Origin of the sequence: Pseudomonas sp. WS 5071 (assembly GCF_012985765.1) — a bacterium.
GTDB lineage: Bacteria > Pseudomonadota > Gammaproteobacteria > Pseudomonadales > Pseudomonadaceae > Aquipseudomonas > Aquipseudomonas lundensis_A.
This window is the reverse complement of sequence record NZ_JAAQWY010000008.1, coordinates 57672-115342: the sequence shown is the minus strand read 5'-3', so window position 1 is coordinate 115342 and position 57671 is coordinate 57672. Positions and strand designations below refer to the sequence as shown.

The following is a 57671-nucleotide window of genomic DNA, read 5'->3' as shown; positions in this document are numbered from 1 at the left end:
CCTGCGGGTTAACCCAACCACGCAGCCACTGTTCACTGAATTTCATCCTGCTCTCCTAAAAATGCGTTACGACTAGCGAAATTGCGCGAGGAATCGCAAGTCGTTCTCGAAGAACAGACGCAAGTCATTCACACCGTAACGCAGCATGGCCAAACGCTCCACACCCATGCCGAAAGCAAAACCTGAGAACTCTTCAGGGTCAATCCCGGACATACGCAGCACATTAGGATGAACCATTCCACACCCCATGACCTCGAGCCAGCCCGTCTGTTTGCAGACACGACAACCCTTGCCGCTACACATCACGCACTCCATATCCACTTCTGCCGAGGGTTCAGTGAAGGGGAAGTAAGAAGGACGAAAACGTACGGCCAATTCTTTTTCAAAGAACACCCGAAGGAACTCTTCAATGGTGCCTTTGAGATCAGCAAAGTTGATATCGCGATCGATCAGCAGGCCTTCAACCTGATGAAACATTGGCGAATGAGTGATATCCGAGTCACTTCGATATACACGCCCAGGGCAGACAATGCGGATCGGCGGTTGCTTCGACTCCATTGTGCGGACCTGAACCGGAGAGGTATGGGTACGCAGCAACATGTTCGCATTGAAATAGAAGGTGTCATGCATAGAACGCGCCGGGTGATGACCCGGAATGTTGAGTGCTTCGAAGTTGTGGTAATCGTCTTCAACCTCGGGACCTTCGGCAATGCCGTAGCCAATGCGGGTAAAGAACTGCTCAATACGTTCCAGAGTCCGGGTTACCGGATGCAGACCGCCGGAGGTCTGGCCTCGACCAGGCAGGGTCACATCAATGGATTCGGCAGACAGTTTGGCGGCCAGCTCGGCCTCTTCAAACTGAGCCTTACGCGCATTGAGAACCTCTGTGACACGCTCCTTGGCATCATTGATTAGCGCGCCTACTTGAGGACGCTCCTCTGCCGGCAAATTCCCCAAGGTCTTCATCACCTGAGTCAATTCGCCTTTTTTACCAAGGTAAAGAACCCGGATTTGCTCCAGGGCATTGATATCTTCAGCGCTCTCAACAGCCTCTAGTGCTTTAGAGACCAGCGCATCCAGGTTTTCCATGTACAGACTCCAGATACAAAACAGGGGAAGAGCTTGAAGGCTCTTCCCCTGTTTATGACGTTTAACACCCAAGCTTACATAAGCAAGCCCAAGTGACTGTCGGGGGTACTTAAGCCAGAGTGGCTTTAGCTTTCTCGACAATCGCAGCAAACGCCGCTTTTTCGTTCACTGCCAGATCAGCCAGAACCTTACGGTCGATCTCAATGGACGCCTTTTTCAGGCCGGCGATGAAACGGCTGTAAGACAGGCCGTTGATACGTGCACCAGCGTTGATACGAGCGATCCACAGAGCGCGGAACTGACGTTTTTTCTGACGACGGTCACGGTAGGCGTATTGGCCTGCCTTGATTACCGCTTGCTTGGCAACACGGAATACGCGCGAGCGTGCACCGTAGTAGCCTTTAGCCAGTTTCAGAATTTTTTTGTGACGTTTACGGGCGACAACGCCACGCTTTACACGAGCCATGAGTTACTTCCTCTAGTCTTAACCAAAAATTAACGAAGGCGCAGCATGCGCTCGACTTTTGCCACGTCAGACGGATGCAGCAAGCTGCTACCGCGCAATTGACGCTTACGCTTGGTCGACATTTTGGTCAGGATGTGGCTCTTGAAAGCGTGTTTGTGCTTGATACCGTTAGCAGTTTTCAGAAACCGCTTAGCAGCACCACTTTTAGTCTTCATCTTTGGCATGTTCGGATACTCCGCATTCAGTTGATAAACATAACCGCAAGGCCTGCCGTGCCCTGGTGGTTACTTCTTCTTTTTCGGGGCGATGACCATGATCAGCTGGCGTCCTTCCATCTTAGGATGCTGTTCGACGGTACCGTATTCCACAAGGTCAGCTTCAACCCGCTTCAACAGTTCCATACCCAGCTCCTGGTGGGCCATCTCACGGCCACGGAATCTTAACGACACCTTGGCCCTGTCCCCATCACTCAGGAAACGTACCAGGTTGCGCAGTTTTACCTGGTAATCCCCTTCCTCCGTCCCTGGACGAAACTTGATTTCTTTAACCTGGATTTGTTTCTGGTTTTTCTTCGCTGCGGCAATCTGTTTCTTCTTTTCGAAGATCGATTTGCCGTAATCCATCAGCTTGCAAACAGGTGGTACTGCATCAGCGGAAATTTCCACCAAATCCAGTTTGGCTTCTTCAGCCTTAAGAAGCGCTTCTTCGATCGGGACAATGCCAAGTTGCTCGCCCTCAGCTCCGATTAACCGAACCTCGCGTGCCGAGATATTCTCGTTGATCGGGGCCTTCGGTGCAGCTCGTTTATCTTGTCTCATTTCACGCTTAATAATAATTACTCCGAATCATGGCGACCACGCCGGGAAACCGCTTGTGCGAGGAATTCAGCGAATTGCGCGACGGGCATCGAGCCCAGGTCAGCACCTTCACGTGTACGCACAGCGACAGTCTGCATCTCGACTTCCCGATCTCCGATAACCAAGAGATAAGGAACCTTGAGCAAAGTATGCTCGCGGATTTTAAAGCCGATCTTTTCATTTCTCAAGTCTGACTTGGCACGAAATCCGCTCTGATTGAGAGTTTTTTCAACTTCAGCAGCAAATTCGGCCTGTTTATCAGTGATATTCATGATCACTGCCTGGGTTGGCGCCAACCACGCAGGGAACGCACCTTCGTAGTGTTCAATCAGAATACCGACGAAACGCTCGAACGATCCAAGGATCGCACGGTGCAACATAACCGGGTGCTTGCGGCTGTTGTCTTCAGAGACGTATTCAGCGCCAAGACGAATCGGCAGGTTGAAATCGAGCTGCAAGGTACCACACTGCCAGACACGACCCAGACAATCTTTCAAAGAAAACTCAATCTTCGGACCGTAAAAAGCACCTTCACCCGGTTGCAGGTCATACGCAAGGCCAGCACTGTCAAGCGCCGAGGCCAATGCGCTTTCGGCACGATCCCACAACTCATCGGAACCCACACGCTTTTCCGGGCGAGTAGACAATTTCAGCTCGATATCCTTGAAACCGAAGTCAGCGTAGACATCCAGCGTGAGCTTGATAAATGCCGCAGATTCGGCCTGCATCTGCTCTTCGGTGCAAAAAATATGCGCGTCATCTTGAGTGAAGGCACGCACCCGCATGATGCCGTGCAGCGCACCCGACGGTTCGTTACGGTGGCAAGCACCGAACTCTGCCAGACGCATTGGCAACTCGCGGTAGCTTTTCAAGCCCTGATTAAAGACCTGCACGTGGCACGGGCAGTTCATCGGCTTGATTGCGTAATCGCGGCTCTCCGACTCAGTCGTGAACATGTTTTCAGCGTAGTTGGCCCAGTGACCGGATTTCTCCCACAAACTGCGGTCCACAACCTGAGGCGTCTTGATCTCAAGATAACCGTTCTCACGCTGCACCTTGCGCATGTACTGCTCAAGCACCTGGTAAAGCGCCCAGCCGTTTGGATGCCAAAATACCATCCCCGGCGCTTCTTCCTGAGTATGGAAAAGCCCCAGGCGCTTACCGATTTTGCGGTGATCGCGCTTCTCGGCCTCTTCAATACGCTGAATGTAAGCAGCCAACTGCTTCTTGTCAGCCCACGCAGTGCCGTAGATACGCTGCAACTGCTCATTCTTGGCATCGCCACGCCAGTAAGCGCCCGACAACTTGGTCAACTTGAAGGACTTCAAGAAGCGCGTGTTTGGCACATGAGGGCCACGGCACATGTCGACGTATTCTTCGTGGAAATACAGGCCCATGGCCTGTTCGTCCGGCATATCTTCGACAAGGCGCAGCTTGTAATCTTCGCCGCGCTCGGAAAACAGCCGGATCACTTCGGCACGAGGCGTAACCTTCTTGATCACGTCGTAATCTTTCTCGATCAACTGCTGCATGCGCTGTTCAATGGCAGCCATGTCCTCAGGGGTAAAAGGACGATCGTAGAAAATGTCGTAATAGAAGCCTTCCTGAATGACAGGACCAATGACCATTTTGGCCGTTGGATACAATTGCTTCACTGCATGACCAACGAGGTGGGCGCAAGAGTGACGAATGATCTCCAGCCCCTCTTCATCCTTGGGCGTGATGATTTGCAGCGTGGCGTCATTTTCAATCAGGTCGCAGGCATCAACCAGCTTGCCGTTGACTTTGCCGGCGACAGTGGCTTTTGCCAGACCTGCACCAATCGAAGCGGCAACTTCGGCGACTGACACTGCGTGATCGAAAGTACGTTGACTGCCATCGGGAAGAGTAATAGTTGGCATGGCGCCTCCTCTCCTAGTGGTGACCCCTACCAAAGGTCACGTGGGTTGGGATGAGCCAGTACGCGATTCGGTGGTGAGCCTGCCTCACAGTGGCAGGAGCCTTGCGGCCAACCGTTAACCGAACCAGAGTGACTGGAGTTCAAATCAAAAAGTTCAGGGCTCTGTTTCGCGGGATATAAAAAATCGCCACGACAGGCCAAGGGCGGCATGCTAGCACACATGAGCGCTTGATGGAGCGCTCAGCTTGAGGCAGCGAAAATACTGCTCGCATTGCACAATGGTGAACTTGAGCTGCACTTTCCCCCTCAGATACACCGTGAATCACATTTAGCCTTATCACCCTGTAAGGAGCATCACATGCCCACTAAACGCTTATTAGTTCTCGCAACCCCATTATTGGCACTGCTTCTGCCGCTGAGCGCCCACGCGGACAATTGGCCTGCAGCCCTTAAAAATGACTATATGAAGGATTGTGTCGCTGCCGCCAGCCAAAATATTGATAAAAAAACGGCTACGCAATTTTGCGCATGTGGCGCGGATAAATTGTCTGCCAATTTTTCGACAGCTCAGATCAAGCAGTTGATGAGTAAAGAGGTACAACCCAGTGCTGAGCTGCGCGCACAAGCGCTGAAGGCCATCGAGTCATGCCGCGCGACAGCGCCTACCCCCGCCAAACCCAAGAAATAATCCCCCTAGGGTCACCGCCACTTACGCCTTGAGCCACTGACAAAAGCCCGATAATGGGCCATTCCTTAAAAAAAACATAAGGAGTGATGCTTTTTTTAAGTGCCGGCGAAAGCGGCAAAGCCCCATAAATCGGGGGTTTCAAGCCTTCCGAGCAGCTCTGGGAAGCTTACAAAACATCAAACTGTGACGCAGGGGGGCTCCCAAACCTCACATTTCGACTATGATAGCCAAGTGTGCCCAGTTGGCCTGAGCAGCACAGTACTACTGAAAATATAAGTTTCTTGGAGATACACCATGTCTAATCGCCAAACCGGCACCGTAAAATGGTTCAACGATGAAAAAGGCTTCGGCTTCATCACTCCTCAAGGTGGCGGTGACGACCTGTTCGTACACTTCAAAGCTATCGAAAGCGACGGTTTCAAAAGCCTGAAAGAAGGCCAGACCGTTTCCTTCGTGGCTGAGAAAGGCCAAAAGGGTATGCAAGCTGCACAGGTTCGTCCGGAGTAAATCTCCTTCGAACAAAAAAACCCCGTCCACGTGACGGGGTTTTTTGTGCCTGATACAAACGTGAACTGCTTAGCCGCAGTTCACGCGCGTAATCACGGCATTGTCATCCGCATTGAGGTTCAGGCGATCTGAGCGGTACTCAAGCGTCATGACATCTTTAGGCCCGAGGATACGGGCGGTCTGCGCACCTGCTTTGACGCGGGCCTGCTCCAAAAGCTGCGCCGACGCTTTTTTCCCGACTGCAAAGGCTGCCGCCTGAGCGTCGCACCGCGTGAGCGCAGGGGTGGCCGCCGCAGGTTCCTTGTCAGAACTTGAGGTACTGCACCCGGACAACGCCAGCACTGCCAGCAATGAACCCAATGACACTAGCTTCCAGGACATGAAGCCTCCTTAAAAATAAATAGTCGAGACCTTTGCGACAGTTTTTACGCAAAGAGGTTGCACAGCGCCATGCAAGAAGTACGCGTGAGCGCAGGCGCGTGATTTTGGACGAGAAGCCGTGTATCGCCTTGGCTTAATCGTCACGGAATATGTGCTGTATCAGTACACATCGATGTAATCGAACGGTGGATTGGGCCAATTCGCCTTCAAAGCATTGAAGATCTGCATAACCCAAACCTCGTCACTCGCTGCAACATTGCCCACATACCCAGAACCCGCTGACCAGGTTTCCAGCCTGAAAAGCAGCCCGTCAATATCTGTACCGCCAACCACGCCTGAAGACAGGTAAGCCCGCCCGACTTTCGAGACGCGCAGCTGCGTGTGCACATCATCACAGGCTGAGGCCAATAGCTGTCGTACAGCCTCCAGCGTCAGCCCCTCAGGCTTATTCAAATCGATATACATAGTAAGGCCCCTCCCTCAAAGGGTCAGTGTGACATGGGCGCAGCCATTCCTGCGCCCATGCCCACTCTCACAGTGATGGCATCTCAATGGCATTTTGCTAAGATCTAGCGTTTTAACGCAACGAGTCCAACCATGAGCAACGTCAGTATTGACGCCGACATCAAGGCGAAATGGCAACAGGGGCAATGTTCTTACAGCCCGGGCAGCCCCGAGGAACTGGCCATTATCGGGATAGACCTGCTGGTTAAAGAACTCGGAATCGAAGCGGCAAAAGCGTTTAGCCATCAGGTTTTCGAGAAATATGGCCTGCCTGTAGAGACGACCTGAGGGTACAGAGACTCAAGCCCATATCGGTCTGGCATCAACCTTGATGCTGCCTTCGCACTGGCTGAGCCACTGAAAAACACGGCTTCAGCACATACATACAACGCTGCGACCTGCACGGGCACCCCCTGAACGCTCAAGCCTTGTATCAACTGATGCTTACACCACACCGTTTTAAAACGTAACACCAGCGATCAGCGCAATATTGCAGTACGGACGACATTCCCCGGTACGCACAATCGCTTTTGCGCCCAGACACAAGCCCTTAAAGGCATCGTGAGCAAGCATCCGCCTGCCTCCCATCAACCCAAGGCTGGTTTGAGCCTCAATGGCACTGAGCGCAGCACACGGATGTTCAAGCAACTCTTTAGCCAGTACATGGCTTTCAACCTGCATCTCACTCAGGACGATACACAATGTGGTCTCCAGGTCCGGCACTCCGCGGGTCAGTGCCAAATCAATCAGCTCCACGCCCTTAGGCACCGGCAAACCGGCATCGGCAATCACCACAATGTCGCCATGTCCCAATGACGCGATCAGCCGTGACAGTTGAATATTCAGCAGGGGTGTCTTTTTCATGACGGTGCGAAACCTAAAACGTCAGCCAACTTTGGAATGGACGGTTGAGCGCCTGAGCACGTGACAGACAAAGCTGCCGCAATTTGTGCAAACCGGATGGCTTGATCTTCACTCTTCCCCCCCGCGAGGGCGGCAGAAAATGCACCAACAAAAGTGTCACCCGCCGCAGTGGCATCGACCGCCTCAACGCTGGGCGCCGAAAAATGCACGGTATCGCGCCCGCTGACGAACAGCGCGCCTTTGGCCCCCAGCGTCACAATCACGTTGCGCGCGCCCGCCTCAATCAGCTTCAAAGCAGCACACTCTGCAGACGCCAGCGAATCAACAACCACGCCACTGAGGGCCTGAGCCTCACTTTCATTGGGGATCAGGTAATCAATAGCCTCAAGCCACTGTGACGGCAACGGCCCGTTAACCGGCGCCGGATTGAGGATTACGGTCTTATTGAGCGCTCGCCCCCGTTTGAGCGTATGGGCAACGGTGTCATAAGGGACCTCGAGCTGGCAGACGATCACCTCTGCCCCCTGCAGCATCGCGTCACATGATTCGATATCGCCAGGTACCAGGGAAGCGTTGGCGCCCGGCACGACCACAATGGTGTTTTGACTGTTGGCATCCACAACAATCAGGGCAATGCCACTCACACACCCCGCGACACTCGACACCCCCGAGCAATCAATCTGCTCATCCATAAGACCTGCTCGCAGCTGTTCGCCATAGGCGTCACTGCCCACACGCCCCAGCATCGCGACGCGCGCGCCCAACCGTGCAGCCGCTACCGCCTGGTTGGCGCCTTTGCCGCCATGTACCGTTTGCAGTGAATCACCGAAGAGCGTTTCGCCCGGCTGCGGCAACCGCTGCGTTCGTGTGACCAAATCCATATTCAGACTGCCAACCACTACTACATTTGCGTGCATGCTCGACACTCAACCGATGGATTGCTGAAGGCGTTGCCGGGCGATCGCTCGGTACGGCCCGGTGGATTCACGTAGCACTAGACTCGGCGCAACGATTAACTGCTCAACAGATCGCGCGGGCGTTGCAATACGTTGCAACAAAACCCGTGCAGCGGTTTCCCCCAACTGCAGGATTGATTGACCTACCGTCGTCAACGCCGGGTACACATACCGGCTCAGTTGAACATCATCAAAGCCGATGACAGACAGTTGCTGCGGCACCTGAATCTGGCGTTCAGCGGCCGCACGTAAGACACCAATGCCCATCATGTCGTTGCACGCGAACACGGCCGTAGGCGGATCGTCGGTCAACAAGCGATTGGCTGCGACATAACCGCCTGTACAACTGAAATCACTTTCCACCCTCCAGTGCGCCGCAGGCTCGATCCCGGCCTCGTTCAAGGCTCGCAGATACCCGGCCTGTCGCAGCTGCGCCACACTGTTAAGCGCTGGGCCGCCAATACAGGCAATCGCCCGATGACCCAGCTCAAGCAAATGACGGGTCGCCAGGTACGCTCCCTGCTCATGATCGATTCGCACCAGATCGGCGTCGATACCTTCCAGGCTACGGTCAACAATCACCATGGGCGTGCGGACCCCTGATAAACCGCTGGCCAGTCCCAAATCACCGCCCGCAGAAGCAACTACCAGACCGTCCACACGCTTTTCCAGCAACACCCGCAAGTAGTTGCGCTGCTTATCCGGATCGTCGTCGCAATTGCAGAGGATCACGCAGTAGTTATTACGCTCACAGTAATCCTCGATTCCCCGTGCCAACTCGGCGAAGTAAGGGTTGAGGCTATTAGCCACCAGCAAACCAATGGTGGCGGTGCTTTTGGCTTTCAGGGAGCGCGCTACAGCGCTCGGTACGTAATCCAGACGCGCAATGGCTTCTTCCACTTTCAACCGCACCGGCTCGCTCACCGGCCGGGTCTTGTTCAGCACATGGGACACCGTTGTGTAGGAGATCCCCGCCATTGCCGCCACATCTTTGATGGTTGCCATTGCTTAATTCCGTCGCCGTGCCCGTTGACTGCGGTAAGTATCCAAAATCACTGCCATCACAATGACAGCACCGGTGATGATACGCTTGGTCGGATCGGTCGCGCCGATCTGCGCTAACCCTGCAGCCAGGACCGAGATAATCAGCACCCCAAAAAACGTGCTGATGATAGAACCGCGGCCGCCCATCAGGCTGGTCCCGCCAATGACCACCGCAGCAATCACTTGCAGCTCCAGCCCGGCCCCCGCGTTAGGGTCTGCGGCCTCCAGACGCGAGATCTGAAATAAGGCTGCCACCCCGGCCAGCAGCCCCATCAGGCTGAATACCAGAACTTTGTAGGGCTTGGGGTTGATGCCGGCCAGGCGGACCGCCTCTTCATTGGTGCCGATTCCGACCAGGTAGCGTCCGAACACCGTGCGGGTCAATATCACCTGCGCGACCACGATGACCAGCAATGCAATGATGAAAGACGGCGCAATGCCAAACGCAATTGGATCGGACAACCAGGCGAACGCGTCGCCAATATAGGCGGTGCGCGATCCGGTCATTTGATAAGCAGCGCCGCGGGCCATTTCCAGCACGCCCAGCGACACGATAAACGAAGGAATGCGCCAAGCGACGGTGATCGACCCCGTGAGCGTACCGACCGCAGCAGCGCAGCCCATGCCCAACAATGCGGCTGGCAAGACACTCCAGCCCCACCCCAGGATCGCTACACTCACCACGGAGGCCGCCAGCGCCAGCACCGAGCCGACGGACAGATCAATGCCGCCGATAATCAAGACAAAGGTCATGCCCACGGAGAGCACCATCAGGTCAGGAATCTGATTGGCCAAGGTGCTCAACGTACCGTAAGAAAAGAAGTGATCGCTCAGACTGGAGAAGAGCACGATCATGGCCAGCAAAGCGCCAGCCAACCCCACGTACGTGCCCATACCGTAAAAACTGTGCGCAGCGTTGCGCGGCGAGGAAGCGGTGTTCATGCAATGTCCTTGGGCGCCACTGAGGTCAGTGGTGCATCGTGTGTTTGATAACCGGCAAACGCAGCCGCCAGCAGTTGTTCCTGACTCCAGCTGTCGCGCTCAAAGGTAGCGGTCAAGCGCCCCCCCGACATCACCCCGATGCGGTCACAGATCAGCATCAATTCCCGCAGGTCGCTGGACACCACCACCACTGCCTTGCCCTGTCGGGTCAACTCCGCGAGCAAGCGATAGATATCGAACTTGGCCCCGATATCAATGCCGCGCGTGGGCTCATCAAACAGCAACACAGCGCAGTCGCGCTCAAGCCAGCGGCCGATCACGACTTTCTGCTGATTGCCCCCCGACAATTGCGCGACGATCTGCTCGGGCCCGGCACAGCGAATGCCCATCGCATCGATCTGGCGCCGGGCCAGCGCACGCTCTTGCGCCCCCTTGATGAAACCCGCACGCGACAGCTGTTGCATATTGCCCAAGCCGATATTGGCGCTGATGGGCAGGCTCATCAGCAAACCTTCGCCCTTACGGTCTTCGGTAATCAATGCAATACCGTGCCTGACAGCGTCCATCGGGCTGCAAATAGGCGCGGGTTGCAGGGGGGTGCCCACCGCGACCGTGCCACTGTCAGCGTGGTCGGCGCCATAAATCAGGCGCAACAACTCTGTGCGCCCTGCCCCGATCAGGCCAGATATGCCGAAAATCTCACCCTGGCGGACCTCAAACGACACATCCATAACCTTGGTCCCACGGCCCAGCCCTGAAACCCTCAGCGCAGGCTCCCCCAGAGGGCGCTCACCCATCTCCAGGTGATCGCCCAGCTCGCGCCCGACCATCAAATTGACCAGTTGCTGGCTGTCATAGTTGGCAATGGGCTCGACACACACCAGATGCCCGTCACGCAGCACCGCAATGCGCTGGGCTACCCGTGCCAGCTCTTCGAGCCGGTGAGAGATGTAAACAATCGCTACGCCCCGGGCCTGTAACCGGGTGATCTGGATAAACAACAGCTCGACTTCGCGGGCCGTGAGCATGGCCGTGGGTTCGTCGAGGATCAGCACCTGACAGTCGCCAATCAGGTTGCGGGCGATTTCCACCATCTGCTGGTGCCCAACCCCCAACTCACCCACCATTGTGTCGGGATCAATGGCGTCAAGGCCGACCTGTGCCATTGCCTCAATCGCAGCCGTACGCAAGCGCTTGCGGTTGATCCACCCGGCGCTGGCAGGCAGATTGTCGAGAAAGAGGTTTTCCGCCACGGTGAGCGTCGGCAGAAGATTGAGTTCTTGCATCACCATGCGCACACCCAGGCGCTCGGCTTGCGCGCGGCTGCCGGGCGCATAAGGCTGGCCGTTAAAATGCATCTGGCCGGTGGAGGGCACTTCAAGCCCGCCAATGATTTTTGACAAGGTGCTTTTCCCAGCACCGTTCTCCCCCGTCAACGCCAATACTTCGCCGCGATACAGGGTCAGGTCGATCGCACTCAGAACAGGTTGCGCATAGGTTTTACCTATGCCGCGCACTGAAAGCGCCACGCCAGCATCTGGATTTGCCATCAAACATCTCCGGGCACCCGGTCAAACACGCAGGTGCCGAGGGCATGGATAGATTAGGGGGTCGTGATCAGCTCAACCGGCGTGGCAATGACACCGTCTTTTAGTGCGTCGACTGGCGCTTTGCTGATTAGCTTGAGCGCGGTCTGAATCCCAAAGACAGCCTGCTGGGCGGCCGCCTGGTCTGCGGTGGCCAGCACACGACCGTTCTTGAGCATCGGCTTGATGGCATCGATGTTGTCGTAACCGACCACCAGCACTTTCCCGGCCTTACCGGCTGCGCGGATGGCCGATACCGCGCCAATCGCCATGCTGTCGTTGCCCGCCAACAGAGCCTTCACGTTTGGATACTCGCTAAGAATCGCAGCGGCCTGCTTGTTGCCCCCTTCGATTTCCCAATTGCCGGACTGCGTGGACACCACCTTGATTTGCGCCGCGTTCATGGCGTCCGTGAAGCCAGCCGTGCGTTGCTGCGCGTTGGTGGTGGTCGAAACACCTTCAATGATGGCCACTTCGTCGCCAGCGTTGAGTTTGCTCGCCAGGTACTCACCCACCTTGCGCGCGCCAGCCCGGTTATCAGGCCCTACAAACGGCACATCCATGTGCTTATTTTTCAGCACTAGCGGGTCGAGCTGGTTATCGATGTTTACCACGACAATCCCGGCATCCCGGGCTTTTTGAAGGGCGTTGATCAACGCCTTGGAATCAGCCGGAGCGATCACCAGACCATCGACCCGGGCAAGGATCATCTGATTGATGATGTCTACCTGCCCCTGCGTATCGGTTTCGTTTTTGATGCCGTTGGAGATCAACACAAAATCAGCCGGGTGCTGTTTTTGATAATCCTCGGCACCCTTGGTCATGGTGACAAAAAACTCATTGGCCAATGACTTCATGACCAGTCCGATTTTGGGGGGGGTGGGAGAGTCGGCGTGCGCAAGCGGAAGGGAAAACGAGGCCGCTGTAAACAAGGCGACGGCGAGCAAGCGTCCAGCAAAGGGCAGCTTCATGGGAGTACTCCGATCTTATGATTATTGTGAGCAACATCCTGTTTGCGCGGGCTGCCAACGCACTGACAGAGTCGCTTGACTGCAGGCCGTGAAGGCGTTCAAGTCAGCGAAAAATATTACCGCGCAAACGTTTGCTTGAACCTCACTATGAAAACGCGTCTGGCATTTGTCAATCACAAAAATCGGCGCCATTAAACCGACGAATGGACGACTTCCCGTACGAAAAGTTACCTCTAAATTCGGCAACCCGTCTCCAAAAACCTGAACAATCACTCTATTTTTAAATTTTATTCATATAAATCAATTAGTTATAAAAACTCAAGGCGAGCCCGTCTGGCTGGCACAGAATATGCCTTTATATGACCAGCATGTGGCCAGTGGATGGCACGTGCCGTGCTAGGTGTATGTGCATCAGCACTCTCATCATTTAGAGAGAACATAATGAAAAAAGCTGTGTTGAAATCCATTGTTCCGGGCGCTTTGGCCCTTTTGCTGGTCATGCCAACCGTTCACGCACAAGAAGCCGCTGCCAAGCCGAATGTGATTATTCTGGCCACCGGCGGCACCATCGCAGGCGCAGGCGCCAGCGCTGCCAACAGCGCAACCTACACCGCTGCCAAAGTGGGCATCGATCAACTGATCGCGGGTGTGCCCGAGTTGAGCCAGTTGGCCAACGTGCGTGGCGAACAAGTGATGCAGATCGCCTCTGAAAGCATCACCAACGACAACCTGTTGCAATTGGGCCGCCGTGTTGCCGAACTGGCCGACAGCAAAGACGTCGATGGCATTGTGATCACTCACGGTACCGACACACTGGAAGAAACCGCCTACTTCCTGGACCTGGTTGAAAAGACCGACAAGCCAATCGTGGTGGTGGGCTCGATGCGTCCAGGCACCGCGATGTCCGCTGACGGCATGCTGAACCTGTACAACGCCGTTGCTGTAGCAGGCAGCAAAGAAGCCCGTGGCAAAGGCGTTCTGGTCACCATGAACGACGAGATCCAGTCGGGCCGCGATGTCAGCAAAATGATGAACATCAAGACCGAAGCGTTCAAAAGCCCATGGGGCGCATTGGGCATGGTCGTTGAAGGCAAATCCTACTGGTTCCGCTTGCCTGCCAAGCGTCACACCATGGACTCTGAGTTCGACATCAAGAACATCAAGAGCCTGCCAAACGTGGGTATCGCCTACTCGTACGGCAACGTTGATGACACCGCCTACAAGGCACTGGCTCAATCCGGCGCCAAGGCCATCATTCACGTCGGCACCGGCAACGGCTCGGTTTCGTCCCGCGTAGTGCCGACCCTGCAAGCATTGCGTAAAGACGGCGTACAGATCATCCGTTCTTCCCACGTGAACGCTGGTGGTTTCGTACTGCGTAACGCAGAGCAACCTGATGACAAAAACGACTGGGTCGTTGCACACGACCTGAACCCACAAAAAGCCCGCATCCTGGCCATGGTCGCCCTGACCAAAACCCAGGACAGCAAAGAGCTGCAGCGGATTTTCTGGGAATACTAAGTCACTCGGATTCCTTACCGTGTGAGCATTAAAAAAGCCAACTGACACCGTCATGTCAGTTGGCTTTTTTGTGAGAGCGCGACTCAGTGCGTTGCCACGGCATCCATCTTTTGGCGCAGGCTCAGCGGGCGCATGTCCGTCCACACCTCTTCGATGTAGGCCAGGCATTCCGGCTTCAGGCCGCTCTTGCCCACGGCACGCCAGCCGTTCGGAATGGCTTTGTAGTCAGGCCAGATCGAATACTGGTCCTCGTGGTTCACCACCACCTGAAAAAGAATATCGTCGCGGTCAAATACTGAACTCATGTGCGGGTCTCCATCGCATTAGGCAGGCTGCGCCAACACGCGCAGCAGGGGTCATAGAACAAACGAGCGACCATCACCGGGAATTAGAGCAGGGCGATGGCAGCCGCCAAGGCATTGCCAAAAATGGCAGCCACTTGATCGATCTCGGCGCCGGTGATGATCAGCGGGGGCAGGAACCGCACCACACTGCCGTGGCGCCCCCCCAGCTCCAGAATCAACCCGCGCTTGAGGCACTCACGCTGCACCAACGGCGCCAGACGGCCGAATGCTGGCGGGTGGCCCAATGCGTCAGGCATGCCAGTCGGGTCAACCAGTTCCACACCCAGCATCAGCCCGCGCCCCCGAACGTCACCCACTTGCGGGAAGTCGCGCTGCAAGAGGTGCAAGTGCTCACTCAGCCGCTCACCCATGGCTGTCGCATGCGCTGCCACATGATGTTCCTTGAGGTAGCGCATCACGGCACTGCCCGCGGCCATGGCCATCTGATTACCGCGGAAAGTTCCGGCATGGGCGCCAGGCAGCCAAGTGTCGAGCCACTGGCGATAGACCACCACCGCTAACGGCAAGCTGCCACCAATGGCCTTGGACAGCACCACCACATCAGGCACGATGCCAGCATGCTCAAAGGCAAACATCTTGCCGGTGCGGGCGAAACCGCTCTGAATTTCATCAACGATCAAGGCCACCCCGGCCTGCTCCGTGATGCGCCGCAGCCCCCGCAGCCAGTCCAGGTCGGCCGGAATCACGCCCCCCTCGCCCTGCACCACTTCTACAATCACGGCAGCAGGCAACTGCACACCGGCTTCCGGATCACTGAACAGGGTGTGCAGGTAACTCAAATTGGCCTTGACCCCTTGCTCCCCCCCGAGGCCAAACGGGCAACGGTAATCGTAGGGATACGGCATGAATTGCACGCCATTACCCAACAAGGCGGCCATGGGCTGCTTCGGGCCAAGGCTGCCCATCAGGCTCAAGGCACCCTGACTCATGCCGTGATAGCCGCCCTGAAAGGAAATCACCGTGTTGCGCCCGGTGGCCGTGCGCACCAGCTTCAACGCAGCTTCCACCGCGTCGGTGCCTGTAGGGCCACAAAACTGGATTTTCGCTTCTTGGGCCAAGGCGTCCGGCAAGAGGCCAAACAAGTCTTGCACAAACTGATCCTTGACCGGCGTGGTCAAATCCAGCGTATGCAAAGGCAGCCCCTCGTCCAGCACCCGGCGGATCGCCTCGATCACCACAGGATGGTTATGCCCGAGCGCCAACGTGCCCGCGCCTGCCAGGCAGTCGATGAAACGTCGGCCTTCCACGTCCTCGACATACAACCCCTTGGCGCGCTTCAACGCGAGCGGGATACGTCGCGGATAACTGCGCGCATTGGATTCTTGACGGCTCTGGCGGGCCAGCAAGGGAGATTCTTCAAATCGATACAGCGTTTCGGTCGTACTGACCCGAACCGGCTGATCGTCGACAAGACTGGTAGCGACTGACATTTGCGGGACCCTCAATGCGCTGAAGAGATTGACCAGCACTGCTGACCTGCGAGGACTTTCGCGGTACGAATAATCGCTGCAGGCTTTCCTGCTTTGGAAACGCATTGGCAGGGCCCGGATTTAGAGGTGAATCGCAGAATCCCCGCGCTATGGATCGCTAAAACGACAAAGGGGATGGCACCTTGCAGGCCATCCCCTTTGTTTCAAACAGCAGCACACTGCGCGTTATTGCACAGGCTTAGTGACCTGCTGCTTGTTGCGCACGATAGACCGGTAGGCCAGCCCTAACAGCAGGAACCAGCCCGGCACTGCGTACAAGGCCTGCCGCGTGTCGTCCTCCAGCGCCAACAACACCAAAATGAACGCGAAGAACGCCAGACACACCCAGACCATCACTTTGCCGCCCGGCATCTTGTAACGCGATGCCTGATGCAAGTCTGCGCGTTGTTTGCGATAGGCCAGGTACGACAACAGAATCATCGACCAGACAAACATGAACAGGGTCGCAGACACCGTGGTGATCAGGGTGAAGGCTTGCATCAGGTTAGGGACCAGATAAATCACCAACGCCCCGGCCAGCAAGCAAATGCAAGAAAAAATCAGCCCGTTGGATGGCACGGCACGTTGCGACAGGTGCTTGAATTTCTGCGGTGCGTCACCTTCCAGCGCCAGGCCGTAGAGCATACGGCTGGTGGAAAACACACCGCTGTTGGCCGACGAAGCAGCCGAGGTCAACACCACGAAGTTGATGATACCTGCCGCAGCCGGAAGCCCCGCCAGCATGAACAACTCAACAAAAGGGCTTTTGTCCGCCACCACGTCGCGCCACGGGGTAACAGCCAAAATCGCAATGAGCGCGAACACGTAGAACATGATGATCCGCAGCGGGATCGAATTGATCGCGCGGGGCAAATTACGCTCGGGATCTTTGGTCTCGGCCGCAGTGGTGCCCGCCAGCTCGATACCGACAAACGCAAATACGGCGATCTGGAACCCGGCAAAGAAGCCCATCAGGCCATGGGGGAACATCCCGCCGTCATTCCACAGGTTACTCAGCGTGGCGGCGTGCCCCGCAGGCGACTGATAGGCCGTTACCACCATGTACAAGCCGGTGCACACCAACGCGCAAATGGCGACGATTTTGATCATGGCAAACCAGAATTCCAGCTCACCGAACATCTTCACGGTGATCAGGTTCAGCGACAGCAGCAACGCCACGCACCCGACAGCAGGCATCCATAAGGGGACGCCCGGAAACCAGAATTGGGTGTACCCGGAAATCGCGACTACATCCGCAATGCCCGTGACGATCCAGCAAAACCAATAAGTCCAGCCCATGAAATAACCGGCCATCGGCCCCAGCAGGTCCGCCGAGAAATCAATGAACGATTTGTACTTGAGGTTGGATAACAGCAACTCACCCATCGCGCGCATGACAAAAAACAGCATGAAGCCAATGATCATGTACACAAAAATGATCGAGGGGCCCGCCAGGCTGATGGTTTTGCCCGACCCCATGAACAGGCCGGTGCCGATGGCGCCGCCAATGGCGATCAGTTGAATGTGGCGGTTGGACAGACTGCGCTGGAGTTCGTGAGGTTCACCGACAGGCGGGTGATCAAACGCTGAATCCTTCAATGTTTTTTTACCTTGCAAGTGGATTTTTCTTATAGGTGGAGTTGACTTAACCCCCTCATAAACCGAGAGGTACTTTAAAGGCGACGCGCAGGCAAAACACTGAGCTGCATCAGTGCTTGCCGGACTGTCCTGCAGACAGGAAGGATCATGAAAAAGCGGCCTTACCGGCCGCTTTCAGTTTGCAAGGGCATGCGCAACTCAACCCGCAGCCCGTCGGGCTGACTGTCAAAGCTCAACCCACCGGCGCAGCGCTCGACAATGGCCTGCACGATGGCCAGCCCCAACCCGCAGCCGTTGCTGTTGTCGTGACGCCAAAAACGTTGGGTCATGTGCTGCAAGGTCTCAGGCGAAATGCCGGGGCCGTGATCGCGGACGACAAAATACACATCTGTGGCCACTACGCGAAGTGTCAATTCGACGCGGGTATCGGCCGATGTATGCCGCAGGGCGTTCTCAAGCAAGTTGCGCAAAGCTGCAATGGCCAGCACGGACGGCACTTTAAGCGGGGTCTCGGGCAGATTCGCGGGCACATTCAGGACAATGCGATCCGCCGCCCCGCTGGCCGCATCATGAATGGCCAGACGCGCCACCTGCTCGGGCGAGCATTGGACACCGTCATCGAATGACAAACTGCCTTCGACCCTGGCCAGCAACAGCAGTTGCTCAAGGGTACGGTGCAAGCGGTCGGCCCCGGCTTCAGCGTGGGCCAGCGATTGCTCGCGGGCAGCGCCCTCGGTCATGCGTGCCACTTGCAGGTGGGTTTTAATTGCCGTCAGCGGGCTGCGCAACTCGTGCGCGGCATCGCCGGTCAAACGCCGCTCGCGCTCAATGGCCTTGGCGATACGGGCCAGTAACTGGTTTTGTGAATCGAGTAACGGTTGCAATTCGCTGGGCAACGGGCTGATTTGCAAAGGCTGCAACGAATCGGCATCGCGGCGCATCAGGGCATCACGCATCCGTTTGAGCGGTGCCAACCCTTGCCCGATGCCCAGCCACAGCAGTAATAAACAGCCCACCAACGCCATGCCCACAGGCACTGAAGCCGCCAGCAGCACTGACAGATTCAACGCCTCCCGCTCCACCTGACGATCGGCTGTGGTGATGCGCAGGTCGCCACGGTCCAGGGTAAAGGTGCGCCAGGCGGCACCGTCGATGATTTGATCGCGAAAACCGGTGGATTCAGACTGCATCGGCTGATCCGGGTTGTTATGGCTGCGGGCCAGAATCTCCCCCCGCAAGGAGCTGACCTGACATGCCATGCCACCGGGGATGGTCAGTTGTTCAGCGCTGAAATGCGTGCCCTCGCCTTTTACCGGCAATTGCGGCAATTGCTCCAGCAGCCCGGCGACCATCCGTGCAGAGGCCACAAGCCGCTGATCGAGGGAAAACATCATTTGTTGACGCAGATCGCTGAGCATCCATGCCGCCGCGAGCATCCAGATCAAGATGAACGCCGAACCAATGGTCAGGCTTAACCGCAGGCGCAGGCTCATCATGCCTCGGGCTCGTTGCCATCGGCCGGACCCAGGCGATAGCCAAGGCCACGCACGGTTTCGACGATGCCATTACCCAATTTGCGGCGCAGGTGGTGGATATGAACGTTCAAGGCGTTGCTCTCCAGCTCGTCACTGAACCCGTAAATACTGTCTTTGAGTTGCTCGGTCGACAGCACCCGCCCCCGGTTATGCAGCAAGGCTTGTAACAACGCCTGCTCGCGGCGCGACAGGTCCACGGGCTTGCCCCCCAACAACGTGGCGCGGCTGCTGGGGTCGTAGGTCAGGCGGCCGTGCTCGATGAGGTTGACGCTACGCCCCGCCACACGGCGCAGCAGCGTGTGCAGGCGCGCGGCCAGTTCGCGCAGGTCGAATGGCTTGAGCAGGTAATCATCGGCGCCAGCCTGCAGGCCATCCACCCGGTCAGTCACCGCATCCCGCGCAGTCAATACCAGGACCGGCAGCTCAAAGCCCTGCTGGCGCAATTGTTGCAGCAGCTTGAGCCCGTCCTCATCCGGTAACCCGAGGTCCAGCACCATGGCATCGAACGCGGCGGCCTTGAGCATCGCGCGCGCCTTGCCAGCGGTGTTCACGTGCTCAACCGTCATGCCCTGAGCCGTCAGCCCGGCCACAATGCCGCTGGCAATCAGTTCATCGTCTTCGCAAACCAATACGTGCATGCAGATACCCGCGTAAAGAGGCCAATTTAAGGGCGCTGGGATTAAGGCCCGATTATGCCGTTTTTAACACTCGGTTAATCAAGTGCCGCCAAGGTAGCGTCAATTCGAACATCCAGGGTTTGGCGCATGCCTCAGTTGATTGTGTTTTTTTTCCTGCTACTCACGGGTTTGAGTCAGGCGTACGCCAGTGACAACCCATTTGAACAAAAGGCTGATTTCCTGCCGGCTAACCAAGCATTTGTGTTCACGTCCGAGCCTTTGCCTTCAGGTGAAACCCGGCTGCAATGGCAAATCACCGATAAATACTACTTGTACAAAAAACGCTTCAAGTTCGAAGGACTGGATGCCGCGCATCTGCCGGTACTGCCTGAAGGGCAAGCACACAGCGACGAATTTTTCGGCGCCACGCAGGTGTACCGCGACTACCTGGAGCTGCTGATCCCGGCAGGTGCCAGCGGTCAGGTCAACGTCAGTTGGCAAGGTTGTGCGGACGCCGGGCTGTGCTACCCGCCACAAAGTCAGACGCTGGACCTGGGTGGCACGCAGGCGGTTGTCGAGCAGGGGCAGGCCCAGGATCAGTCACTGGCCGCCAGCTTGCAGCAACGCTCGCTGGGCTGGAGCCTGTTGCTGTTTTTCGGACTCGGCCTGCTGCTGGCTTTCACCCCGTGTTCATTGCCCATGCTGCCGATTCTCGCCGGGCTGGTGGTCGGTAGCGGCGCGGGCCCAGGCCGTGGCTTTGCGGTTGCCGGCAGTTATGTCATCAGCATGGCGCTGGTGTATGCCGGCCTCGGCGTGCTGGCCGCGCTGCTCGGTGCCAATTTGCAAGCGCTGTTGCAACAACCCTGGCTGCTGGGCAGTTTTGCTGCGCTGTTTGTCGTGCTTGCTTTGCCGATGTTCGGTTTTTTCGAACTGCAATTGCCTGCGGCGCTGCGTGATCGTCTGGAAACCGCCGGACGCGGGCGCAAAGGTGGCAGCTTGATCGGGGCCGGTGTCCTCGGTGCCCTTTCCGGCTTGCTGGTCGGGCCGTGCATGACCGCTCCGCTGGCCGGCGCCTTGCTCTACATCGCGCAAAGCGGCAATGCCGTGCAAGGGGGCCTGGTGCTGTTCACCATGGGCGTCGGTATTGGCATGCCGTTGTTGCTGCTGGTCACGGTCGGCAGTCGCTTCCTGCCCAAGCCAGGGGCCTGGATGAACCTGATGAAGGGTCTGTTTGGCTTCCTGTTCCTGGGCACCGCGCTGCTGCTGGTGCGCCCGGTGCTGGATGAATCGCTGTGGCTGGCCTTGTGGGGCGTGCTGTTGCTGATCGTGGCAGGCAGCCTGTGGCAACAGGCGCAACAGTATTTGCGCGTGAAAGCGCTGTTTGCGCCCCTGGGCCTGCTGGCGGGGCTGTGGGGCAGTCTGATGCTGATCGGCGCCGCGGGCGGCAGCACCGACCCTTGGCAGCCGATGCAGGTGTACACCGCAAAAACAGTGGCCGGCAGCCCTTCACAAGCGGCCCACGACGCGTTCATCACAGTCAACAACTTGCCTGACCTTGAGCGCGAACTGGTAGCCGCCAAGGCGCAGGGCCAATGGGTGATGCTCGACTACTACGCGGACTGGTGCGTGTCCTGCAAAGTGATGGAGAAAAAAGTGTTCGGCCAACCGCAGGTCATGCAAGCCCTGCAAGGTGTGCGTTTGTTGCGTCTGGACGTGACCGACGATACTGTCGCCAGCCGCGACCTGCTCAGCCGTTATCACGTACCCGGCCCCCCTACGTTTATCTGGATCGGGCCGAACGGGGTTGAGCGTCGCGCCCAGCGCATCACGGGCGAAGTGAGCGCCGAGACCTTTTTGAATAACTGGCAAGCCACCCGGGAACTCCACTAAATGCTGACCCTGACCATCGGTTCGTTTGCACTGGCAATCAACCACCTGTTGCTGATCCTGGCCCTCGCTCTGGCGACGCTGGTGGGTTGGCGGGTGGCCAAACGCGGCGGCGAAAACCCTGAGTCAGTGCTGTTCAGCCTGTTCCTGATGGGCTTGCTCGCGGCGCGTATCGGTTTTGTCATCGCCTACTGGCGCTACTTCCAACAGGACCCGCTGCAAATGCTCGACCTGCGCGATGGCGGCTTCCTGGCGTGGACAGGCTTAGTGGCGGTGCTGGTGGGCGCCGTAATCTGGGGCTGGCGCCGCACGGGCTTGCGACGCCCCCTGGGCTGGGGAATAGCCAGTGGCCTGGCATTCTGGCTACTGGCCAGCTTGGCCTCGAACCTGTACGAAAAAGGCACGCAATTGCCTGACATCGTACTGCGCAACGCCAATGGCGAATCTGTCCAACTGGACAGTTACAAAGGCGGCCCGCTGGTGATCAATTTGTGGGCCACCTGGTGCCCGCCTTGCCGCCGCGAAATGCCGGTATTGCAGAACGCGCAGCATGCACACGAAGGCGTGACGTTCCTCTTCGTCAATCAGGGCGAGAGCATGCAGAGTGTCAGCACCTTCCTCGAAACTCAGGGCCTGAACTTGAGCAATATTCTGTTCGACAGTGGTGGCCAGTTGGGGCAGAAAGTCGGCTCCATGGCGTTACCCACTACACTGTTCTACAACGCGGACGGCCGCCTGTTGGCCAGTCATTTGGGCGAGTTGTCCGAAGCCAGCCTGGCGCGCGCCCTCGAGACTTTTGATCCACCTATTTCATCGTCAGCCCGCCCGGGCGACCCTGCAAGGAATACCCAATGCGTAACCGCACACTGTTAAACCTGAGCACGACCGCCCTGCTTGGCGCGGCCCTGCTGCAATCGCCGTTGTTGCACGCCGAAGAACTGCCACCGGCAATCAAGAAAATCGAAGCCAAGGGCGCGAAAATCGTCGGCAGTTTTGATGCGCCAAGTGGCCTGCGCGGGTATGCCGCGCAGTATCAGAACCGCGGCATGGCGCTGTACCTGACCAAAGATGGCAACGTGCTGGTAGGTAATTTGTATGACGCAAACGGCAATGACCTGAGCCTCGCGCCGCTGCAAAAGATGGTGTACGAACCGATGGCCAAGGAAGTCTGGGCCAACATGGAGAAAACCCACTGGATTGCCGACGGCAAAAAAGACGCACCGCGCATCGTGTATCTGTTCAGCGACCCCAACTGCCCGTACTGCAACATGTTCTGGGAGCAAGCCCGTCCGTGGGTGGACGCGGGCAAGGTGCAATTGCGCCACATCATGGTCGGCATCATCCGTGAGGACAGTCCAGGCAAGTCCGCCGCTCTGCTCGCCGCCAAAAACCCGCAGCAAGCCCTTCACGACCACGAAAAAGCCGGCAAGGCCAGCACCCTCAAGGCACTGGGCAGCATCCCGGCTGACGTGCAGGCCCAGCTCGACGCCAACATGCAACTGATGTCGGAACTGGACGTGGCAGCGACCCCGGCGATTTTCTACCTCGACGAACAGGGCAACCTGCAACAGCAGCAAGGTGCGCCGTCGCCGGAAAAACTGGCGAAAATCCTCGGCCCGAAATAACCCCCCGTCAGGCCCGTGCCGGTGACACGCACGGGCCTGAACGTTGATTACAGTCCTTCCAGTTCCGCCATCAAGTCACTCAGACGATCGACCTTCTCTTCATTGATCTCGCTGTCTTCCAGCCCCTGGATGTACTGCGCCAGCGCCTGTACGCAACTGCACTCAAACATCGCCCGCAACGGCACGTTACGTTGCAACACCTTCTGCACCCGTGACGCAATTTGCGTGGCCAGCAGCGAATGCCCGCCCAATTCGAAGAAGTTGTCGGTGATCCCCACCCGGTCCACCTGCAACACCTCAGCCCAAATATCGGCCAGGGTCTGCTCCAGTTCTGTACGCGGCGCCACGTAATCTTCGCGCGGCTGTTGGCCGATCTCGAGTGCGGGCAGCGCTTTGCGGTCCAGCTTGCCGTTGGCATTGAGTGGCATCCGCTCCAGCCACGTCCAGTGCAGCGGCACCATGTACTCCGGCAGTTCGGCACGCAGACGTCGCTTGATGTGCTCCAGACGCTCGCCATGACTCAGCGCCGAAGGTGCGGCCACCAAATAGCCCACCAGGTACCTGCCATTGGCACCCTCCTGCACGCCAACCGCTGCGTCACGTACATGCGGCTGTTCATGCAGACGCGCTTCAATTTCCCCCAGCTCGATACGGTAACCGCGAATTTTTACCTGATGGTCGATGCGCCCCACGTATTCCAGCACCCCGTCCATGCGACGACGGGCCAGGTCGCCGGTGCGGTACAACCGCTCACCCGGCGCGCCATACGGGTTCGGCACAAAAGCCGTGGCGGTGCGCAGCGGATCACTCACGTAACCGCGCCCCACCCCGGTGCCCGCCACACACAACTCGCCCACGGCGCCCAGCGGCACCAGTTGCAAGGCGCTGTCCAGCACATACAAACGGTTGTTGTCGGTCGGCGTGCCGATCGGCAAATAGCTGCCTTGGGTCGACGCCTGATCGACACGGAAGAACGCCACGTCGTCAGAACACTCAGCCGGACCATAGGCGTTGACCAGCCCGATCCCCGGGTACCGCGCCAGCCATTGCTGGGCCAGTTCGGGCGGCATCGCCTCACCCGTCGGCAACATCCAGCGCACGCTATCGAGCGGCACGGGCTCCTGCGCCAGCATCCCCTGAATCAGCGACGGCACGCTTTCCAGCACGCTGATGCGCTGCGCAGTGACCTGCGCCAACAATGCCTGCGGGTCATGGGCAAGGGTGTTCGGCACGATAGCCACCTGGGCACCAAACAACGGTGCGGCCAGGAACTGCCAGACCGAGATGTCAAAGCTTTGCGAGGCGGTCTGGGCAATCACGTCCCGCCCGGTCAGTTGCAGGTACGGCACTTTACTCAATTGGTTGTTGAGCATGCCGCGCTGTTCCACCATCACGCCTTTGGGCAAACCGGTCGAGCCCGAGGTGTAGATGACGTACGCGAGGTGGTCCGGCTGGCTATAAACCTGCGGATTATGCTCAGCGAGCGCCGCGGCTTGTACCTCCTCCCACACCAGCAGGCGCGGACGGACCGGGCACCCGGCGTCGTCGATCAACCCTTGCGCCTGTTCCCGGCACGCTTGGGTGCACACCAGTAATGGCGCGCGGCTGAGGTCAAGGATGCGGCTCAGACGAGCACCCGGCAGCCCCGGGTCCAGCGGCAAATAACCGGCCCCGGCCTTGAAGCTGCCGATAATCATGCCCAGCAACGGCAAGCCGCGCTCAGCCAGCAACGCCACAGGTTGGTCTGGGCGCACACCGGCAGCGATCAGGGCATGCCCCAGGCGATTGCTGGCCGTATTCAGCTCGCGGTAGCGCCATTGCTCATCCAGACAAGTGGCCACAATACGCTCGGGGTGCGCCGCCACCTGTGCTTCAAACAAGGCGACATAGCTCTGCTCCAGCGGGTAGTCGCACTGGCTCTGGTTGCAGCCGTCGATCAGGAAGGCGCGCTCACTGTCGTCCAGCAAGGGCAACTGCGCCATGTCCCCTTCCAGCCCGTCCATCAACGCCAACAGCAGGCGCTTGAAGTGCGCCAACAACCGTTCGACGCTGCTGCGCTCGAAGTAGCGCTGGTCATAGGACAGGTGCAGGCCCAAGTCATCACCGGGGTAACACACGGCTGTCAGCGGGAAGTTGGTATGGGTGCGGCCCGAGTCCGAGGTTGCCTTCAGGCGCTGCGCCCGGTCCATGACCGACATGTCCACGGGCGCGTTCTCGAACACGAACAAACTGTCGAACAGCGGCTGGCCCTTTGGCAGCTCACTGCGCTCCTGAATCGTCACCAGTGGCAAGTATTCGTACTCGCGCAGCTCCATGTTGTGCGCCAGCAGATCGCTCAACCATTGACGCACGCTCAGCGCCTGCCCGTCCTCCGGCATCTGCACCCGCAGGGCCACGCTGTTAATGAACAACCCGACCGTCTGCTGCATCTGCGGCAACGCCACCGGGCGTCCGGCCACAGTGACGCCGAACAACACGTCACGCTCGCCGCTGAACCGGCGCAGCACCAATGCCCAGGCCGCCTGAGCAAAGGTGTTGATGGTCAATTGATGCTGTTGCGCCAGCTCCCTCAGCCGCACGCCGTCCTGCACCTCAAGCCGGGTATAGCAATCACCCACCAGCATGCCGCCGCTGTCGCCTGCATGCTCGCGCAGGAAAGGACGGTCGCTCGGGATGTACGTGGTGTGTTCAAAGCCTTGCAAGTTACGCTGCCACCATTGGTTGGCCTGTTGCAGGTTTTGCTGTTGCAACCAACCAATGTAGTCGCGGTAGCGCGGCGCCAGCGCCAGTTGTGGCGCTCGGTCCTCGCCTAGCGCGCTGTAGATTTCGAAGAAATCGCTCATTAGCAATGAGCGGCACCATGCATCGATCAGGATGTGGTGGTTGCTCATCATGAACCAGTAGCGCGCCTCCCCGACCCGAATCAGGCGCAGGTGGAACGGCGCCTGGTTGAGCAAGTCGAAACCGGCTTCACGTTCTTGCTTGAGCAACGCTTGCAGCCGCGCTTCGTGGCCTTCCTGCGGCGCATCGCTCCAGTCCTGATAGTCCACGGCGGTGGCGCCGGGACGATGAATGATTTGCAGCATGTGCTCACCGGCGTTCCAGCAGAAGGAGGCACGCAACGCTTCATGCCGTGCGACCACGGCTTGCCAGGCCCGGGCAAAACGTTGCGGGTCCAGCACACTGTTGATGCGGTAGCGGTCCTGCATGTAATACAACCCGGTGCCCGGCTCCAGCAAGGTGTGCAACAGCATGCCTTCCTGCATGGGGGTCATCGGGTACACGTCTTCGATGCACTCGGCGGGCACCGGCAGCGCGGCCAACTGCGCCTGAGTGAGCGCGGCCAGCGGGAAGTCCGACGGCGTCAGGCCCCCGGCACCGTCGCTCACACAATGCGCAATCAGCGCCTCAAGCTCGCGCAGGTAGGCCTGCGCCAGCGACTGCACGGTGGTCGTGTCATAGCGGTCAGCGCTGAAGGTCCAGCGCAGCAGCAGCTCGCCGCCGTAGACCTGACTGTCGATGCTCAACTCGTTGGGCAACGGCGCCTGCGGGTCATGGGCCGCCCCGACCGGTTCATCCAGCGGCCGGAATAACGCATCGCTGGCAAAACTCTGGTCGAACTGACCCAGGTAATTGAACGTCACCGCCGCTTCCGGCAATGCGGCCAGTGCCTGCCGGGTCGCGCTGTCGGTCAGGTAGCGCAGCACGCCATAGCCCAGGCCCTTGTGCGGCACGCTGCGCAGGTGTTCCTTGATGGCCTTGATCGAAGCGCCCTGATCGTCGCTCAGCGGCGGGGTCAGGCGCACCGGGTAGGCACTGGTGAACCAGCCCACGGTGCGGCTCAGGTCGATACCGTCGAACAGGGTTTCACGCCCGTGGCCTTCCAGTTGCACCAACGTCGAGGGTTGCCCCGTCCAGCGGCACATGACCCGTGCCAGCGCAGTCAGCAACAGGTCATTGACCTGCGTGCGGTACGCGCCGGGCGCGTGTTGCAGCAATTGACGGGTACGCTCGGCATCCAGCCGTACGCTGACTGTCTGCGCGTGCAGGTATTGCCTGCTGCCCTGCGGCCGGGCGCACGGCAACACGACCGGTGGCCCGTTAAGTTGCCGTTGCCACTGCCCCAACTCTTCGCGCAGCGCATCGCTGCTGGCATAGGCCTGCAAACGTTCGGCCCAGGCACGGAAGGCGCTGGTCTTGGCGGGCAAATTCAGGGGTTGATGCGCCGCCAGTTGGCGGTAAACCGTTTGCAGGTCGTCCAGCAGCACCCGCCAGGACACACCGTCGACGGCCACGTGGTGAATCACCAGCAGCACGCGCTGCTCACCGTGCGGCCCGTTGAGCAGCAATGCGCGCAGCAATGGCCCGTCCTCCAGCGTGAGGCTGCGCTGGGCGTCGTCAAACAGTGCTTCGCTGGCGCGCCAGTCAGTCACATCGGCCTGCCACAACACACCGTGATCGGCATCGCCCCGGTATTCGGCGCGCCATTGCCCGGCACGGTGCTCAAAACCCAGGCGCAAGACATCGTGATGCACCAGCAATGCCACCAGTGCCCGTTCAAGCAGCTCGGGTTCAAGGCGCAGGGTCGGCTGCAACAGCACTGACTGGTTCCAATGCTCGCGGTGCGGCATAGGGGTATCGAAGAACCAATGCTGGATCGGGGTCAACGCCGATTCGCCCGTGAGCTGTCCTTGCTCAGCGGTGGTCTGCTCGCAACGGGTGGCCACGCTCGCCAACGCGTGCACGGTTTGATGCTGGAACAAATCCCGCGGGCTGAAATGGATGCCCAGCTGCCGCGCCCGGCTGACCACCTGAATCGACAGGATCGAGTCGCCACCCAACTCAAAGAAGTTGTCGTTAAGCCCGACCTGCCCGAGGTTCAGCACATCACACCAGACCTGCGCCAAGCGCTGTTCCAGCGGGTTGCTCGGGGCCACGTACTGCGCACGGTTGTGCTCAGGGTCCGGGGTCGGCAAGGCGTGCCGGTCCAACTTGCCGTTGGCGGTCAGCGGCATGTTGGCCAGCAGCATCATATGAGTCGGCACCATGTAATCGGGCAACTGCGCCTTGAGACGGGCTTTCAGCCCTTCGCGCAAGGCCGCGTGCTGCGCGTCCTCCGGGTGCGCTGCGTCGCACACCAGGTACGCCGCCAGCTGTTTGCCGCCGGGCATGTCCAGCGCCAGCACCACCGCTTGGCGCACGGCCGGGTGTTCCAGCAGGCGACTTTCGATTTCCCCCAGCTCGATGCGGAAACCCCGGATTTTGACCTGATGGTCGACCCGACCCACATATTCGACCAGCCCGTCGGCGCGTTGGCGCACCCGATCGCCGGTGCGGTACAGCCGTCCGCCCTCGTCAGAAAACGGGTCGACCACAAAGCGTTCGGCGGTCATGGCCGGGCGCTGGTGATAGCCTTGTGCCAAACCGGCACCTCCCACGTACAGCTCGCCGATGGCGCCCTGCGGCACCCGCGCCAGCCCGGCGTCGAGGATGTACGCCACGCGGGCGCCGATTGCCCGGCCGATCGCCACACTGCCCGCCCCGTCTTCCAGGTGCTCAGGCGCCAGACTGGCCAGCGGCATGACCACGGTTTCTGTTGGGCCATAGGCGTTGAAAAACTGTTGCGGCTGGAACGCGGCCCGAATGCGTTGCAAATGCTCACCCGTCAAGGCTTCGCCGCCCGTGATGCACAGGCGCACCGGCAAGGTCTGCTGCTGCGTCGCCAGCCACTGCGCCAGCTGGCTGCCATAGCTGGGGGTGAACCCCAAAATATTGACCTGCTGCTCGCGTATCAGCTGGCAAATTGCCTGAGCGTCCCACTGCCCCTGAGCGCGCAACACCACCCGCGCACCGCTGAGCAACGGCACCAGCAAGCGCTCGGTCGCCGCATCAAAGTTGATGGAATAAAAATGCAGTTCACAGTCGTCCGGGCGCATACCGAAGGTGTCGATCACCGCGCGGCAATGCATGGCGATTTCACCGTGGGACACCACCACACCTTTAGGCTGGCCAGTGGATCCGGAGGTGTAAATGAGGTAAGCCTGATGCTGCGCCAGGCTGATCAGTGGCAGCTCGGCTGCCGGGTACGCCGCCAGTTGCGCGCCGTCTTCCTCTGCACACCAGCGCGCCACGCCTTGAGGCAAAGGCCCCAGTGCGTCAAACAACGCGCGGTGGCTGAGCAGCAGGCCAATGCCGCTGTCTTCGATCATGTAATGCAAGCGCTCCAGCGGGTATTCAGGGTCCAGCGGGACGTAGGCGCCCCCGGCCTTGAGGATCGCCAGCAGACCGACCACCATATCCAGTGAACGCTCCAGCGCCAGCCCCACGCGAACCTGCGGGCCCACGCCCCGTTCACGCAGCATCCACGCCAGACGGTTGGCGCGGCTATCCAGCTCGCCATAACGCATGTGTTGACCGGCAAAGGTCAAGGCGATGGCCTCGGGACGCGTGCGCGCTTGTTCGGCAAACAGCGTGTGAATGCACAGGTCCAGCGCGTGATCGCCTGCTGGCGCAGCCATGGCCTGCCCCTGTTGTTGCAGCTCGTCGGTGTGCATCAGTGGCAAGTCGCTCAAGCGCTGTTGCGGATCACCCAGCAACGCCTCCAGCAGGGTGCGCCAGTGCGCGGCCATGCGGGCAATGCGCGGCTCATCAAACAAGTCCGTGCTGTAAGTCAGGCAGCACCCCAGCCGATGGTCGAGGTCGGTCACCTCCAGGTTGAGGTCAAACTTGGTGGCCCGCGCATCGTTGGCCAGGTACTCGACGGTCATGCCCGCCAGTTCGCGGCGCTGCTGGAATTCCCAGCGCTGAACGTTGCACATCACTTGAAACAGCGGGTTATAGGCCGCGCTGCGCGGCGGTTGCAGGGCTTCGACCACGTGATCGAACGGCAAGTCCTGATGGGACTGACCTTCAATCACGGTGTGCCGTACCTGTTCCAGCAACTCACCGACACGCATGTGCGCGTCGAGCTGGCAACGCAGCACCTGAGTGTTGAGGAAGGCGCCGATCAGCCCTTCACTTTCGGGCCGAATGCGGTTGGCAACCGGCGCACCGATGCGCACGTCGGTCTGGCCGCTGTAGCGATAGAGCAACACGGCCAACGTGGCGGTCATGGTCATGAACAGCGTCAGGCCGTGCTCGGCATTGAAGCGACGCACGCGGGCCGCCAGTTCATCACTCAGGTCAAAGCGGAACAACTCACCCTGATGGCTCTGCACCGGGGGCCGAGGGCGGTCGCCCGGCAACTCCAGCAGCGGGTGTTCATGCCCCAGTTTGGCGATCCAGTAATCGAGTTGGCGTTGACGCTCGCCCGACGCCAGCCACTGCCGCTGCCACACGCTGTAATCCAGGTACTGCACGGCCAACGGCGCCAGCGGCGATAAACGGTCATCGAGGAAAGCTTCATAGAGCTGGCCCAGTTCGCGGGCGAAAATATCCATCGCCCAGCCTTCAGTCACGATGTGGTGCAAGGTCAGCACGAAGTCGTGTTCGCGCTCCCCGGCCTTGACCATGCACGCCCGCAGCAACGGCCCGGTTTCCAGATCGAACGGGCGATGCGCTTCGGTGTCGGCCAGCGCCTGTAAACGCTGCTGCCGGGTGGCTTCGTCCAGGGCGCTGAGGTCAAGCCAGGCCATGTTTATGCCCGCGTCACGGTGCACCTTCTGACAGGCCACGCCGTCTACGCTCGGGAACGTGGTACGCAGGGTTTCGTGACGCAGGATCAGTGCCTGCAAGGCTGCCTCAAAACGGCCCACATCGAGCACACCCTTAAGGCGCGCCATGCCGCCGACGTTGTAAGCCGGGCTGTCGGGCTCCATCTGCCAGAGGAACCACATACGCTGCTGGGAATACGACAACGGCACCGGTTGGCTGCGATCGACCGTTTCAATCGGCAGTTGCGTGTTGCGCGCACCGGCTGACTGAATCAGCGCCACGGCGTCCACGAATGCGCCCAGCTCACTGGCTTCAAACAGCGTGCGCAGCGCCAGTTCGACGTCACAGGCCTGACGTACCCGCGACACGATTTGCGTGGCCAGCAGGGAGTGGCCGCCCAAGGCAAAGAAGTCGTCACGCAGCCCGATGCGCGCCTGCCCCAACACGTCGCGCCAGATGGCGGCAATCTGCTGTTGCAGCGCGGTGTCTGGCTCGACATGTTCGCGCACGCACCATTGCGGTTGCGGCAAGGCGCGCGCGTCCAGCTTGCCGCTGGGGCTCAAAGGCATGGCCGCCAGCTGTATGAGCTGCGCGGGCACCATGTAATCCGGCAGTTCCCGTGCCAGAGCGGCACTGAGCTGCGGGCCATCGACCGCGTGATGTTCAACCGTTGTGAAGTACCCGATCAACTGCGGCCCGGCGGCCGTGTCGCGAATCAACACCGCCGCGTGTGCCACGCCGGGCTGCGCCAGCAAGCGCGCTTCGATCTCCTGCGGTTCGACCCGGAACCCGCGCACCTTGACCTGCTGATCGAGACGACCGAGGTATTCCAGCGCACCCTGTGCGCCCCAGCGCACCTGATCGCCGGTGCGGTATAAACGCGAACCCGGCTCGCCCAGCGGGTCGGCAATAAACCGTTCAGCGGTCAAAGCGGGACGCTGCTGGTAACCCCGCGCCAGGCCGCTACCGCCAATGCACAGCTCACCCGGCACCCCGGCAGGCAGCGGGTTGAGTTCGCTGTCGAGCACCCGGCACAGCACGTTGCCCAGCGGCCGCCCGATGGGCGAACGTTCGCCGTCGGCCACGCTGCAGGCCCAATGGGTGACGTTGATCGTGGTTTCAGTCGGCCCGTAACGGTTGTGTAACTGCACGTTCGGCAACCGCGCCAGCACCCGGTCCCGCAGCGCAGCCGGCAACGCTTCGCCCCCGGAAAACACGCGGCGCAGACTGCGGCAGTGCACGGTTTGCGGCTCGTCCACAAACACACGCAGCAGGGGCGGCACAAAGTGCAGCGTGGTGACGCCAAACTGCTGCACCAAATGCGCAATGCGCTGCGGGTCACGGTGCTCGCCAGGCCCGGCCACTACCAGTTGGCAACCGGTCACCAATGGCCAAAAACATTCCCACACCGACACGTCAAAACTGATCGGCGCTTTTTGCATCAGCACATCATCGGCTTGCAGCCCATACGTGGCCTGCATCCAGTGCAGACGTTCACTCAGCGCGGCATGGGTAATGCCCACGCCTTTGGGCAGGCCGGTCGACCCCGAGGTGTAAATCACATACGCGAGGTTATCGCCGTGCAGGTGCAGGCCCGGCGCATGGCTGGGCCAGGTGTCGAGCTTGAGCAGGTCCATCGCAATCACGCTGACGCCTTGCACGACGGGCAAGGCTGCCAGTAACGGGCTTTGGGTCAGCAGCAATGCCGCGCCGCAGTCCTCAAGCATGTAGGCCAAACGCTCTGGCGGGTAGTCCGGGTCCAGCGGCACGTAGGCGCCGCCCGCCTTGATAATCGCCAACAAGCCGATCAACAGGTGCGCTGAACGCTCGACCGCAATCGCCACCGGCACGTCCGGCCCCACCCCTTTGTCACGCAGGTAATTGGCCAACCGGTTGGCCTGGGCATGCAGCCCGGCAAAGTCGAGGCTGCCGCCGTCCCACAGAAGGGCCAGCGCGTCGGGCGTCTGCTGTGCCTGTTGCTCCAGCCATTGCGGCAACCACTGAGACGCCGCAGGGCAAGGCGCTGCGCCCCAACTTTGTTGCTCGGCGCATTGCTCGGCCGTGACCAGGTGCAAGTTGCCCAATGCCTGCTCCGGGGCGCTGCTGACTTGGCGCAGCAGGCTGACGTAATGCTCGGCCAGGCGCGAAATGGTGCCGGCTTCGAACAGTTCGTCGGCGTAATCGAACGACAGTTTCAGCCGCCCTTGCCGGTCTTCTTCGGTCTGCAACTGCACATCGAACTTGGCTTCGCGGCTGTGCCAGTCCAGCTCCTCGGCCAGCAAGCCCGGCAGTCGGTGCAAAGCCGCCGAATCGCGCTGCTGGTGGTTAAACATGACCTGGAACAACCCCTGTTCACGGGCCTGCGGCAGCGCTTCGACCAACTGTTCAAACGGCACGTCCTGGTGCGCCTGTGCTTCGAGCGTGGTCTTACGGGTGTGCGCCAGCAGTTCATTAAACGGCAATCGCCCGTCCAGCTCGGCCCGCAGCACCAACGTATTGATAAAAAACCCCATCAGACCGTGGGTTTCCTGCCGCGGACGGTTCGCGCTGGGCACGCCTATGCGAATGTCACGCTGGCCGCTGTAGCGGTAAAGCAACGTTTGAAATGTCGCCAATAGCCACATAAACAGCGTGGTGTTGTGCCCGTGGGCTGCCGAGCGCACCGCGTCACTCAAGGCGGCATCCAGCGTCAGCGTATAGCGGGCAGCGCTGGACAGTGTGCGAGCCGACCGTGGGTGGTCAGTGGCCAGACGCAGCACCGGGTGCTCGTCGCCCAGTTGTTTGATCCAGTACTCGAGCTGGCGCCCGGCCTCGCCCTGCGCCAGCCATTGCCGCTGCCAACTGCCGTAGTCGGCGTATTGAACGGCCAAAGGGGCGAGTTCCAGCGACTGCCCGAGGCAGGCTGCCGCGTACAATCGCGAGAATTCGTCGACCAGCAGGTTCAGCGACCAGCCATCCGCGATGATGTGGTGCAAGGTCAGCAGCAGTTGGTGTTCGTGCGTGGCGAGCTTGACCAGCATGACCCGGAACAATGGGCCATGCTCCAGATCGAATGGGGTGCGGGCTTCTTGCTCGCGAATCTGCTGCGCACGCGCCTCTCGCTCAGCGACGGGCACGTCGCTGATGTCAATGATGTGCAGGTCGAAACCGCCGGCTTCCTCGACACGCTGCATCGCCTGCCCGTCTTGTTCGTAAAAGCGTGTGCGCAACGCTTCGTGGCGCTCGACCAACTGCGCAAAACTGCTGCTCAGCGCAACCTCATCCAGTTCACCGCGCAAGCGCAGCGCACCGGGGATGGTGTAGGCGCTACTGGTCGGGTCCAGTTGCCACATGAACCACAGGCGGTTTTGCGCCAACGATTGTGGCAACCCTTGTTCACGCGATAACACGCTAATCGCTTCCGGCACCAGGTCGCCAGCGCCTTGCAACGTTGCAATGTGCGCGACGAACGCCCGCAGTGTCGGCGCTTCGAACAACGCACGCAGGCTCAAGGCCAGCTTGAGTGCTTCTCGCAAGCGAGCGATCACCTGCGTGGCCAGAATTGAGTTGCCGCCCAACAGGAAAAAATGATCGTCGGCGGTGACGTGCTCGACCTGCAAGTGTTCGCACCAGACCCGCGCGATCAACGCTTCCAGCGCGCAGCCGCGCGCTGCGACCGCTTCGGCCACCGGCGCACCGTCGCGGGACGGGAACTGCGCATAACAGTCGAGACTGCCATCGGCCAGCCGATGACCACAGGCAGAACGTTGCAGTTTGCCGCTGGAGGTTTTGGGCAAGGCGCCGGGGTTGAGCAGCAGCACCACACTCGGCGCCTGCTGGCAGGCGTCGGCCACCGCCTGGCGGATGGTGTTGATCAGCGCGTCGGGCGGGAGGATTTTTTGCACGCTGCGGCTGATCTCGGCCGCAATGCCGATCCCCTCTTCGCCTTGGACATTCACCGCGAACGCTGCCACCCGGCCTTTGCGCACGGCTTGTACTTCGCGCTCGATGGTTTTTTCGATGTCTTGCGGGTAAAGGTTTTGACCGCGCACGATCAGCAGGTCTTTCAGGCGCCCGGTGATAAACAGTTCACCGCCCTGCATAAAGCCCAGATCGCCCGTGCGCAGCCAGGTCTGGCCTTCGAGTTGAACGAAGGTGTTGGCGCTGGCTTCAGGGTTGCGCCAATAGCCGTGTGCAATGCTCGGGCCGCTGGCCCAGACTTCGCCCACGCAATCGTCTGCCAATACCGCCAGGCTGTTGGGCTCGACGATCAAGACCGCGTGATCCGGCTGTTGGGTGCCGCAACTCATGACCGCGCTGCCGTCACCGGCCACGATGCGGTTTTCTGCCAGCGCCTGTTCGTCCAGGCGTAACGCCGCAATGCCCTGCCCGCGCTGGCCACCCGCCACAAACAACGTCGCCTCGGCCAGGCCATACGACGCGAAATAGCTGCTGGCACTGAAGCCACAGGGCGCGAATTTTTCAGCGAAGCCTTCCAGGGTGTCCTGACGGATCGGTTCGGAGCCCGAGTACGCGACGCGCCAACGGCTCAAGTCGAGGCCGGCCTTCGCACTGTCGCTGACCCGCTCGCTGCACAGTCGATAGGCGAAATCGGGGCCGCCGCTGATGGTCCCGCCGTATTCGCTGATGGCTTCCAGCCAGCGCAGCGGGCGCGTCAGAAAATACGCCGGTGACATGAGCACGCACGGCACGCCGCTGAAAATCGGCTGCAACAGGCCGCCGATCAGGCCCATGTCGTGGTACAGCGGCAACCAGCTGACGATCACATCGTCCGGGTTGAGGTCGATGCCAAAGCCACGACGGATCAGCACTTCGTTGGCCACCAGATTGCCGTGCGTCACCTGCACGCCCTTGGGCAAGGCGGTGGAGCCTGACGTGTATTGCAAAAAGGCAATGTCATCGGGCTGCACATTCACCTGCTGCCACGGCTGGGCAAGGCCGGTTTCAAGCGCATCCACGCACAGTAACTGCGGCGCGTCAGTAGCGCTCAGTGCGTCCATGAGCATCAGCGGCTGGCGCAGGTCGCTGCTGGTGAGCAAGACGCGGGGTTGGGCGTCCGCCAGAATCGACAGCAAACGTTCCTGATGATGGCGGCGCGCCGATTCGGGCGGGTACGCCGGAACTGCAATCACGCCCGCATACAAACAGCCAAAAAATGCCGCCACATAGTCCGGCCCGCTGGGGAACAACAATACGGCGCGATCTCCGGGCCCGGCCGTGGCCTGCAAGGCCGCCGCGATGGTCCGCGCGCGCCGGTCCAGGTCGCCATAGCTCAGCACCTGGCCACCCTGCGGATCGTCGGCAAGAAAGCGTAAAGCCAAGCGGTCCGGGGTGCGGGCTGCGCGCAGTTGCAGGGCTTGAGCCAATGTACCGGGGAGTTCGAACGCGTCCATCATGGGGGTTTCCTGTAGAGGGCCGACAGGGTTTCGCGGTGACAGCGAAACGCCAACAGGCTCCAGGCTTGAAAAAAATCGGTCTGCTTGAAGTACGAGGAGCCGGGGTTGCGCTTTACACGTGGCCGCTGGCTATTTGCCGGGCCTGAAGGTTGCGCCAGCGCGCCAGATGCTCTTCGGCATAGCGGCGCAGGCAACGCAGCAAGGGTTGTTCCTGCTCCACCAGAAAGAAGTGATGCCCCTCAAACATGTCGAGGGAAAACAGGCAGTTGGTGTCAACCTGCCAGTCGAGCAGTTGATCGGCGCGAACGCTGTCCTGCTTGCCGCCAAAGACGTGAATCGGCAACGCGAGTGGCGTTCGCTGGCCATAGGTGAAACTGCCGCACAGCAGAAAATCGGCGCGCAGGATGGGCAGCATCAATTGCATCAGCTCGGTATTGGCCAGTACGGCGGTGTCGGTGCCCTTCAACTCACGCAAGCGCGCGAGCAGTTGTTCATCGGACTTGGCCACCGCGTATTCGCTGACATCGCGCCGGGCCGGGCCCGCAGTGGCCGACGCGAACAGGGCCAGCGGCTCTGGCAGGCCGCGGTCACGCAAGGCATGCACCAGTTCGAAGGCCAGCAACCCGCCGAGGCTGTGGCCAAAAATGGCAAACGGCCGGTCCAGCTCGGCGCTGATTTCGTCGGCCAACTGATGGGCCAGACGCTGGATATCACGTTGCAGCGGTTCATCCATGCGCATGCCACGCCCCGGCAATTCCAGCGGGCGCACATGCAGCCATTCAGGTAATGAACGTCGCCAGCGGCTGTAGGCCATGGCACTGGCGCCCGAGTGCGGCAGGCAAAAAAGGCGCATTTTGATCACTTCACTCATCGCCCGGCGCCATTGCATAACGCCTGAAAGCTGCGCAGAAGGTACGCGCAAGCGCCCTCTGCATGCGCTACGTGCTTACGGTCTATTGCCATCTTGCCCTCCTGTCCGAGCCATTACGTGGCCAGCTCTCAACCCGGCCCATGTGCATAGAGAACGGTTGGCCAACGCAAAGAATTAGTCGCACAGGGGGCGGCATAGTTGAGCGGATGCTGCGTGATGTGAGGCGTATCTCAAAGTTGAGCGCGCGGCTTCATTAATTCTCTTTCTCAATTGACAATCATTATCATTCAACCTAATTTGTTGCCAGCTGTGTAGGACGCGGCTTGTTCAAGCGCCCGCACTTTTTCAATTGCAACAGGTGATTTCCATGACGGAACAAGTGTCCACAAGCAGGTGCGATTCACCCTTACTTCAAGCCTTTGTTGATAACCGACTCATCCTGGTCAAGATCGCAGCGCGCATCACCGGGTGTCGGTCCAGGGCTGAAGATGTGGTGCAAGACGCCTTCTTCCGTTTGCAATCTGCGCCGCACATCACCTCATCGTTCAAGGCGCAATTGAGTTACCTGTTTCAGATCGTGCGTAACCTGGCGATCGATCATTACCGCAAGCAGGCGCTGGAACAGAAATACGCCGGCACGGAAGAGGAAGGCTTGAATGTGGTCATCCAGGGGGCATCGCCCGAAACGTCGCACATCAACTTTTCAACCCTGGAAAACATTGCCCACGCCCTGACCGAACTGCCAAGCCGTACGCGCTATGCCTTCGAGATGTACCGTTTGCACGGGGTGCAACAAAAGGACATTGCCAAGGAGCTGGGGGTATCACCCACGCTGGTGAACTTCATGATCCGCGACGCCCTGATCCACTGCCGCAAGGTTTCGGGCACCCAGCGCGATACCTTTGCGCGCCGCTGAGCATCATTGCCTCTTGCAGGTGCGCACCCGCCCCTGCAAGTCCCGGTCAGCCTCTAGACCAGTTCGCAATCTTCGAAGAAACGCTCGCGGCTTTGCATCATCAGCGCCGCACGCTTGTGCGGGAAGTTGAATGTTTTCTCGCAGTGAAACCCCTGAGACTGCATGTAGCCGATCATTTTTGCGTTGTCGGCACGCGGCTCGGCCACCACGCGCTGAGTGCGCGGATCGTCCAGAAACAAGTAGTGGGTCAGCGCCGACAGCCAACAGGCGACTTTGTGCGGCCCGCGATGCGCGTGCTCCCCCACCAGCATGTGAATACCCCGGTCATAATCGTCCACGTCATAAAACGGCGCGATACGGTCCTCTTTCGCCCAGTACGCTTCGAAATACGCAAACGGCTCGTCATCCATGCAGCCAATCAGGGTCAGGGTGTGCGGGTCAGCGGCCAAGGTGTCGAGAAACTGGCGATGGCGCTCCAGGGTGCCCCCTTCCTCCCAGAACGCCATAACCCGGGGCGTGTTCTGCCAGCGGTTGAAGCGTTCAAGGTCGGCCTCGATATCCAGCGTACGCAGGGAAATCCAGCTGCCCAACCGTGCATCAAACCGGCGGTACACCTCGCCCACCGGTTTGGGTGCACGCAGCGGATGACGTTTGCCTTCGCTGATGACCATATGCTGCGGATACGCCGCCACGGCCGTTTCGCCGGTCCAGGGGTGCGGCAGTTGCCAGAACAGGCTGCGCAGGCAGTGGTAGTGACCGGCACGATCGGTGGCGCGCAACAACCCGCTGCGCAGTGCCGCCGACGGAGGCTGATCCAGCTGCCAGGTCAATTGCTGACAGGCAGGGTCACTGGCAAACAACCAGTAACAGGCCGCCCATACGCCTTGCGCCGAGGCGCCGGGCTGATCGTCTTGCAGGTGCAGTTCAAGGGTGTCGCCACGCTCCAGGCGCAGATCGATCAGCGGGTGCTGCCCCAGAGATAGGCTCAGGCGGGTGTCAGTCAGGTCGGCGCTCAGATCGCGCCAGCGAGGTTGAAACAGAAACTCAAAAGTCATGGCTTGGGCTCACGGTTAGCGTCAACAGTCAGGCTGTTTGACGTTAGCCGGCCCGCAGAATTTAGGGCAAGACCTCGGCCAGTGGCCGACGCATGGGCACCAGCGCTACCTGATAAGGCTCAAAGATCGCCTTGATCCGGCCGTTATCACGCAGTTGCTGCAACATCGCGGCCAACTGCGGGGCGGTGATCGGCGCTTGGGGCCGCAGCAAGGCGTAGTGGTGGTAGATCTGGTCAATGCGCTCGGACACCAGCACCTGTGCTTTGATCTTCGGGTTACGGGCTAGCAACTCGGTGAGGTTGGAGCGGGTAATTAACGCCACATCGACCCGGCCACGCAGCACCATCAGCAGGTTACTTTCGTGGGAATACGTGAGCGTGGCATTGAAATGCTGCGCCAGGTATCTGGGCGATGGGTCGAACCCGGCAAACGCATAGTGGTAGCCGCTAAACAGCGCAAGTCGCTTATCGGTCAAATCGTCGAAGTAATTTTGCTGCCGGTCCGGCTGTTGCCTGGCGACAAACACTTCGGCATCTTCAAGGCCCATGTCGACCGCGCTGTAGGCGATGTCCTGCCAGCCCCAGGCCGGGTTTTCAAACATCACCACATCGACCCGCCCCTGATCGAAGTCGCGGAAACGACGGGGAATTGAACTGGGCACCGGCACAAAACGGTAGTCGTTTTGCAGCTGGTTGAGGGCATCGAGCAATTGCGGCAACAAGCCTGTGTCGACGCCACTTTCGGGACGCACGGTGTACGGCGGGAAGTGAGCAGCGCCGACCCTGACTTCCTGAATTGCCCACACGGGCGTCAAGACCGTCATGCCAAAGACAAGCACTATGCTGTGAGCCATCCGAACTGGCAGACACTTCAAACCGTATACCTCTGGTTACGCTTTTGGCTGGAACTTATTGTTCTGCACACGACCTGAGATCGGGCGCGATGGCAATACAAACCCGCGTAGCCTATCAAGGAAGCCCTTGGCTGGCCCACACAAAATAGAGCCTAGGCGGATCTCAACGCTTTGGCTACGCTCCAATGCTCGACACCGATGCTGTTTAAGGAAGCCGCACATGCCTCACTGGCTGGTAATTGATCTGGAAGCCACCACCGACGACGGCGGCTGGCCTCTGGAGGAAATGGAGGTAATTGAAATCGGTGCCAGTATCGTCACCCGTTCGGGACGTGAGGTTGACCATTTTCAACGTTTCATTCGCCCCGTGCGCCGCCCTTTACTGACCCCTTTTTGTCGCCAGCTGACGCGCATTACCCAGGCCAATATCGACACCGCCGCGCCGATGACGCAGGTTTGGGAACAGTTTGAGCGCTGGCTGGGCCAGCACCTGCCCCACCTTGAAGCCTGGGCCAGCTGGGGCGACTACGACCGCAAACAACTGCAGCAAGAATGGCAGCAAAAACAGTTGAACAGTGCGTTAGCCCGACTGCCGCACCACAACCTTAAACAGCAATTCGCGCACGCACGCCATTTGAAGCGGGCATTAGGGCTCAACAGCGCCCTGCAACTGGCGGGCATGCAGTTTCACGGACAGCAGCACCGGGCGCTGGAAGATGCGCGAAATACCGCACGTTTACTGCCGCTGATTCTTGCCGATTAGTGCCCTTAAAAGGGCGTGACGGGATAAATCGGCTTCTGCATACTGGCCAGCCTTTTTAAGCCCATTCCGAGGAATCGCCATGTTTAAAGTCAACGAATACTTCGACGGCACCGTCAAGTCGATTGCCTTCACGCAAGCCGAAGGCAAGGCCACTATCGGCGTCATGGCCCCGGGCGAATACGAATTCGGCACTGCCGAGCGTGAAATCATGCACGTGGTGTCGGGTGAGCTGAACGTCAAATTGCCGGGCAGCGAGGTCTTCGAAACGTTTAAGACCGGTAGCCAGTTCAACGTACCGGCCAATAGCAAGTTCCAGCTCAAGGTCGTGGTTGAAACCGCCTACCTGTGCGAATACCGCTAACGGGCGTCTGACGCCCACCTCACCAGCGATTGCGGGGCATCCAGCTCGCGCAGTCGCTGGCGCAGGCTGTGAACAATTGCAAAGCAATCTGCTCTCTCAGCCCCCCTTCAGTCACTCACCCCTGCACATTGAACTGCAACGCTGCCAACCGCGCATACAGCGGGTTAGTGGCAATCAGATGCGCGTGGGTGCCGATTGCTATCAACTTGCCCTGATCCATCACCGCAATGCGGTCGGCATTTTGGACGGTGGCCAGGCGATGGGCGATCACCAGCGTGGTTCGGCCTGACATCAGGCTGGGCAAGGCTTGCTGTATCAAGTGTTCGCTCTGGGCATCCAGCGCGCTGGTGGCCTCGTCCAGCAACAGGATCGGCGCATCCACCAACAGCGCACGGGCAATCGCCAACCGCTGACGCTGGCCGCCGGACAACCCCAGTCCGCCTTCCCCCAAATGGGTGCTGTAACCGTCGGGCATTTGCAAAATGAAGTCATGGGCATGGGCAATGCGTGCCGCCGCTTCAACCTGTTCCAGCGTGGCACCGGGATTGCCGTAGCGGATGTTGTCTTCCACCGAGCCAAAGAACAGCGCCGGGCTTTGCGATACCAACGCGAAGCAGCGGCGCACGTCCTGCGGGTCCAGTTGCGTGATGGGCAGCCCGTCCAGCAGGATCTGACCCTGCTGCGGGTCGTAAAAGCGCAACAGCAAATCGAACAACGTCGACTTGCCCGCCCCCGACGGCCCGACCAGCGCCAGTGTCTCGCCTGCATTGACGGTCAGTGTGAGGTCTTCAAGGGCAAAGCGTTCCGGGCGCGAGGGATAGGCAAACGACACGCCCTGCAGGTGCAAATTGCCCGCCACCCGATCGGGCAATGTCAGCAACCCGCTGACCGGCGCCGAGATCAGGCTTTTGGATTGCAACAACTCGGCAATTCGCTCTGCGGCCCCGGCCGCTCGCTGCAACTCACCGATGACCTCACTCAACGTGCCAAACGCGCTGCCCACTATCAGGCTGTAAAACACGAAGGCCGCCAGTTCGCCGCCGGTGATGCGCCCGGCAATCACGTCCATGCCGCCCACCCACAACATTACCCCGACTGCGCCCAGTACCAGCAGGATGACCAAGGTAATCAGCCAGGCACGCTGTACGATACGCTTGCGCGCGGTGGCGAAAGCCTGTTCGACCGTGTGTGCAAAGCGCTGCCGGTCCTGCTGTTGATGGTTGTAAGCCTGGACGGTTTTGATTTGCCCCAGCGCTTCGGACACATAGCTGCCGACATCGGCAATCCGGTCCTGGCTTTGACGCGACAGGCTGCGCACCCGGCGTCCGAAAATCAGAATCGGCGCCAGCACCAGTGGTAAAGCCACGACCACGATGCTGGTGAGCTTGGGGTTGGTGATGAACAACAACACGATGCCCCCGATCACCATCAGGCTGTTGCGCAAGAACAATGACAGCGAAGAGCCAATCACCGATTGCAGCAACGTGGTGTCCGCCGTGAGCCGCGACTGGATTTCCGAACTGCGGTTGTTTTCATAAAAACCGGGGTGCAGGTCAATCAGGTGGTTGAACACCTGACGCCGGATGTCGGCCACCACCCGTTCACCGATCCACGACACCAGATAAAAGCGCACAAACGTGCCCACGGACAGCGCCAGCACCAAGAGCAGGAACACGCCGATGGATTGATTGAGCAAGTGCGGGGACTGAGTCATAAAACCTTTGTCCACCAGCAGACGAATGCCCTGACCCATCGACAGCGTGATGCCGGCCGTCACAATCAATGCCAGCAAGGCGCCGACGGTGTGCCAGCGATAAGGCGCTACAAAATGAGTCGCCAGACGAAGCGCACGGCGATGACGAGAAGAAAGCATTCAGAACACCCGAATAAACCAGTAATGCCCCATCTGGGCAGTCCACAGCCTACAACGAATAAACAGGCTTCGATGTAAACCTTTCTCACTCGTTTTGAATATGACCTGCTCACGCCGACCCTAGGTCGGATTGTTCTAAGGTGAGACTGGAAGTTTCAGGATATTTCTGTTTGAGTAAATGGCCGCCAAGGGTTGTCACAGCTTGGTCACTAAATGGAACTACATTAGCGCTACACCCTGATGAGGAGACAGGCCATGGATTTGCAACACAATGCTCAATCAGTACCGGTGATTCGTACTCAGCCCAACCAGTCACTGGGGTGCGCAATCATTGATGCGCAGGGCAAAGAAGTCGACATCACCGAAGCAATGATTCAACAGGCGTGCGAAGAGCTGGATAAACGCCTGGTCACTCCCAAGCACAAAAACTGATAGTCCCCGACTTTTGAAAACCGGCCCTTGTGGCCGGTTTTTTATGGCCGTTTAAACCACCGCACAGCCCAGGGCGGCGGCCATTTTAGTCAATGCGGGATTATGCCCTTCGATGTGCACGGTGAGCCCTTCGATTTCACGGCGCACCGGGTAAAGCTTGCGCAAGGCATCAAACGCCAGCTTTTGCTGGTCACCCGAGCCCGTCAGAGTACGTCGAAAATCGGCGTCGTCCCGGCGCGGATCGTAGACGCCACGGCACAGCATGGCCAACGCCCACGCCTGATCACTGTTGGTACTCAGTTCAACCCTGGCCAACCATGGCGCGGGCAACAAATCGGCCAACTTCACCTGTGGCGCCTGGCCGAGGAAATCGCACAGTGCCTCATAGATTTGCGCCGTGCCGCGCTGTTTGCCATCCAGGCTGTATCCGGCGATGTGCGGCGTGGCCAGTACGCACAAGTCCGCCAATTCAACGTCGACCTGCGGCTCACCTTCCCACACGTCCAATACAGCCTGCAGGTCTTCACGGGCATTCAGCACCTTGCGCAGCGCGGCATTGTCCACCACCGGGCCACGGCTGGCGTTGATCAGCCAGGTGCCGGGCTTGAGCCGGTTCAACCGGGCCTCATCCAATAAATGCCAGGTCGCGAATTCGCCGTTTTTGCTTAACGGCGTGTGCAGGCTGATGACGTCACACTGTTCGATGATCTGCTCCAGGCTGACGTAACCTGCGCCTTCAGCCGCCTGACGCAGGGGGTCACACACCCGCACGCTCCAGCCCAGATCACGCAACACGCGAACCAGACGACCGCCCACCTCACCCGCACCGATCACACCATACGTGCGCTGAGCAAGGTCGGCTCCTTCGATGTCTGCGAGTGTCAATAGGCTGCCGAGGACGTAGTCCACCACGCCGCGGGCGTTGCAACCGGGGGCGCTGGACCACTGAATGCCAGCCTGCTCGAAGTAGTCCAGGGCCAAGTGATCGGTGCCGATGGTGCAGGTACCGACAAATCGAACGGCGCTGCCTTCCAGCAGCTCACGGTCGACCCGGGTGACGGAGCGGACCAGCAGCACATCGGCGTCATGCACGTCGGCGCGGGTAATCTGGCGCCCGGGCAAGCGGCGTATTTCACCGAATGAGGCAAAAAACGCTTCGATCAGCGGAATATTTTCATCAGCAACAATCAACATGGCAGGCTCCTTTGGCGGAGCAGCAGTGTAGGCGTTGTTGTACACAATGGGCCAGCAAGGCGTGACGTCCGATGCTCAGTGAATAACCCAGGGTTCTTTACACTCAGACGTCTTTAAAACCCGGCAGACCATTGGCTGCACGCCACAATTTGACGGTTTGCGTAATGCCTTCGGCAGAGTTATCAGCACCTTCTTCGGGGTAGTAAATCAGATCAGTTCCGGCGGGATGATCAGCAATCTCGCAAAACTGGTCTAGAAGGTCTGCCATTACTTCATCCGAGGCGCCGCTACTATTAGCTACAAGTATGTCCTGTATGAAACTGGCGAATTGAGCTTCCGTATAATCAGAAATTATTTTTTTCATTGATGCATCTACCTGTGAATTTCAATGTGATTTTTTGGAGTATTGACGCGCAAATTGTCCACGTCGTATACATTGCCGCCTTCAGATACCCATTCAACATGATGTAACTCAAACACTTTTCTCTTACCAATGGCATCTGCATAGCGGGCGGTTGGAGCAAACCCATCTCGCATACGATCTATATTTCTTGGAATAAATTGACTGCCTAGCTCTGAATCCTCAGCTACAGCCTGCCAAAACGCTTTACGGAAAGCGTCGAAACTAGAAAATTTTACACCCCGGAGCTGGTCCGCAATACGAGTTGGAATTGGCGAACCCAGCCCAACCCCGGCACCCGCCAGCCAGATGCCTTTAACATCCTGCCCCCGCCCTGTCACAGTGCCTGGATCGAGGCGCACGCTGATCACGATGTATAGCGGTTTTAAGCCCGAATCGACGGGGAACACAAGGATAAAATCTTTGTAATCCGGCGGATGAATCGGGTTAACGATCATCGTGTCAGCGTGTTCGGTCGGTGGGTAGATCCAGATCTGCGGGGCCTGCGGAGCGGCTTCCAGTGCTGGAATGCCCAGCGCGTCGGAAGGATTGGCGGCAGGCGTCCAGATTAATGTAACGCCGTCGCCAAAGTCGGCTACCTGCTGTTCGCCTTGGGCAACGAACTGCGCGACCGGAATCATCTCCCAGTCACGACGCTTCTGAGTGTTGTACCCGTACCCCTTCAAGGTTCCATCGGCCTGCTGCTCGACATGCAATCGAACCCGTGTGCGCCCTTCTTTGAGCGACTTCAGCTGTTCGTCGGTGTACAGACTGCTATCCCCAAGGCTTGACGGCCAGAGCATTGCAACCACACCGGCCAAAGTACCTGCAGCAACACCTGCCGTAACAACGCCTGTTCCTGTCGCCGTGCCAGCTCCCGCGGTGCAAAGACCTCCACATGAAGCACCGGCAGAGGCCATGGCCGTTGCGCCGAGCAAGAGGCTGCCGAGTTCAGAGGGTAAGGCACTGCCGCTGATTTTTTTTAGTTTGATGTTGCCGTTGGCGTCCGTTTCGCGACCGCCGAGCAACGCGAATTCGCCATACTCTTTAACCGTATCGGTGGGAATCGCGCCGCAATGGCTAACGTAATTAAACATGCCATCAGGCAGTTTGCAGGGCTTTGTAAAAGTACAGCCGACGACTGACCGCTCTTGCTGTTTGGAATGCTTGAACAAGCGGTCTTCATAAGCGTGCTGCCTTGCCAACATGGCCTGATAAGGCTTTTGCCTTTCCTCACGTTCGGCAATTTCAGCATCTGTCATGTCACGCAAATAACGACCGCCGATACCACTGCCACCGCCTCCGCCATAACGTTCCCAAACCTGAGGTATGCCTTTATTTCTGGCCATATAACTTTATTTTTTTCGATCCAAAAGTATAACGGTTGAGAACACGCATTTAAGTGCTACCGAAGGGGATTGAGATGAGCACCTTATTAGAAAGAGGCGTGAGAGATTGAAGGAATTTTCTGAACTTTCTAATAATATTTAAGCTATATAAAGGTATTAAGGTACGAAAAATTTATAGTGCACCGCCACTATCAGGTTGCACTACCAGCAGTGGGTAGTACTCAGCGGCAATCGAGCGAGGGCGTCCGTTTTAGCCATGACTTCAGGGCTGTCCAGGCAGAAGGAACAGTCAGTCTAATTAATTGTGTCTTCCCCGCTCTTACAAACTCCCTACAACTGCACAGTTGCCCGAGGGTGAAGGGGGCGTACAATCTCCGCCTTTGCGCGTTAAACACTCTGGATGCACGCTTGTGAACTCTGTTTCTCCTGATCGATCTGCAACCCCTGTCAGCCGCCCCGCACGTGTGCGCACTGAAGTGCGCGCCCTGCTTGCGCTGGCGTTTCCCATCATCATTTCGCAAGTGGCCACCACGGCAATGGGGTTTGTCGATGCGGTCATGGCTGGCCGTGTCGGGCCACGGGATCTGGCGGCGGTGGCGCTGGGCAACTCGGTGTGGGTGCCGGTGTTTTTGCTGATGTCGGGAATTCTGCTGGCCACCACCCCGAAAGTCGCCCTGCGTTTTGGCGCCAACACCCACAGCGAAATCGGCCCTATCGTGCGTCAGGCACTGTGGCTGGCCTTGATCACCGGACTGTGCGCTGCGTTGATCCTGATCGCTGCCGAACCGCTGTTGCACTGGATGAACGTCGCACCCGACCTGATCGAACCGTGCATGGGCTACTTGTACGGAATTGCCAGCGGCATGCCCGCCGTGGCGATTTACTGCGTATTGCGCGGGTTCAGTGACGGCCTGGGTAAAACCCGGCCGAGCATGGTGCTGGGCCTGTTGGGGCTGGCGCTGAACATCCCGATCAACTACGTGTTCATTTATGGTCACTTTGGCGTTCCGGCCATGGGCGGCGTCGGTTGCGGCTGGGCCACGGCCATCGTGATGTGGTTCATGGCACTCGGCATGCTGATCTGGACCTTTCGCGGTGCGATCTATCAATCGAGCCAGGTCTACAGCCAGTTTGAATGGCCCAGGTGGTCGATCCTCAAGCGCTTGCTCAGCGTCGGCCTGCCCATTGGCATCGCGGTGTTTGCCGAGTCGAGCATCTTCGCGGTCATCGCCCTGTTGATCGGCAGTCTGGGCGCCACCGTGGTCTCGGGCCATCAGATTGCCCTTAACTTCAGTTCGCTGGTGTTCATGATCCCGTACTCGCTGGGCATGGCCATCACCGTGCGCGTGGGTCAGGCACTGGGCCGCCAGCAACCGCGCGAAGCCCGGTTTGTCGCAGGCGTGGGCATGGGTACGGCGCTGATCTGGGCGTGCATGTCAGCCAGCTTGATTCTGTTGCTGCGCGGGCCGATTGCCAGTATCTACACCGCTGACCCTATGGTGCTGGAAGTCGCCACCCTGTTGCTGGTGTTCGCGGCGCTGTTTCAATTTTCGGACGTGATCCAGGTGACAGCGGCGGGCGCGCTGCGCGGCTATCAGGACACGCGAGTAACGATGATCATGACCTTGTTTGCGTATTGGGGAGTGGGCTTGCCGGTGGGCTATGCGTTAGGCCTGACCGACTGGTTCGGTGAGCCGAGCGGCCCGAGTGGGCTGTGGCAGGGCTTGATTGTGGGCCTGACGTGCGCCGCGATGATGCTCAGCGCACGCTTGGTAAGCAGCGCGAAAAAACGCATTCGCGCCGTCGGCCAATAAAGGGCTGGCGCTGCCAGGCAGCGATTGGCTGAACGGGTTGCGGTACAGCCCTTCGCCTGCACGGGCAGCGACTATTGGCAGCGATCCGTTTCAGCCCTGTTTTTTACGGATCCAGTACAGGTAGGTCCCCGCCTCTTCTACCTGTCCGACCAGTTCATGGTCGAGAAACACACAAAACTTGGGAATGTCCCGGCGCGTAGACGGGTCGGTGGCGATGACCTTCAACAGGCCGCCTGGCACCAGGTCCCGAATGTGTTGGTGCAACATCATCACCGGCTCGGGGCAGTTGAGCCCGGTGGCGTCCAGCGTGCCGTCAACCGGCAGGTCTGCAAAACTCATCAGTGACTCCTGAATCAGCGAGATTTGGGTTTTTTGACGTCTATTCGACGCAAATGACAAGTGACTTCTTCACGGTCGTGGTACAGCTGTTTGCAGCCGATCTCAACCGTAATGCCGCGTGCCTTGAAGCCATCCGCGATACGGTCCAGCAAACGCCGGACTTCGGCATACCGCTGTTTCATCGGCAATTTGAGGTTAACCACCGCTTCACGGCAGTGGCCTTCGCCGATCCACTCCTCCAGCATTGCCGCATTGCGCGCGGGTTTTTCAACGATATCGCAGACCATCCAGTCCACCGGCTCGCGGGGCTTGAAGGTAAAACCATCGGCCATCAAGTGCTGCACCAGCCCGGTGTCCATCAGGCTCTCGGCCATCGGGCCATTGTCGATGGCGGTCACCAGCATGCCGCGATTGACCAATTGCCAGGTCCAACCGCCGGGCGCCGCACCGAGGTCAACCCCGGTCATGTCGCTGTGCAGGCGCTCGTCCCACTGGTCGCGGGGGATGAAATGGTGCCAGGCCTCCTCCAGCTTCAAGGTCGAGCGGCTCGGCGCTTCACGGGGGAACTTCAGGCGCGGGATGCCCATGGGCCACATCGCGCTGTTGTCGGACTCTGCAAGCCCGAGAAACAACTCGCGGCCACTTTTGACTGTCAGCAACAGGCGCGGCTTGCTGTCATCGTCTTCCACCAATTTGCCGGCTTTAATCAGTGCCTTGCGCAAATGCGCATCAAACTTTTTACAGAAATTCGACAGCTCTTTACCGTCATTGGTGTCGACCATTTCCAGCCACAGGCTGCCGCACACGGGGAAACCGTCCATGCGGCCCAGGATCACGCTGATACGGTCGGTCTCAGGCAGCTCGACGAACGCTCCCCGCGCCCACTGCCGGGGAAAAATCAGCTCGGCGAAACGCAAACCGCGCATCAGGCGTTCGGCGCCACCCTCTTCGGTGCAGACGAATTCAGCGCAGGCACTGGCCGGTTTGGCTTTCGCGTAGCCGGACACATTAAGGCGCGCGGCATGCTCGGCAATTTCCGAACAAACTTCACCCTCAAAACCGGGGCGGCAGTGCATAAAAACGGTGTTCATTGAATCACTCCTGGGCAGCTGACAAGGATTGGTCTGCTGCACAACCCTGCTTTGGAGCAAGGACTGTCACAAAAAGGCCGGCATGATAACTGAGATTGGAACCTTGAACCCGCATGGGCAGTCCAGTTATTAGCCAGTTTGATGAATCAGGGCTAGTGTCTGTTCACGTTTCATAGCAGCCGCGACGAAAACCCACGTGGTGCAGGGCAAGGCGCGACAAGCGTGGTTGGGTTGTTCCCAATACGCTTCGCGCAACGCCACCCTGCGCCACGCGGGCTTTCGTCCCTTCGGGTCGTGGCTTGCATGAAACGGGACCAGCCCCTAGGTTAGAAGCTCAGTTTGTTCCACACGATCCGTCACCGTGCGGATCTAAAGGAGTCATTTCATGTCCTCCCTCGATAGCCTGAAGACCCTCTCCACCCTAAAAGTCGACGATAAGACTTATCACTATTTCAGCCTGCCACTGGCCGCTAACTCGCTCGGCGATTTGAGCACATTGCCCATGTCGCTCAAGGTGCTGTTGGAAAACCTGCTGCGTTGGCAAGACGATAAAACCGTCACCGAGTCGGACCTCAAGGCCCTCGCCGGTTGGTTGAAAGAACGACGTTCGGACCGGGAAATCCAGTACCGTCCTGCGCGGGTGCTGATGCAGGACTTTACCGGCGTACCTGCAGTGGTTGATTTGGCGGCCATGCGGGCCGCCATGGCCAAGGCCGGTGGCGACCCCCAGCGCATCAACCCGCTGTCGCCAGTGGATTTGGTGATCGACCACTCCGTGATGGTGGACAAGTTCGCCAGCCCGGACGCTTTTGAACAAAACGTTGATATCGAGATGGAACGCAACGGCGAACGTTATGCGTTTCTGCGCTGGGGCCAAAGTGCCTTCGACAACTTCAGCGTCGTTCCGCCGGGCACCGGCATTTGCCATCAGGTCAACCTTGAGTACTTGGGCCGCACGGTCTGGACCAAGGATGAGGACGGCCGCACCTACGCCTTCCCCGACACCCTGGTGGGAACCGATTCCCACACCACCATGATCAACGGCCTCGGTGTTCTGGGCTGGGGCGTGGGGGGTATCGAGGCCGAAGCCGCGATGCTCGGCCAGCCAGTGTCGATGCTGATTCCGGAAGTCGTAGGGTTCAAACTCAGCGGCAAGCTCAAGGAAGGCATCACCGCCACTGACCTGGTGCTGACCGTCACGCAAATGCTGCGCAGCAAAGGTGTGGTCGGCAAATTCGTCGAATTTTATGGCGACGGTCTGGCAGATTTGCCTTTGGCCGACCGCGCCACCTTGGCCAACATGGCCCCCGAATATGGCGCCACCTGCGGCTTTTTCCCGGTGGATCACATCACGCTGGAGTACCTGCGCCTGTCGGGTCGTCCCGAAGCCACCGTGAAGCTGGTCGAAGCCTATTGCAAAGCGCAGGGGCTGTGGCGCGAACCGGGCCAGGAGCCGGTGTTCACGGACACGCTGGCCCTCGACATGGGCAGCGTGGAAGCCAGTCTGGCCGGGCCGAAGCGCCCGCAAGACCGCGTGTCGCTGCCCAACGTCGGTCAGGCGTTCAATGACTTCATGAGCCTGCAATTCAAACCCACCAGTAAAGAAGAAGGCCGTCTTGAAAGTGAGGGCGGTGGAGGCGTGGCCGTGGGCAATGCCGATTTGGTGGGCGAAGCCGAATACAGTTGGGAAGGCAAAACCTATCGCCTGAAAAATGGCGCCGTGGTGATTGCTGCGATTACGTCGTGCACCAACACGTCCAACCCGAGCGTGATGATGGCTGCCGGTCTGGTGGCTAAAAAAGCCGTGGAAAAAGGCCTCATGACCCAGCCTTGGGTCAAAACCTCCCTTGCCCCAGGGTCCAAGGTGGTCACCGATTATTACCAGGCAGCCGGCCTGACGCCGTACCTGGATCAACTGGGCTTCTCGCTGGTGGGGTATGGTTGCACCACGTGTATCGGTAACTCCGGGCCGCTGCCGGACCCCATCGAAAAAGCCATCACCCAGAGCGACCTGACCGTGGCCTCCGTGCTGTCGGGCAACCGTAACTTTGAAGGCCGTGTTCACCCGCTGGTGAAAACCAACTGGCTGGCGTCGCCGCCCTTGGTCGTGGCCTATGCGTTGGCTGGCAGTGTGCGCACCGACATCAGCAGCGAACCGCTGAGGATTGGCAAGGATGGCCAGCCGGTCTACCTGCGTGACATCTGGCCAAGCCAAAAAGAGATCGCTGACGCTGTGGCGCAAGTCACCACCGCCATGTTCCACAAGGAATACGCCGAAGTGTTTGCCGGGGACGAACAATGGCAGGCCATTGAAGTGCCTCAAGCGGCCACCTACGTGTGGCAACAGGATTCGACCTACATCCAACACCCACCGTTCTTCGATGACATCAGCGGACCATTGCCGGTGATCACCGACGTCAAAGCGGCACGGGTGCTGGCGCTGCTGGGGGATTCGGTCACCACGGACCACATCTCCCCGGCCGGCAATATCAAGGCGGACAGCCCGGCCGGGCGCTACCTGCGCGAAAAAGGCGTCGAACCGCGGGACTTCAACTCATACGGGTCGCGCCGCGGCAACCATGAAGTGATGATGCGCGGGACCTTTGCCAACATCCGCATTCGTAACGAAATGCTCGGCGGCGAAGAAGGCGGCAATACGATTTACATACCTACCGGCGAGAAACTGTCGATCTACGACGCCGCCATGCGCTATCAGGCGTCAGGCACGCCGCTGGTGGTGATTGCCGGTCAAGAATACGGCACCGGCTCCAGCCGTGACTGGGCTGCCAAAGGCACCAACCTGCTGGGGGTCAAGGCGGTGATTGCCGAGAGCTTTGAGCGTATTCACCGCTCCAATCTGGTGGGCATGGGCGTGCTGCCATTGCAGTTCAAGCTGGACCAGAACCGCAAGCGCCTGAACCTGACTGGCAAGGAAACGCTCGACATCCTGGGTCTGACCGGGGCCGAGTTACAGCCGCGCATGAACCTGACGCTGGTCATCACCCGTGAAGACGGCCGCAAGGAACAGGTCGAAGTGCTGTGCCGCATCGACACCCTGAACGAGGTCGAGTACTTCAAGGCCGGAGGCATTCTGCATTACGTGTTGCGTCAGCTGATTGCCTCCTGAAATTCGGAAATAACTGACGATATTTATTGGTAATTCCTTGAAAGCTTGATCGTTATACTTACGCCCCGACGCATTTCGGGGCGTTTTTTTATCGATCACTTAAGGATTTTCATGCGTTCACTGCCCTGGCCATACTTGGCCCTCTTAACCTTGGGCTATGGCCTGGCCCTGAGCTACGGCCAATTAAGCCTGCAAGCCCTCACCGCGTTGTCATTGCTCATCATCAGCGGGCTCGCGGTGTTACAAACCCGTACCCCGTACCTGCGCTATGCCGGGCACGGCCTGTTTGTACTGTTGGCGCTGGCGCTGGCCCTGCACTGGCTGCCGGGTTTCCATAACGGCCGTGCCATCGCCCCCGAACGGCTGTCCGCCGACGCGGTGCCGTTTTCGATGTACCTGAACCTGGACAAACCCCTGATCGGGTTCTGGCTGTTGCTGGTGTGCCCGTGGATCGCCACGCGCTTCAACTGGCGTGCCTCGCTGGGCGCGACCTTGATGGGGCTGGCGCTGGCAGCGATCGGTGCCTTGGGCGGTGCAATGCTGTTGGGCATGATCGCCTGGGCACCGAAATGGCCAGCGCAAGGCGGGCTGTGGTTATTGAATAACCTGCTGCTGGTGACCCTGGTCGAAGAGGCGCTGTTTCGCGGCTACGTACAAGGCGGGTTGAGCCGCTGGTTCAAACACGTGCCGTATGGTCAGACCCTCGCGCTGTTGGTCGCTTCGCTGCTGTTTGGCCTGGCGCATTTTGCCGCAGGCTGGCAATGGGTGTTGTTGGCGGGAATCGCAGGGGTCGGCTATGGTCTGGCCTACCGTTTTGGCGGCCTGAGCGCGGCAATCGCTACCCACTTGGGACTCAACGTGCTGCACTTCGTTTTTTTTACCTACCCGATGCTAATGCCCTGAGCGTCGAAACACAGCCTGCGCGGCGCCGCCCCGGCGCCCGTGGACTGAAATATAAATTAAACAAATCCCAGCCAGCGCCGACACCCTTTCAAAGCCTTGCGGATTGAAACGACATGCGTAATAACCAGCCCATCACACAACGCGAACGCACATTCCCCGCTCAGCAACGGTTGATTTCCACGACCGATGCCAAAGGTGTGATCACGTATTGCAACGACGCCTTTGTGGAGATCAGCGGCTTTTCGCGTGATGAGCTGATGCGTGCCCCACACAACCTCGTGCGCCATCCCGATGTGCCGCCAGCGGTCTTTGACCACATGTGGACCACCTTGAAAAAGGGCCTGCCGTGGATGGGCATCGTGAAAAACCGCTGCAAGACCGGTGACCATTACTGGGTCAACGCGTATGTCACGCCAGTGTTTGAAAACGAGCGTGTGGTGGGATACGAATCGGTGCGGGTCAAACCGACTGCCGAACAGATTCGGCGCGCCGAAGCCCTGTATTCGCGGATTAACCGGGGCAAGCCTGCGATTCCACAGCGGGACAAATGGTTGCCGGTATTGCAGGACTGGTTGCCGTTCATTCTGGTCAGCCAACTGAGCTTCATGATTGGCGCCCTGCTCACCTCAAGCTGGGGGTTTGCGCTGGCTGCGGTGTTGTCGATTCCGCTGGGGCTGCTGGGCCTGAGCTGGCAGCAACGCGGGATCAAACGCTTGCTGCGTCTGGCGGAACAGACCACATCCGACCCGCTGATTGCGCAGATGTACACCGACAGCCGTGGCCCGCAGGCGCGCCTGGAAATGTCCATCCTCAGCCAGGAAGCACGCCTGAAAACCTGCCTGACACGTTTGCAGGACACCGCCGAGCATTTGAGCGATCAGGCCCGTCAATCCGACGCCCTTGCGCATCAAAGCTCCAGCGGGCTTGAGCGCCAGCGTCTGGAGACTGAGCAAGTGGCCACTGCCGTGAATCAGATGGCAGCCACCACCCAAGAAGTCGCCAGCCACGTGCAACGCACCGCCGACGCCACACAAGAAGCCAACCGCCTGACCAGTCGCGGCCGCGACATCGCTGGGGAAACCCGTGAAGCCATTGAGCGCCTGTCCGTGGTGGTGGGTGAAACCGGCGCCACCGTTACCCAACTGGCCAAGGACAGTGACGAAATCGGCGGCGTGGTGGACGTGATCAAAGGCATTGCCGACCAGACCAACCTGCTGGCCCTCAACGCGGCCATCGAAGCTGCCCGCGCCGGTGAAATGGGCCGTGGCTTTGCCGTGGTGGCGGACGAAGTGCGCCAACTGGCACAACGCACCAGCACCTCGACCGGTCAGATCCACAGCCTGATTGCCAAACTGCAACAGACCGCTGCGACCGCCGTACAAACCATGGACGCCGGGCATCGCCAGGCAGAAGAAGGTGTGGCGCGGGTTCTGGAAGCGGATCAGGCGCTGGTGGGGATCAGTGAAGCGGTGGCCAATATCACCGACATGACCACGCAAATTGCCGCTGCCACCGAAGAGCAAAGCTCAGTTGCGGAAGAAATCAGCCGCAACATCAGCACCATTGCCGACCTGGCTGACCAGACCTCCGATCAGGCCCAGCGCTCAGCGCAATTGAGCGAAGAGCTGACCCAGACCGTGAACGTGCAGTACTCGCTGGTGGAGCGGTTTAACCGCTGACCCGCCCCTGCCTCGCTACCGGACGCTATCTCGCGTTGCCCGGTAGCGACCAGGCAGGTTTCAACCCGTGCGCAATCCTGTCTGCCGCAGCGTCCAAATGGTGCGCATGGGTGTACCCCGACGCCTTGAGCGGCTTCAAATCGTGATCCCCCGCTGCCAACCACATCACGTCAATACTCGGCGCCAGGGTGTAACCCTGCACCGTTTCACGATTGCCCAAGGCATCGCGCGCTCCTTGAACGATCAGGGTTGGGGTTTTCAGCTCGGCCAAATGCGCAACACGCGGTTTTTCGGGCTTGCCCGAGGCATAAAACGGGTAGCCCAGGCACACCAGCGCATCCGCGCCCAACTCATCGACCACCAGGCTTGCCATGCGTCCGCCCATGGACTTGCCACCGATGGCAATTGGCCCAGCGACATGCCGTCGCACCTCGCTAAAAACCTCACGCCAGCATTCGAGCAGTTTGGCCTGTGGATTGGGAGGCCTTTTGCCACCATCCAGCCTGCGTTGCGCCATGTAGGGGAACTCGAAGCGAAGGACGTTAACCCCGCGAACGGCAAGGCGCTCAGCCATTTCACTCATCCACTGACTGTCCATTGGCGCGCCCGCGCCATGGGCCAGGATCAGGGTCGTACAGCCACCGGTGGACGCGCCATTCCATAGCCAGCCCCGCGCCTGCACGCACTGCGCCCATTGATCCCCGTCAATACCGACATCACCCGCTACCCCCATGCTTGCCTCGCTTTTAGTCTGCCTATAACTCCAGGCGCGCGTTTGCACGCACCTGATCCGTGGATGGGGAACCATGAACACTTCTACAAGTACCGCCTACAACTACAAGGTGGTCCGCCAATTTGCCATTATGACGGTGGTTTGGGGCATCGTCGGTATGGGGCTCGGCGTTTTTCTCGCCGCGCAGTTGGTCTGGCCTGAACTTAACTTCAATTTGCCTTGGACCAGTTTCGGGCGCCTGCGCCCATTGCACACCAATGCCGTGATCTTCGCCTTCGGCGGTTGCGCACTGTTCGCATCGTCGTTCTATTCGGTGCAACGCACCTGCCAGGCGACCTTATTCGCGCCAAAAATCGCGGCGTTCACCTTCTGGGGTTGGCAGCTGGTGATTTTGCTGGCCGCGATCAGCCTGCCGCTGGGCTTCACCAGTTCCAAGGAATACGCCGAACTGGAATGGCCGATCGACATCTTGATCACCATTGTCTGGGTCGCCTACGCCATTGTTTTCTTCGGCACGATCATGAAGCGCAAGACCAAGCACATCTACGTGGGCAACTGGTTCTTCGGCGCGTTCATCGTCACCGTGGCAATTTTGCACATCGTCAACAACCTGGAAATCCCGGTCAGCTTCACCAAGTCCTACTCCCTCTACGGTGGCGCTACTGACGCCATGGTCCAGTGGTGGTACGGCCACAACGCTGTGGGCTTTTTCCTGACGGCAGGCTTCCTGGGGATGATGTACTACTTCGTGCCGAAGCAAGCCGAACGTCCGATCTACTCCTATCGCCTGTCCATCGTGCACTTCTGGGCGCTGATCACCCTGTACATCTGGGCCGGTCCGCACCACTTGCACTACACCGCACTGCCGGACTGGGCTCAGTCGCTGGGCATGGTGATGTCGCTGATTCTGCTGGCGCCAAGCTGGGGCGGCATGATCAACGGCATGATGACCTTGTCAGGGGCGTGGCATAAGTTGCGCAGCGACCCGATTCTGCGCTTCTTGGTGGTATCGCTGGCGTTCTACGGCATGTCGACCTTCGAAGGCCCGATGATGGCCATCAAGACCGTCAACGCCCTCTCCCACTATACCGACTGGACCATCGGCCACGTACACGCGGGTGCGCTGGGTTGGGTCGCCATGATCTCGATCGGCGCCCTGTACCACATGATCCCGAAAATCTTCGGTCGCCCGCAGATGTACAGCCTGGGCCTGATCAACGCCCACTTCTGGCTGGCAACCATCGGCACCGTGCTGTACATCGCGTCGATGTGGGTCAACGGCATCGCGCAAGGCCTGATGTGGCGCGCAGTCAACGAAGACGGCACGCTGACGTACTCCTTCGTCGAAACACTGGTGGCCAGCCACCCGGGGTTTGTCGTACGTCTGATCGGTGGTGCGATCTTCCTCAGCGGCATGTTGCTGATGGCTTACAACACTTGGCGCACCGTGCGTAACGCCGAGCCCGCTGAAGTCGTAGCCGCCGCGCAGATGGCCT

At 59.3% G+C, this 57671-nt stretch carries 46 protein-coding genes (2 of these 46 cut by a window edge); 16 read left to right on the top strand and 30 right to left on the bottom strand.

The features are described from left to right. The 6 genes from pheT to thrS form a co-directional block, all read right to left on the bottom strand. On the bottom strand, window positions 1-46 hold the start of the coding sequence (gene pheT / locus HBN61_RS07210; protein ID WP_170046433.1) for a phenylalanine--tRNA ligase subunit beta. 2333 nt of this gene lie to the left of the window's left edge; the window shows 46 of its 2379 coding nt (coding positions 1-46); the start codon lies at window positions 44-46; its stop codon lies beyond the left edge, outside the window. Window positions 47-72: 26 nt separating this feature from the next. Then, window positions 73-1089, bottom strand: coding sequence for a phenylalanine--tRNA ligase subunit alpha (gene pheS / locus HBN61_RS07205; protein WP_094994173.1), 1017 nt, complete (start codon window positions 1087-1089; stop codon window positions 73-75). Between the two features lie 109 nt (window positions 1090-1198). After that, window positions 1199-1555 carry a 50S ribosomal protein L20 gene (gene rplT, locus HBN61_RS07200; protein ID WP_047275143.1) on the bottom strand — a complete coding sequence of 119 codons (357 nt, stop codon included), beginning with the start codon at window positions 1553-1555 and terminating at the stop codon, window positions 1199-1201. Between the two features lie 29 nt (window positions 1556-1584). Beyond that, window positions 1585-1779: a 50S ribosomal protein L35 gene (gene rpmI / locus HBN61_RS07195; protein WP_002553160.1), complete on the bottom strand. Its 195-nt coding sequence runs from the start codon at window positions 1777-1779 to the stop codon at window positions 1585-1587. 60 nt (window positions 1780-1839) lie between these two features. Continuing rightward, complete coding sequence (infC, locus tag HBN61_RS07190; protein WP_169835808.1) at window positions 1840-2391, bottom strand: translation initiation factor IF-3; 552 nt, start codon at window positions 2389-2391, stop codon at window positions 1840-1842. After that, complete coding sequence (gene thrS, locus HBN61_RS07185) at window positions 2391-4313, bottom strand: threonine--tRNA ligase (protein WP_170046432.1); 1923 nt, start codon at window positions 4311-4313, stop codon at window positions 2391-2393. The genes infC and thrS overlap by 1 nt, the downstream gene beginning before the upstream one ends. 357 nt (window positions 4314-4670) lie before the next feature. On the opposite strand from thrS, the gene HBN61_RS07180 reads away from it, so the two are divergent. Both HBN61_RS07180 and HBN61_RS07175 read left to right on the top strand, forming a co-directional pair. Continuing rightward, window positions 4671-5000 (top strand): hypothetical protein, encoded by a 330-nt coding sequence (locus HBN61_RS07180; protein WP_170046431.1) that lies wholly within the window; start codon window positions 4671-4673, stop codon window positions 4998-5000. Window positions 5001-5294: 294 nt separating this feature from the next. Continuing rightward, on the top strand, window positions 5295-5507 hold the full coding sequence (locus tag HBN61_RS07175; RefSeq protein ID WP_003179963.1) for a cold-shock protein: 213 nt from the start codon (window positions 5295-5297) through the stop codon (window positions 5505-5507). Window positions 5508-5576: 69 nt separating this feature from the next. On the opposite strand, the gene HBN61_RS07170 is transcribed toward HBN61_RS07175, so the two are convergent. Together HBN61_RS07170 and HBN61_RS07165 are read right to left on the bottom strand one after the other, a co-directional pair. After that, the gene (locus tag HBN61_RS07170; protein WP_170046430.1) at window positions 5577-5888 is read right to left on the bottom strand and encodes an I78 family peptidase inhibitor; all 312 of its coding nucleotides are present in this window, start codon (window positions 5886-5888) and stop codon (window positions 5577-5579) included. 159 nt (window positions 5889-6047) lie between these two features. Then, window positions 6048-6353 (bottom strand): hypothetical protein, encoded by a 306-nt coding sequence (locus HBN61_RS07165; RefSeq protein ID WP_094994177.1) that lies wholly within the window; start codon window positions 6351-6353, stop codon window positions 6048-6050. A gap of 132 nt (window positions 6354-6485) precedes the next feature. Here HBN61_RS07165 and HBN61_RS07160 point away from each other — a divergent pair, with 132 nt between their 5' ends. Next, complete coding sequence (locus HBN61_RS07160; protein WP_170046429.1) at window positions 6486-6680, top strand: hypothetical protein; 195 nt, start codon at window positions 6486-6488, stop codon at window positions 6678-6680. A 171-nt stretch (window positions 6681-6851) separates the two neighbouring features. On the opposite strand, the gene rbsD is transcribed toward HBN61_RS07160, so the two are convergent. The 6 genes from rbsD to HBN61_RS07130 are packed head-to-tail and all read right to left on the bottom strand — an operon-like array spanning window position 6852 to window position 12755. Further along, complete coding sequence (gene rbsD / locus HBN61_RS07155) at window positions 6852-7256, bottom strand: D-ribose pyranase (RefSeq protein ID WP_094994179.1); 405 nt, start codon at window positions 7254-7256, stop codon at window positions 6852-6854. Beyond that, complete coding sequence (rbsK, locus tag HBN61_RS07150) at window positions 7253-8173, bottom strand: ribokinase (RefSeq protein WP_170046428.1); 921 nt, start codon at window positions 8171-8173, stop codon at window positions 7253-7255. The genes rbsD and rbsK overlap by 4 nt, the downstream gene beginning before the upstream one ends. A 9-nt stretch (window positions 8174-8182) precedes the next feature. After that, window positions 8183-9217 carry a LacI family DNA-binding transcriptional regulator gene (locus HBN61_RS07145; protein WP_094994181.1) on the bottom strand — a complete coding sequence of 345 codons (1035 nt, stop codon included), beginning with the start codon at window positions 9215-9217 and terminating at the stop codon, window positions 8183-8185. 3 nt (window positions 9218-9220) lie between these two features. Next, window positions 9221-10198 (bottom strand): ABC transporter permease, encoded by a 978-nt coding sequence (locus HBN61_RS07140; RefSeq protein ID WP_094994182.1) that lies wholly within the window; start codon window positions 10196-10198, stop codon window positions 9221-9223. Then, window positions 10195-11748 (bottom strand): sugar ABC transporter ATP-binding protein, encoded by a 1554-nt coding sequence (locus HBN61_RS07135; RefSeq protein WP_170046427.1) that lies wholly within the window; start codon window positions 11746-11748, stop codon window positions 10195-10197. The genes HBN61_RS07140 and HBN61_RS07135 overlap by 4 nt, the downstream gene beginning before the upstream one ends. A gap of 53 nt (window positions 11749-11801) precedes the next feature. Next, complete coding sequence (locus HBN61_RS07130; protein WP_170046426.1) at window positions 11802-12755, bottom strand: sugar ABC transporter substrate-binding protein; 954 nt, start codon at window positions 12753-12755, stop codon at window positions 11802-11804. Between the two features lie 441 nt (window positions 12756-13196). Between HBN61_RS07130 and HBN61_RS07125 the strand changes: the two genes are divergently transcribed. Beyond that, the gene (locus HBN61_RS07125; protein WP_094994185.1) at window positions 13197-14276 is read left to right on the top strand and encodes an asparaginase; all 1080 of its coding nucleotides are present in this window, start codon (window positions 13197-13199) and stop codon (window positions 14274-14276) included. An 83-nt stretch (window positions 14277-14359) separates the two neighbouring features. Here HBN61_RS07125 and HBN61_RS07120 read toward each other — a convergent pair whose 3' ends face one another. The 5 genes from HBN61_RS07120 to HBN61_RS07100 form a co-directional block, all read right to left on the bottom strand. Then, on the bottom strand, window positions 14360-14581 hold the full coding sequence (locus HBN61_RS07120; RefSeq protein ID WP_047275172.1) for an MbtH family protein: 222 nt from the start codon (window positions 14579-14581) through the stop codon (window positions 14360-14362). An 83-nt stretch (window positions 14582-14664) separates the two neighbouring features. Then, window positions 14665-16071, bottom strand: a complete 1407-nt coding sequence (locus tag HBN61_RS07115) for an aspartate aminotransferase family protein (protein ID WP_170046425.1) — start codon at window positions 16069-16071, stop codon at window positions 14665-14667. 225 nt (window positions 16072-16296) lie between these two features. Beyond that, complete coding sequence (gene cycA / locus HBN61_RS07110) at window positions 16297-17709, bottom strand: D-serine/D-alanine/glycine transporter (RefSeq protein WP_170046424.1); 1413 nt, start codon at window positions 17707-17709, stop codon at window positions 16297-16299. A gap of 161 nt (window positions 17710-17870) precedes the next feature. After that, window positions 17871-19205 carry an ATP-binding protein gene (locus HBN61_RS07105; protein ID WP_170046423.1) on the bottom strand — a complete coding sequence of 445 codons (1335 nt, stop codon included), beginning with the start codon at window positions 19203-19205 and terminating at the stop codon, window positions 17871-17873. Then, window positions 19202-19882 (bottom strand): response regulator, encoded by a 681-nt coding sequence (locus HBN61_RS07100; protein ID WP_094994187.1) that lies wholly within the window; start codon window positions 19880-19882, stop codon window positions 19202-19204. Before HBN61_RS07100 ends, HBN61_RS07105 begins: the two co-directional genes overlap by 4 nt. Window positions 19883-20008: 126 nt before the next feature. On the opposite strand from HBN61_RS07100, the gene HBN61_RS07095 reads away from it, so the two are divergent. From HBN61_RS07095 to dsbG, 3 genes are read left to right on the top strand one after another with little or no spacing between them, the layout of a single operon-like run. Then, entirely contained in the window at window positions 20009-21751 is a 1743-nt protein-coding gene (locus tag HBN61_RS07095; RefSeq protein ID WP_170046422.1) for a protein-disulfide reductase DsbD, read from the top strand. Continuing rightward, the gene (locus tag HBN61_RS07090; RefSeq protein ID WP_170046421.1) at window positions 21752-22621 is read left to right on the top strand and encodes a TlpA disulfide reductase family protein; all 870 of its coding nucleotides are present in this window, start codon (window positions 21752-21754) and stop codon (window positions 22619-22621) included. Then, a complete protein-coding gene (gene dsbG / locus HBN61_RS07085) occupies window positions 22600-23373 on the top strand; it encodes a thiol:disulfide interchange protein DsbG (protein WP_169964318.1) in 774 nt (257 codons plus the stop codon). Before HBN61_RS07090 ends, dsbG begins: the two co-directional genes overlap by 22 nt. Window positions 23374-23420: 47 nt before the next feature. Here dsbG and HBN61_RS07080 read toward each other — a convergent pair whose 3' ends face one another. Together HBN61_RS07080 and HBN61_RS07075 are read right to left on the bottom strand one after the other, a co-directional pair. Then, on the bottom strand, window positions 23421-36422 hold the full coding sequence (locus HBN61_RS07080; protein WP_170046420.1) for a non-ribosomal peptide synthetase: 13002 nt from the start codon (window positions 36420-36422) through the stop codon (window positions 23421-23423). Window positions 36423-36534: 112 nt separating this feature from the next. Next, window positions 36535-37293: a thioesterase II family protein gene (locus HBN61_RS07075; protein WP_170046419.1), complete on the bottom strand. Its 759-nt coding sequence runs from the start codon at window positions 37291-37293 to the stop codon at window positions 36535-36537. A 367-nt stretch (window positions 37294-37660) separates the two neighbouring features. On the opposite strand from HBN61_RS07075, the gene HBN61_RS07070 reads away from it, so the two are divergent. Next, the gene (locus HBN61_RS07070) at window positions 37661-38209 is read left to right on the top strand and encodes an RNA polymerase factor sigma-70 (protein WP_094994202.1); all 549 of its coding nucleotides are present in this window, start codon (window positions 37661-37663) and stop codon (window positions 38207-38209) included. Between the two features lie 53 nt (window positions 38210-38262). Here HBN61_RS07070 and HBN61_RS07065 read toward each other — a convergent pair whose 3' ends face one another. Then, window positions 38263-39264 (bottom strand): GNAT family N-acetyltransferase, encoded by a 1002-nt coding sequence (locus tag HBN61_RS07065; protein WP_170046418.1) that lies wholly within the window; start codon window positions 39262-39264, stop codon window positions 38263-38265. Window positions 39265-39325: 61 nt separating this feature from the next. Then, entirely contained in the window at window positions 39326-40087 is a 762-nt protein-coding gene (locus tag HBN61_RS07060; protein WP_249275372.1) for a substrate-binding periplasmic protein, read from the bottom strand. Window positions 40088-40337: 250 nt separating this feature from the next. Between HBN61_RS07060 and HBN61_RS07055 the strand changes: the two genes are divergently transcribed. After that, entirely contained in the window at window positions 40338-40880 is a 543-nt protein-coding gene (locus HBN61_RS07055) for a 3'-5' exonuclease (RefSeq protein ID WP_094994194.1), read from the top strand. Window positions 40881-40959: 79 nt separating this feature from the next. After that, complete coding sequence (ppnP, locus tag HBN61_RS07050; RefSeq protein ID WP_047292885.1) at window positions 40960-41241, top strand: pyrimidine/purine nucleoside phosphorylase; 282 nt, start codon at window positions 40960-40962, stop codon at window positions 41239-41241. A gap of 115 nt (window positions 41242-41356) precedes the next feature. Here the strand turns inward: ppnP and HBN61_RS07045 are convergent, their stop codons facing one another. Then, window positions 41357-43114, bottom strand: a complete 1758-nt coding sequence (locus HBN61_RS07045; RefSeq protein WP_170046417.1) for an ABC transporter transmembrane domain-containing protein — start codon at window positions 43112-43114, stop codon at window positions 41357-41359. Between the two features lie 255 nt (window positions 43115-43369). On the opposite strand from HBN61_RS07045, the gene HBN61_RS07040 reads away from it, so the two are divergent. Then, on the top strand, window positions 43370-43546 hold the full coding sequence (locus HBN61_RS07040) for a PA1571 family protein (RefSeq protein WP_170046416.1): 177 nt from the start codon (window positions 43370-43372) through the stop codon (window positions 43544-43546). A 51-nt stretch (window positions 43547-43597) separates the two neighbouring features. Here the strand turns inward: HBN61_RS07040 and pdxB are convergent, their stop codons facing one another. From pdxB to HBN61_RS07025, 3 genes are all read right to left on the bottom strand, one after another. Further along, window positions 43598-44740, bottom strand: a complete 1143-nt coding sequence (pdxB, locus tag HBN61_RS07035) for a 4-phosphoerythronate dehydrogenase PdxB (RefSeq protein WP_170046415.1) — start codon at window positions 44738-44740, stop codon at window positions 43598-43600. A 103-nt stretch (window positions 44741-44843) separates the two neighbouring features. Further along, entirely contained in the window at window positions 44844-45104 is a 261-nt protein-coding gene (locus HBN61_RS07030) for a bacteriocin immunity protein (RefSeq protein WP_169964305.1), read from the bottom strand. Between the two features lie 8 nt (window positions 45105-45112). Continuing rightward, window positions 45113-46489, bottom strand: a complete 1377-nt coding sequence (locus tag HBN61_RS07025; protein ID WP_170046414.1) for an S-type pyocin domain-containing protein — start codon at window positions 46487-46489, stop codon at window positions 45113-45115. A gap of 410 nt (window positions 46490-46899) precedes the next feature. Here HBN61_RS07025 and HBN61_RS07020 point away from each other — a divergent pair, with 410 nt between their 5' ends. After that, window positions 46900-48303 (top strand): MATE family efflux transporter, encoded by a 1404-nt coding sequence (locus tag HBN61_RS07020; protein WP_170046413.1) that lies wholly within the window; start codon window positions 46900-46902, stop codon window positions 48301-48303. A 90-nt stretch (window positions 48304-48393) separates the two neighbouring features. Here the strand turns inward: HBN61_RS07020 and tusA are convergent, their stop codons facing one another. Continuing rightward, window positions 48394-48642 carry a sulfurtransferase TusA gene (gene tusA, locus HBN61_RS07015; protein ID WP_094994531.1) on the bottom strand — a complete coding sequence of 83 codons (249 nt, stop codon included), beginning with the start codon at window positions 48640-48642 and terminating at the stop codon, window positions 48394-48396. Window positions 48643-48656: 14 nt separating this feature from the next. Further along, a complete protein-coding gene (rlmM, locus tag HBN61_RS07010; RefSeq protein WP_094994532.1) occupies window positions 48657-49733 on the bottom strand; it encodes a 23S rRNA (cytidine(2498)-2'-O)-methyltransferase RlmM in 1077 nt (358 codons plus the stop codon). A 385-nt stretch (window positions 49734-50118) separates the two neighbouring features. On the opposite strand from rlmM, the gene acnA reads away from it, so the two are divergent. The 3 genes from acnA (at window position 50119) to aer (ending at window position 55442) form a co-directional block, all read left to right on the top strand. Then, window positions 50119-52860, top strand: coding sequence for an aconitate hydratase AcnA (gene acnA, locus HBN61_RS07005; protein WP_170046412.1), 2742 nt, complete (start codon window positions 50119-50121; stop codon window positions 52858-52860). 111 nt (window positions 52861-52971) lie between these two features. Further along, window positions 52972-53763 (top strand): CPBP family intramembrane glutamic endopeptidase, encoded by a 792-nt coding sequence (locus tag HBN61_RS07000; RefSeq protein ID WP_094994534.1) that lies wholly within the window; start codon window positions 52972-52974, stop codon window positions 53761-53763. A gap of 113 nt (window positions 53764-53876) precedes the next feature. Beyond that, window positions 53877-55442: a methyl-accepting chemotaxis protein Aer gene (aer, locus tag HBN61_RS06995; RefSeq protein ID WP_170046411.1), complete on the top strand. Its 1566-nt coding sequence runs from the start codon at window positions 53877-53879 to the stop codon at window positions 55440-55442. Window positions 55443-55467: 25 nt separating this feature from the next. Here the strand turns inward: aer and HBN61_RS06990 are convergent, their stop codons facing one another. Next, window positions 55468-56175, bottom strand: coding sequence for an alpha/beta family hydrolase (locus HBN61_RS06990; RefSeq protein ID WP_169964293.1), 708 nt, complete (start codon window positions 56173-56175; stop codon window positions 55468-55470). A 73-nt stretch (window positions 56176-56248) separates the two neighbouring features. Between HBN61_RS06990 and ccoN the strand changes: the two genes are divergently transcribed. Continuing rightward, window positions 56249-57671 carry the 5' portion of a cytochrome-c oxidase, cbb3-type subunit I gene (gene ccoN / locus HBN61_RS06985; protein WP_047275220.1) on the top strand. The gene runs 2 nt beyond the window's last position, so the window shows 1423 of its 1425 coding nt (coding positions 1-1423); it begins with the start codon at window positions 56249-56251; the stop codon is cut by the window's right edge — 1 of its three bases falls inside, at window position 57671.

Bases quoted from the DNA above. Each gene is read 5' to 3' on its own strand.
- HBN61_RS07175 (WP_003179963.1), top strand. From the start codon at position 5,295: ATGTCTAATCGCCAAACCGGCACCGTAAAATGGTTCAACGATGAAAAA.
- rlmM (WP_094994532.1), bottom strand. From the start codon at position 49,733: ATGAACACCGTTTTTATGCACTGCCGCCCCGGTTTTGAGGGTGAAGTT.
- HBN61_RS07100 (WP_094994187.1), bottom strand. From the start codon at position 19,882: ATGCACGTATTGGTTTGCGAAGACGATGAACTGATTGCCAGCGGCATT.
- HBN61_RS07115 (WP_170046425.1), bottom strand. From the start codon at position 16,071: ATGTCAGTCGCTACCAGTCTTGTCGACGATCAGCCGGTTCGGGTCAGT.
- HBN61_RS07160 (WP_170046429.1), top strand. From the start codon at position 6,486: ATGAGCAACGTCAGTATTGACGCCGACATCAAGGCGAAATGGCAACAG.
- HBN61_RS07105 (WP_170046423.1), bottom strand. From the start codon at position 19,205: ATGATGAGCCTGCGCCTGCGGTTAAGCCTGACCATTGGTTCGGCGTTC.
- HBN61_RS07025 (WP_170046414.1), bottom strand. From the start codon at position 46,489: ATGGCCAGAAATAAAGGCATACCTCAGGTTTGGGAACGTTATGGCGGA.
- rpmI (WP_002553160.1), bottom strand. From the start codon at position 1,779: ATGCCAAAGATGAAGACTAAAAGTGGTGCTGCTAAGCGGTTTCTGAAA.
- HBN61_RS07075 (WP_170046419.1), bottom strand. From the start codon at position 37,293: ATGAGTGAAGTGATCAAAATGCGCCTTTTTTGCCTGCCGCACTCGGGC.
- HBN61_RS07080 (WP_170046420.1), bottom strand. From the start codon at position 36,422: ATGATGGACGCGTTCGAACTCCCCGGTACATTGGCTCAAGCCCTGCAA.
- pdxB (WP_170046415.1), bottom strand. From the start codon at position 44,740: ATGTTGATTGTTGCTGATGAAAATATTCCGCTGATCGAAGCGTTTTTT.
- HBN61_RS06990 (WP_169964293.1), bottom strand. From the start codon at position 56,175: ATGGGGGTAGCGGGTGATGTCGGTATTGACGGGGATCAATGGGCGCAG.
- HBN61_RS07045 (WP_170046417.1), bottom strand. From the start codon at position 43,114: ATGCTTTCTTCTCGTCATCGCCGTGCGCTTCGTCTGGCGACTCATTTT.
- HBN61_RS07030 (WP_169964305.1), bottom strand. From the start codon at position 45,104: ATGAAAAAAATAATTTCTGATTATACGGAAGCTCAATTCGCCAGTTTC.
- thrS (WP_170046432.1), bottom strand. From the start codon at position 4,313: ATGCCAACTATTACTCTTCCCGATGGCAGTCAACGTACTTTCGATCAC.
- rbsD (WP_094994179.1), bottom strand. From the start codon at position 7,256: ATGAAAAAGACACCCCTGCTGAATATTCAACTGTCACGGCTGATCGCG.
- HBN61_RS07090 (WP_170046421.1), top strand. From the start codon at position 21,752: ATGCTGACCCTGACCATCGGTTCGTTTGCACTGGCAATCAACCACCTG.
- HBN61_RS07130 (WP_170046426.1), bottom strand. From the start codon at position 12,755: ATGAAGCTGCCCTTTGCTGGACGCTTGCTCGCCGTCGCCTTGTTTACA.
- aer (WP_170046411.1), top strand. From the start codon at position 53,877: ATGCGTAATAACCAGCCCATCACACAACGCGAACGCACATTCCCCGCT.
- rbsK (WP_170046428.1), bottom strand. From the start codon at position 8,173: ATGCACGCAAATGTAGTAGTGGTTGGCAGTCTGAATATGGATTTGGTC.
- HBN61_RS07065 (WP_170046418.1), bottom strand. From the start codon at position 39,264: ATGACTTTTGAGTTTCTGTTTCAACCTCGCTGGCGCGATCTGAGCGCC.
- rplT (WP_047275143.1), bottom strand. From the start codon at position 1,555: ATGGCTCGTGTAAAGCGTGGCGTTGTCGCCCGTAAACGTCACAAAAAA.
- HBN61_RS07040 (WP_170046416.1), top strand. From the start codon at position 43,370: ATGGATTTGCAACACAATGCTCAATCAGTACCGGTGATTCGTACTCAG.
- HBN61_RS07165 (WP_094994177.1), bottom strand. From the start codon at position 6,353: ATGTATATCGATTTGAATAAGCCTGAGGGGCTGACGCTGGAGGCTGTA.
- HBN61_RS07125 (WP_094994185.1), top strand. From the start codon at position 13,197: ATGAAAAAAGCTGTGTTGAAATCCATTGTTCCGGGCGCTTTGGCCCTT.
- acnA (WP_170046412.1), top strand. From the start codon at position 50,119: ATGTCCTCCCTCGATAGCCTGAAGACCCTCTCCACCCTAAAAGTCGAC.
- tusA (WP_094994531.1), bottom strand. From the start codon at position 48,642: ATGAGTTTTGCAGACCTGCCGGTTGACGGCACGCTGGACGCCACCGGG.
- HBN61_RS07135 (WP_170046427.1), bottom strand. From the start codon at position 11,748: ATGGCAAATCCAGATGCTGGCGTGGCGCTTTCAGTGCGCGGCATAGGT.
- HBN61_RS07095 (WP_170046422.1), top strand. From the start codon at position 20,009: ATGCCTCAGTTGATTGTGTTTTTTTTCCTGCTACTCACGGGTTTGAGT.
- HBN61_RS07145 (WP_094994181.1), bottom strand. From the start codon at position 9,217: ATGGCAACCATCAAAGATGTGGCGGCAATGGCGGGGATCTCCTACACA.
- HBN61_RS07070 (WP_094994202.1), top strand. From the start codon at position 37,661: ATGACGGAACAAGTGTCCACAAGCAGGTGCGATTCACCCTTACTTCAA.
- HBN61_RS07120 (WP_047275172.1), bottom strand. From the start codon at position 14,581: ATGAGTTCAGTATTTGACCGCGACGATATTCTTTTTCAGGTGGTGGTG.
- HBN61_RS07060 (WP_249275372.1), bottom strand. From the start codon at position 40,087: ATGACGGTCTTGACGCCCGTGTGGGCAATTCAGGAAGTCAGGGTCGGC.
- ppnP (WP_047292885.1), top strand. From the start codon at position 40,960: ATGTTTAAAGTCAACGAATACTTCGACGGCACCGTCAAGTCGATTGCC.
- dsbG (WP_169964318.1), top strand. From the start codon at position 22,600: ATGCGTAACCGCACACTGTTAAACCTGAGCACGACCGCCCTGCTTGGC.
- HBN61_RS07170 (WP_170046430.1), bottom strand. From the start codon at position 5,888: ATGTCCTGGAAGCTAGTGTCATTGGGTTCATTGCTGGCAGTGCTGGCG.
- pheS (WP_094994173.1), bottom strand. From the start codon at position 1,089: ATGGAAAACCTGGATGCGCTGGTCTCTAAAGCACTAGAGGCTGTTGAG.
- HBN61_RS07140 (WP_094994182.1), bottom strand. From the start codon at position 10,198: ATGAACACCGCTTCCTCGCCGCGCAACGCTGCGCACAGTTTTTACGGT.
- HBN61_RS07000 (WP_094994534.1), top strand. From the start codon at position 52,972: ATGCGTTCACTGCCCTGGCCATACTTGGCCCTCTTAACCTTGGGCTAT.
- HBN61_RS07180 (WP_170046431.1), top strand. From the start codon at position 4,671: ATGCCCACTAAACGCTTATTAGTTCTCGCAACCCCATTATTGGCACTG.
- HBN61_RS07055 (WP_094994194.1), top strand. From the start codon at position 40,338: ATGCCTCACTGGCTGGTAATTGATCTGGAAGCCACCACCGACGACGGC.